58 protein-coding genes, 1 tRNA gene and 1 other annotated feature (2 of these 60 cut by a window edge) are annotated in these 57671 nt (G+C 27.7%); of the genes, 8 read left to right on the forward strand and 51 right to left on the reverse strand.

Going from position 1 to position 57671, the window contains the following annotated elements:
* From ACQRD5_RS02355 to ychF, 21 genes are all read right to left on the reverse strand, one after another.
* Positions 1-187, reverse strand: the start of a protein-coding gene (locus ACQRD5_RS02355) for a class I SAM-dependent RNA methyltransferase (RefSeq protein WP_320900384.1). It extends 971 nt beyond the left edge of the window; the window shows 187 of its 1158 coding nt (coding positions 1-187); its start codon is at positions 185-187; its stop codon lies beyond the left edge, outside the window.
* A 13-nt stretch (positions 188-200) separates the two neighbouring features.
* Positions 201-737 (reverse strand): bifunctional pyr operon transcriptional regulator/uracil phosphoribosyltransferase PyrR, encoded by a 537-nt coding sequence (pyrR, locus tag ACQRD5_RS02360; protein WP_291627044.1) that lies wholly within the window; start codon positions 735-737, stop codon positions 201-203.
* A gap of 10 nt (positions 738-747) precedes the next feature.
* Positions 748-1662 (reverse strand): RluA family pseudouridine synthase, encoded by a 915-nt coding sequence (locus tag ACQRD5_RS02365; protein ID WP_291627043.1) that lies wholly within the window; start codon positions 1660-1662, stop codon positions 748-750.
* 109 nt (positions 1663-1771) lie between these two features.
* Positions 1772-2368 (reverse strand): DivIVA domain-containing protein, encoded by a 597-nt coding sequence (locus tag ACQRD5_RS02370; RefSeq protein ID WP_427746492.1) that lies wholly within the window; start codon positions 2366-2368, stop codon positions 1772-1774.
* 17 nt (positions 2369-2385) lie between these two features.
* Entirely contained in the window at positions 2386-3156 is a 771-nt protein-coding gene (locus tag ACQRD5_RS02375) for a YlmH/Sll1252 family protein (RefSeq protein WP_291627041.1), read from the reverse strand.
* Positions 3149-3409: a YggT family protein gene (locus tag ACQRD5_RS02380; protein ID WP_320627409.1), complete on the reverse strand. Its 261-nt coding sequence runs from the start codon at positions 3407-3409 to the stop codon at positions 3149-3151. Before ACQRD5_RS02380 ends, ACQRD5_RS02375 begins: the two co-directional genes overlap by 8 nt.
* Positions 3410-3415: 6 nt before the next feature.
* Positions 3416-3865, reverse strand: coding sequence for a cell division protein SepF (locus ACQRD5_RS02385; protein ID WP_291627040.1), 450 nt, complete (start codon positions 3863-3865; stop codon positions 3416-3418).
* Positions 3858-4535 carry a YggS family pyridoxal phosphate-dependent enzyme gene (locus ACQRD5_RS02390; RefSeq protein ID WP_291627039.1) on the reverse strand — a complete coding sequence of 226 codons (678 nt, stop codon included), beginning with the start codon at positions 4533-4535 and terminating at the stop codon, positions 3858-3860. Before ACQRD5_RS02390 ends, ACQRD5_RS02385 begins: the two co-directional genes overlap by 8 nt.
* A gap of 90 nt (positions 4536-4625) precedes the next feature.
* Positions 4626-5363 (reverse strand): DUF881 domain-containing protein, encoded by a 738-nt coding sequence (locus ACQRD5_RS02395; protein WP_291627038.1) that lies wholly within the window; start codon positions 5361-5363, stop codon positions 4626-4628.
* A complete protein-coding gene (locus tag ACQRD5_RS02400) occupies positions 5364-5714 on the reverse strand; it encodes a small basic family protein (RefSeq protein ID WP_291627037.1) in 351 nt (116 codons plus the stop codon).
* 16 nt (positions 5715-5730) lie between these two features.
* Complete coding sequence (locus ACQRD5_RS02405) at positions 5731-6450, reverse strand: DUF881 domain-containing protein (RefSeq protein WP_291627035.1); 720 nt, start codon at positions 6448-6450, stop codon at positions 5731-5733.
* Positions 6451-6465: 15 nt separating this feature from the next.
* Positions 6466-7215, reverse strand: coding sequence for a cell division protein FtsQ/DivIB (locus ACQRD5_RS02410; RefSeq protein WP_291627033.1), 750 nt, complete (start codon positions 7213-7215; stop codon positions 6466-6468).
* A 175-nt stretch (positions 7216-7390) separates the two neighbouring features.
* Complete coding sequence (gene spoVE, locus ACQRD5_RS02415) at positions 7391-8509, reverse strand: stage V sporulation protein E (RefSeq protein WP_294186496.1); 1119 nt, start codon at positions 8507-8509, stop codon at positions 7391-7393.
* 23 nt (positions 8510-8532) lie between these two features.
* Entirely contained in the window at positions 8533-9507 is a 975-nt protein-coding gene (gene mraY / locus ACQRD5_RS02420; protein ID WP_294186549.1) for a phospho-N-acetylmuramoyl-pentapeptide-transferase, read from the reverse strand.
* Between the two features lie 34 nt (positions 9508-9541).
* A complete protein-coding gene (locus ACQRD5_RS02425; protein WP_427746493.1) occupies positions 9542-10903 on the reverse strand; it encodes a UDP-N-acetylmuramoyl-tripeptide--D-alanyl-D-alanine ligase in 1362 nt (453 codons plus the stop codon).
* A gap of 14 nt (positions 10904-10917) precedes the next feature.
* On the reverse strand, positions 10918-12369 hold the full coding sequence (locus tag ACQRD5_RS02430) for a UDP-N-acetylmuramoyl-L-alanyl-D-glutamate--2,6-diaminopimelate ligase (protein ID WP_320627389.1): 1452 nt from the start codon (positions 12367-12369) through the stop codon (positions 10918-10920).
* A gap of 99 nt (positions 12370-12468) precedes the next feature.
* A complete protein-coding gene (locus ACQRD5_RS02435) occupies positions 12469-14664 on the reverse strand; it encodes a stage V sporulation protein D (protein ID WP_427746494.1) in 2196 nt (731 codons plus the stop codon).
* Positions 14665-14750: 86 nt separating this feature from the next.
* Positions 14751-15188: a cell division protein FtsL gene (locus ACQRD5_RS02440; RefSeq protein ID WP_320627391.1), complete on the reverse strand. Its 438-nt coding sequence runs from the start codon at positions 15186-15188 to the stop codon at positions 14751-14753.
* 38 nt (positions 15189-15226) lie between these two features.
* Positions 15227-16159 carry a 16S rRNA (cytosine(1402)-N(4))-methyltransferase RsmH gene (rsmH, locus tag ACQRD5_RS02445; protein WP_320627392.1) on the reverse strand — a complete coding sequence of 311 codons (933 nt, stop codon included), beginning with the start codon at positions 16157-16159 and terminating at the stop codon, positions 15227-15229.
* 11 nt (positions 16160-16170) lie between these two features.
* Positions 16171-16599 carry a division/cell wall cluster transcriptional repressor MraZ gene (gene mraZ / locus ACQRD5_RS02450; protein WP_291627023.1) on the reverse strand — a complete coding sequence of 143 codons (429 nt, stop codon included), beginning with the start codon at positions 16597-16599 and terminating at the stop codon, positions 16171-16173.
* Between the two features lie 172 nt (positions 16600-16771).
* Complete coding sequence (gene ychF / locus ACQRD5_RS02455; RefSeq protein WP_320627393.1) at positions 16772-17869, reverse strand: redox-regulated ATPase YchF; 1098 nt, start codon at positions 17867-17869, stop codon at positions 16772-16774.
* Between the two features lie 200 nt (positions 17870-18069).
* Here ychF and pdaA point away from each other — a divergent pair, with 200 nt between their 5' ends.
* Positions 18070-18819: a delta-lactam-biosynthetic de-N-acetylase gene (gene pdaA / locus ACQRD5_RS02460; protein WP_320627410.1), complete on the forward strand. Its 750-nt coding sequence runs from the start codon at positions 18070-18072 to the stop codon at positions 18817-18819.
* Positions 18820-18979: 160 nt separating this feature from the next.
* On the opposite strand, the gene ACQRD5_RS02465 is transcribed toward pdaA, so the two are convergent.
* From ACQRD5_RS02465 to ACQRD5_RS02500, 8 genes are all read right to left on the reverse strand, one after another.
* Positions 18980-19627 (reverse strand): cyclodeaminase/cyclohydrolase family protein, encoded by a 648-nt coding sequence (locus ACQRD5_RS02465; RefSeq protein WP_291628190.1) that lies wholly within the window; start codon positions 19625-19627, stop codon positions 18980-18982.
* Positions 19628-19632: 5 nt separating this feature from the next.
* A complete protein-coding gene (locus ACQRD5_RS02470) occupies positions 19633-20778 on the reverse strand; it encodes a glycosyltransferase (protein WP_320901865.1) in 1146 nt (381 codons plus the stop codon).
* A 2-nt stretch (positions 20779-20780) separates the two neighbouring features.
* Complete coding sequence (locus tag ACQRD5_RS02475; RefSeq protein WP_320627395.1) at positions 20781-22064, reverse strand: glycosyltransferase; 1284 nt, start codon at positions 22062-22064, stop codon at positions 20781-20783.
* Positions 22064-23599, reverse strand: coding sequence for a murein biosynthesis integral membrane protein MurJ (murJ, locus tag ACQRD5_RS02480; protein ID WP_320627396.1), 1536 nt, complete (start codon positions 23597-23599; stop codon positions 22064-22066). Before murJ ends, ACQRD5_RS02475 begins: the two co-directional genes overlap by 1 nt.
* Positions 23592-24323: a WecB/TagA/CpsF family glycosyltransferase gene (locus ACQRD5_RS02485; RefSeq protein WP_320627397.1), complete on the reverse strand. Its 732-nt coding sequence runs from the start codon at positions 24321-24323 to the stop codon at positions 23592-23594. Before ACQRD5_RS02485 ends, murJ begins: the two co-directional genes overlap by 8 nt.
* A gap of 199 nt (positions 24324-24522) precedes the next feature.
* Positions 24523-25611 (reverse strand): tetratricopeptide repeat protein, encoded by a 1089-nt coding sequence (locus ACQRD5_RS02490; RefSeq protein ID WP_294186513.1) that lies wholly within the window; start codon positions 25609-25611, stop codon positions 24523-24525.
* Between the two features lie 143 nt (positions 25612-25754).
* A complete protein-coding gene (locus tag ACQRD5_RS02495; RefSeq protein WP_320901861.1) occupies positions 25755-27482 on the reverse strand; it encodes a phospho-sugar mutase in 1728 nt (575 codons plus the stop codon).
* Between the two features lie 130 nt (positions 27483-27612).
* Entirely contained in the window at positions 27613-28194 is a 582-nt protein-coding gene (locus ACQRD5_RS02500; RefSeq protein ID WP_294166961.1) for a 50S ribosomal protein L25, read from the reverse strand.
* 203 nt (positions 28195-28397) lie between these two features.
* Here ACQRD5_RS02500 and ACQRD5_RS02505 point away from each other — a divergent pair, with 203 nt between their 5' ends.
* A complete protein-coding gene (locus tag ACQRD5_RS02505) occupies positions 28398-29861 on the forward strand; it encodes an aminotransferase class I/II-fold pyridoxal phosphate-dependent enzyme (RefSeq protein WP_427746495.1) in 1464 nt (487 codons plus the stop codon).
* A 23-nt stretch (positions 29862-29884) separates the two neighbouring features.
* Here ACQRD5_RS02505 and ACQRD5_RS02510 read toward each other — a convergent pair whose 3' ends face one another.
* From ACQRD5_RS02510 to ytxC, 16 genes are all read right to left on the reverse strand, one after another.
* Complete coding sequence (locus ACQRD5_RS02510; RefSeq protein WP_308780086.1) at positions 29885-31009, reverse strand: M15 family metallopeptidase; 1125 nt, start codon at positions 31007-31009, stop codon at positions 29885-29887.
* 35 nt (positions 31010-31044) lie between these two features.
* Positions 31045-32067, reverse strand: coding sequence for a hypothetical protein (locus tag ACQRD5_RS02515; RefSeq protein WP_294166964.1), 1023 nt, complete (start codon positions 32065-32067; stop codon positions 31045-31047).
* The gene (locus tag ACQRD5_RS02520; RefSeq protein ID WP_320901856.1) at positions 32054-32518 is read right to left on the reverse strand and encodes a DUF523 domain-containing protein; all 465 of its coding nucleotides are present in this window, start codon (positions 32516-32518) and stop codon (positions 32054-32056) included. Before ACQRD5_RS02520 ends, ACQRD5_RS02515 begins: the two co-directional genes overlap by 14 nt.
* Before the next feature lie 81 nt (positions 32519-32599).
* On the reverse strand, positions 32600-34957 hold the full coding sequence (locus tag ACQRD5_RS02525; protein WP_320901854.1) for an endonuclease MutS2: 2358 nt from the start codon (positions 34955-34957) through the stop codon (positions 32600-32602).
* A gap of 15 nt (positions 34958-34972) precedes the next feature.
* On the reverse strand, positions 34973-35329 hold the full coding sequence (locus ACQRD5_RS02530; protein WP_291628213.1) for a hypothetical protein: 357 nt from the start codon (positions 35327-35329) through the stop codon (positions 34973-34975).
* A gap of 4 nt (positions 35330-35333) precedes the next feature.
* Positions 35334-37685, reverse strand: coding sequence for a DUF3656 domain-containing U32 family peptidase (locus ACQRD5_RS02535; protein WP_294170700.1), 2352 nt, complete (start codon positions 37683-37685; stop codon positions 35334-35336).
* 138 nt (positions 37686-37823) lie between these two features.
* Positions 37824-38477, reverse strand: a complete 654-nt coding sequence (zapA, locus tag ACQRD5_RS02540) for a cell division protein ZapA (RefSeq protein WP_294170701.1) — start codon at positions 38475-38477, stop codon at positions 37824-37826.
* A gap of 205 nt (positions 38478-38682) precedes the next feature.
* On the reverse strand, positions 38683-39492 hold the full coding sequence (locus ACQRD5_RS02545) for a DUF368 domain-containing protein (protein ID WP_294170703.1): 810 nt from the start codon (positions 39490-39492) through the stop codon (positions 38683-38685).
* Positions 39493-39565: 73 nt separating this feature from the next.
* On the reverse strand, positions 39566-41941 hold the full coding sequence (gene pheT / locus ACQRD5_RS02550) for a phenylalanine--tRNA ligase subunit beta (RefSeq protein ID WP_427746496.1): 2376 nt from the start codon (positions 41939-41941) through the stop codon (positions 39566-39568).
* Between the two features lie 20 nt (positions 41942-41961).
* Positions 41962-42981 carry a phenylalanine--tRNA ligase subunit alpha gene (gene pheS, locus ACQRD5_RS02555; protein WP_291628224.1) on the reverse strand — a complete coding sequence of 340 codons (1020 nt, stop codon included), beginning with the start codon at positions 42979-42981 and terminating at the stop codon, positions 41962-41964.
* A gap of 70 nt (positions 42982-43051) precedes the next feature.
* Positions 43052-43266, reverse strand: a binding site (T-box leader).
* 67 nt (positions 43267-43333) lie between these two features.
* On the reverse strand, positions 43334-44116 hold the full coding sequence (locus ACQRD5_RS02560; RefSeq protein WP_291628226.1) for a TrmH family RNA methyltransferase: 783 nt from the start codon (positions 44114-44116) through the stop codon (positions 43334-43336).
* A 12-nt stretch (positions 44117-44128) separates the two neighbouring features.
* Positions 44129-44797 (reverse strand): potassium channel family protein, encoded by a 669-nt coding sequence (locus ACQRD5_RS02565; protein WP_291628228.1) that lies wholly within the window; start codon positions 44795-44797, stop codon positions 44129-44131.
* A gap of 13 nt (positions 44798-44810) precedes the next feature.
* Positions 44811-46151: a TrkH family potassium uptake protein gene (locus ACQRD5_RS02570; RefSeq protein ID WP_291628230.1), complete on the reverse strand. Its 1341-nt coding sequence runs from the start codon at positions 46149-46151 to the stop codon at positions 44811-44813.
* Between the two features lie 105 nt (positions 46152-46256).
* Entirely contained in the window at positions 46257-46616 is a 360-nt protein-coding gene (rplT, locus tag ACQRD5_RS02575; protein WP_291628232.1) for a 50S ribosomal protein L20, read from the reverse strand.
* A 20-nt stretch (positions 46617-46636) separates the two neighbouring features.
* Complete coding sequence (gene rpmI / locus ACQRD5_RS02580; protein ID WP_016206790.1) at positions 46637-46834, reverse strand: 50S ribosomal protein L35; 198 nt, start codon at positions 46832-46834, stop codon at positions 46637-46639.
* A 241-nt stretch (positions 46835-47075) separates the two neighbouring features.
* Positions 47076-47966 carry a putative sporulation protein YtxC gene (gene ytxC / locus ACQRD5_RS02585; protein ID WP_291628238.1) on the reverse strand — a complete coding sequence of 297 codons (891 nt, stop codon included), beginning with the start codon at positions 47964-47966 and terminating at the stop codon, positions 47076-47078.
* 127 nt (positions 47967-48093) lie between these two features.
* Here ytxC and ACQRD5_RS02590 point away from each other — a divergent pair, with 127 nt between their 5' ends.
* Positions 48094-48795 (forward strand): DUF6873 family GME fold protein, encoded by a 702-nt coding sequence (locus ACQRD5_RS02590; protein WP_294186538.1) that lies wholly within the window; start codon positions 48094-48096, stop codon positions 48793-48795.
* Positions 48796-48969: 174 nt separating this feature from the next.
* Here ACQRD5_RS02590 and ACQRD5_RS02595 read toward each other — a convergent pair whose 3' ends face one another.
* Positions 48970-49641, reverse strand: coding sequence for an HD domain-containing protein (locus ACQRD5_RS02595; protein WP_427746497.1), 672 nt, complete (start codon positions 49639-49641; stop codon positions 48970-48972).
* 92 nt (positions 49642-49733) lie between these two features.
* On the opposite strand from ACQRD5_RS02595, the gene ACQRD5_RS02600 reads away from it, so the two are divergent.
* Positions 49734-49808, forward strand: a tRNA-Cys gene (locus tag ACQRD5_RS02600).
* 46 nt (positions 49809-49854) lie between these two features.
* On the opposite strand, the gene hslO is transcribed toward ACQRD5_RS02600, so the two are convergent.
* From hslO to ACQRD5_RS02615, 3 genes are all read right to left on the reverse strand, one after another.
* Positions 49855-50739, reverse strand: a complete 885-nt coding sequence (hslO, locus tag ACQRD5_RS02605) for an Hsp33 family molecular chaperone HslO (protein WP_291628244.1) — start codon at positions 50737-50739, stop codon at positions 49855-49857.
* 17 nt (positions 50740-50756) lie between these two features.
* Positions 50757-51491, reverse strand: coding sequence for a class I SAM-dependent DNA methyltransferase (locus ACQRD5_RS02610; protein WP_427746498.1), 735 nt, complete (start codon positions 51489-51491; stop codon positions 50757-50759).
* A 93-nt stretch (positions 51492-51584) separates the two neighbouring features.
* Positions 51585-51836, reverse strand: a complete 252-nt coding sequence (locus ACQRD5_RS02615) for a small, acid-soluble spore protein, alpha/beta type (protein WP_291628246.1) — start codon at positions 51834-51836, stop codon at positions 51585-51587.
* Positions 51837-52025: 189 nt separating this feature from the next.
* Here ACQRD5_RS02615 and ACQRD5_RS02620 point away from each other — a divergent pair, with 189 nt between their 5' ends.
* From ACQRD5_RS02620 to ACQRD5_RS02635, 4 genes are all read left to right on the forward strand, one after another.
* Positions 52026-53018, forward strand: coding sequence for an aspartate-semialdehyde dehydrogenase (locus ACQRD5_RS02620; protein WP_427746499.1), 993 nt, complete (start codon positions 52026-52028; stop codon positions 53016-53018).
* Positions 53018-53899 carry a 4-hydroxy-tetrahydrodipicolinate synthase gene (gene dapA, locus ACQRD5_RS02625; protein WP_427746500.1) on the forward strand — a complete coding sequence of 294 codons (882 nt, stop codon included), beginning with the start codon at positions 53018-53020 and terminating at the stop codon, positions 53897-53899. Before ACQRD5_RS02620 ends, dapA begins: the two co-directional genes overlap by 1 nt.
* 9 nt (positions 53900-53908) lie before the next feature.
* Positions 53909-54667: a 4-hydroxy-tetrahydrodipicolinate reductase gene (gene dapB / locus ACQRD5_RS02630; RefSeq protein ID WP_320899866.1), complete on the forward strand. Its 759-nt coding sequence runs from the start codon at positions 53909-53911 to the stop codon at positions 54665-54667.
* Positions 54668-54834: 167 nt separating this feature from the next.
* Positions 54835-54999: a hypothetical protein gene (locus tag ACQRD5_RS02635; RefSeq protein WP_427746501.1), complete on the forward strand. Its 165-nt coding sequence runs from the start codon at positions 54835-54837 to the stop codon at positions 54997-54999.
* Positions 55000-55037: 38 nt separating this feature from the next.
* Here the strand turns inward: ACQRD5_RS02635 and ACQRD5_RS02640 are convergent, their stop codons facing one another.
* Both ACQRD5_RS02640 and ACQRD5_RS02645 read right to left on the reverse strand, forming a co-directional pair.
* Positions 55038-56681, reverse strand: coding sequence for a peptide ABC transporter substrate-binding protein (locus ACQRD5_RS02640; RefSeq protein WP_291628254.1), 1644 nt, complete (start codon positions 56679-56681; stop codon positions 55038-55040).
* 56 nt (positions 56682-56737) lie between these two features.
* Positions 56738-57671, reverse strand: the 3' portion of a protein-coding gene (locus tag ACQRD5_RS02645) for an ABC transporter ATP-binding protein (protein ID WP_291628257.1). It continues 50 nt past the right edge of the window; the window shows 934 of its 984 coding nt (coding positions 51-984); its start codon lies off the right edge, out of view — the gene reads right to left on this strand; its stop codon occupies positions 56738-56740.

The following is a 57671-nucleotide window of genomic DNA, read 5'->3' on the forward strand; positions in this document are numbered from 1 at the left end:
CCATTTTTATCAATATTCTATCTGCAGTTCTTAAATGAATATTAGCAATAGCTATATCCATCTCATCTCCTTGAAAATGTACCTTTCCATTTTCTGTTTTTAAATCCTCATAACCTAAGGCTTTTAATTCCTTGGCCGTTATACCTTCTAACCCAAAGGTAGTTGTAGCAATTAAATTATATTCCATAAATGTCTCCTTATTATCCTTCGTATATTTTTACTGAATCAGAACCATCAATTTCTTCTATTTCTACCGCAATAATTTCACTTTTAGAAGTAGGTATATTCTTACCAACATAATCTGCTCTTATAGGTAATTCTTTGTGTCCTCTATCAATTAATACAGCTAATTGTATTTGTGCAGGCCTTCCTGAATCAACCACAGCATCTATTGCTGCTCTTACAGTTCTACAAGTATATAAAACGTCATCTATCAATATTACTTTTTTCCCAATTATATTTACTCCTAAATTTAAATTGTTAACTTTTGGTGTATCCTTAATTTCCGTTATATCATCTCTATATAAAGTTATGTCTACTGAACCAACAGGTACTTTAATTCCTTCAATATTTTCTATATTCTTAGCTATTCTTTCAGCTAATGGATATCCTCTTCTTTTAATGCCTACTAAAACTATATCTTCAACGCCCTTATTTCTTTCAATTATCTCATGAGATATTCTAATTAATGTTCTTTTAATAGCTTTATCATCTAATAAGTTTGCCTTTAAATTCATTTTATCACCTCTATTTTCTTAATAAATTCAATAAGTCTAAATAATATTTTGGCAATTCAGAATCAAATTCCATATATTTTTTAGAAGTTGGATGTATAAATCCTAAAGTTTTTGCATGTAAAACTTGGCCATTAAGCTTAAATTTTTGTTTTTTACTTCCATATAAAGGATCTCCAACTAAAGGATGCCCAATTGAAGACATATGAACTCTTATTTGATGTGTTCTTCCTGTTTCCAACATACATTTAATCAGAGATGTGTTATTATTATATTGTTCTAAAACTTTATAATGTGTCACAGCCCTTTTCCCATCTTCAACAATAGCCATCTTTAATCTATCTTTTTTATTTCTACCTAGTGGCTTATCTATAGTTCCTTCTAAGTTATTAAATTTTCCTTCAACTAATGCATAGTATTCTCTTTTTATACTATGCTCTTTAAATTGCTCTGCTAAGGCATTATGTGCATCATCATTTTTAGCAATTACTAATATTCCAGATGTGTCTTTATCAATTCTGTGAACAATCCCTGGCCTAATTACTCCATTTATTCCAGACAAATCATTACAATGATATAAAAGACCATTTACCAAAGTTCCTGAGTAATTCCCAGGAGCTGGATGTACAACTACACCTTGAGGTTTATTTAGTACTATTATATCTTTATCTTCATAAATAATATTTAAATCTAATTTTTCAGGCTTAACATCTAATTCTATAGGTTCTGGCATAACCACTTCAACTAAATCTTTATCTCTTAACTTATAATTACTTTTTATTTTCTTTTCATTTACAATAACTGAGCCTGAATCTATTAATCCTTGAATAAAAGACCTAGATTTTCCTTGTATATTACATGATAAATATTTATCTATTCTTAATCCTATATCTTTTTCATTTGTTATTTTTAAAAAAAATTTATCCATTAATTAATCTCCATATTTTTTAATTCTTAACACATTATAATATATCAAAACCTCACACTCAATAGATAACTCTTATTAAAGCAAAAAAAAATCCGTTTAAAACGGATTTTTATTCTGTTTGTGCAAAAAAGCTTTTTATTTCATCCATATCTTCAGTATATACATCTTCTATTTCGTTTATATTCTTATGAGATAATTCTATACCGTTTTCCTTTTCTAACTTTTCTACAGGTTCAGAAACATTATAATTCTTAGTTAAGTCCTTTTCTAATTCATCAAAAGTTTCAGTTTGGGCATTCATAAAGTTTCTAAATTTAGCTCTAAACTTAATAAATTCTTGTTTTACTTTTTCATATTCATCATTAATAGATACTACATCATTATGTGCTTTATCTAATATTTTCTTAGCTACTTCATTAGCATTTTTCAAAATCATATCAGATTCCTTTTGAGATGTTTCTCTAGCTTGTTCTGCAGCATTTTGCGCTAATAATAGAGTATTTTGTATAGTATTCTCTATTTTAACATAATGTTCTAACTTTTCATTCACTCTAGATAAGTTTTCCTTAAGTCTTGAATTTTCCTTATAAAGTTCTTCATAATTTTCTATGATTTCATTTATAAATTCATCAACTTCCTCACTATCATACCCTCTAAATCCCTTTTTAAATTCTTTATTGCTTATATCAATTGGAGTAAGCTTCATAAAATCACCTCTATCTATTATACATATTTTTTTACAATAATTCTTTGTTTTCCACTTCTCGTTTCACCAATTATATCCCCAACTATATATTTTCCATTACCTCTTATAGTTAGTCTGGTACCTTTTAAAAGTTCTTGACTCTTATCTTTTGATTTAACATAATTAACTAAAACCTTACTACTATCTAATAATTCTATGGCTTTAGATCTAGATATATTTGCAAGCTTAGCCACAACACTATCTAAACGTAGTGACTGTACATTAATTGAAATCTCATCAAAATCTATAGATGGTAAATCTACTAAATCATATAGAATACTTATTTCTACAGGTGATTTTCCAATAGAAGCTAAATTATTTAAAATATAGCTGCTTATATCTTCCATAACAGGTACATAAGCTCTATCATCTTTTACAACTACATCTCCAATTTTATTTCTATCTATTCCCAAGGATAATATTGCACCTAAATAATCCTTATGTCTTAAGTTAGAAAAATTAGACTTATTCCTAATTTGCAATGCTTCTATAGGATAATCTATATTATATTTATTGTTAAATGCTATTACTCTTCTTTCAGCTTCTTCAAAAAGTCCATTAGTGACAATTTTGAAATCACTATTTTGACAATTTTCTTGAAAAAAACTCCATATATTAGGTGGACAAAAACTATTTGAAAAAATAGTTATATCTTTTTCAAAGGCTAATTTATAATTTTCATATATCTTTATAGCTTCATTTACATCATCTTCAGAAAAATTTTTAAGAATATATTCTTTATTAACCATTGAAAAACATCCTTATATAAGATATTAACATTATTGCAAATAAAGGTGAAAAGTCAATAATATTATTTTTAAAAACCTTATATTGTATAGTTTTAAATGGCTTTAAAACTGGATAATTAAATGATGTAATTATATTATAAAAAGTATTTTCTCTTACTTTAGGAAATAATGACATTATAACTTCTAATAAGATGCTTATCTCTAATACTATAGTTAATAATCTTATTATAAAAAAAACTAGATTTATATAAATCTCCCCCTACTTATTCCAGTTAAATAATGCTTTAGAGCTTAATTCATTTTTTAATTCACTTGTTACCTCAACATTTGAAGGTGAAAGTAAATAAACTCTTTGTTCTATTTCTTGTAAGGTTGCTCCTAAAACATAGCAAGATCCACTTATAAAGTCTACTAGTCTTTGTGCTATCTTAGTTTCTAATACTGTTGCATTTACTAAAACAATTTTTCTAGCTTTAATAGCATCTGCAATTTCTCTAGCATCATCATAATTAGTTGGTTTAGTTATCATAACCTTCGCTGTAGATGATGTATGAATATTAACAACTTTATTTCCTTTTTGCTTTGAAATTATTGGCTCTATTTCTTCTTCAACTTCTTCATCTATTTCAGTTTCTTCTAAATCATCAAACTCGTCTTCATACTCTCCAAGACCCATTATTTCTTTAAACTTTCCAAACATGTTACCCATTTGTCAATCCTCCTACTACATTTCTTTTTCCAAAAATTCCTTCTCCAATTCTTATTAAATTGGAACCTTCTTCTAGGGCTATTTCATAATCATGGGTCATACCCATTGATAAAATTTCCATCGAGATATTCTTATATGTATTGTTACTTAAATTATCGTAAATAGCTTTCATTTCTTTAAAGTAAAATCTATTCTCTTCAACACTTCCCTTTGGTATTATAGCCATTAAACCTCTAACTTTAATATTATTACATTTCTCAATTTCTATAATAATATTATTTAAATCTTCTTTTAAAAAACCTCCTTTGCTTTCTTCTTTTCCAATATTAATTTGAATTAAAAGATTAGCTATAGAATTTTTTTTAGAAAACTCATCTTCTATTTTTTTCAAAAGCTTGATACTTGATAAGGAATGAATTAAATAAACCTTATCAACCAAATATTTCACTTTATTTGTTTGCAAATTACCTATAAAATGCCACCTTATATCATCAGGCAAAACTTCTTCTTTATAAAGAAGCTCTTGTACTTTGTTCTCTCCAAAATCCCTTTGGCCTAATTTGTAAGCTATATTAATATCTTCTATAGGCTTAGTTTTAGATACAGCAACAAGTGTTATATTTTTTGATATACTTTTTTTAATTTCATTCAAATTTTCTTTAATACTCACTGTACATCCTCCTAAAGAAGCTTACTTAGATAATTTATTAATTCTTCAAAAAAGCTTAAAATCCTTTAAATTTTATTATTTTTATTAAATTTATTTAGCTTCATATCTTTCCATATAATTTGCTTCAGTATTTTGTTTAGTAGCAGATATGATTATTTCATCTTTTTCTTCTATTTCTACCTTAATCTTTCTAAGTAATAATTTTTGTATAATACTATTCTCTGCTAGTAATGCTGCCTTAAGCTCTTGAGGATTCCCTATTGCATAAACTTCAAAAGGAGCGAAAATCCTAGATTCATCTTCAAAGCCAATAAATGCCCAATTACAACTAACAGAGGTATTTGGTAATATTCTATGATCATTAATTGAAACTGCTTCTGCTCCTGCACTTCTTAGTTCATTTAATATGTGTGCCATATCATCTTCATGGAGTATTTTTCTAAATATTTCATGCTTTGTGTCTAATAATTTATTTATGTCACCATCTTGTAATTTAATTATTATTCCTGGACCTTTTATAGTAGAAATTCCACTTAACGCTCCGTAATCAACTAATTGGTTTTTCATATCTTCAATTAACTTTTTGTTTTTTTCAGGATCATTATCGCTATATTTGCTAATTTGGTACCTATAATCAATATTTTCACTTTTAAGATTATCTATTTCTTTATAAAGCTGATTTCTCTCTTCAACTGCTTTTTTATAGTCTATGGCATTTAAAGAAGATATACTTTTTGTAACTTCACTTAAATCCACACTATTTATTATTAAAAAACCTGTAAAAATTGATGCTAATAAAATAAAACCTTTTCCCTTATTGAAATTCATTTATTCACCATTTTTACGAGTCTTTAACCTTTCGATTAATAATCTTCTTATCACAGCAAAATTATCAAAAATTCTTCCTCCAAAAACTATAACAGCAGCTATATACATTGGTATTCCAAGCTTATCACCTAAATAAGCAAGACCAGCAGCTAAAATTGCGTTACCAAAAAAACCTGAAATAAAAATATCAGCTTTAAAATTTTTTGACAAAGAAGCTCTAACAGCTCCAAACACAGAATCTAAGCAAGCAAGTATTGCTACAGAAATATATGAAGAGAAGGTTTCTGGTATATTTACATGCAGAATTAATCCTAAAAGTACACCTATTAAAAGTCCTATAAATGCTATCATTTTACTCCTCCTTCTTCTATTCTACTGGTTTAATATACTCATTCTTTAATGATTGAGTAGTTTTATTTATTATAATCTCATCACTTTCTTTAACTTCGCAATAATAATTTTGTAAAGCTCCATAGTCTAATACACCTTGGAAATTTGCTGCCACACTCAGTGCTTGCTTATCTCCAATAGCCTTTATGATTATTTTTTCCTTTGGATCTATTTTTGCTGCTGTCCCAACCCAAATCCAATTTCCAGAATTCTTAATTCCACTTTGAGGTGTTAATCTATAGTCATTAATTGATATTGCTTCAGCTTTTATATATCTAAGAGAGTTGATTACATGAACAATTTCATCTTCACTTATAATACTTCTAGAAATATCGCTACTAGATCCAAATATATTCGACTTTGGTGTTATTGTTATTGTTATTCCTGGGCCTTTAACATCTACTAATCCTAAATTCATTCTTGCATTATCTAATTGTTTTTTTATTTCTGCTTCAACAGCACCTTCTTGAGAAACCTTTTCTTCTAGTTGCTTTAATTCATCTGATAATGATGTATTGACTTTTGTTAACTCTTCTTTTTCTTTTTTTAAAGCTTCTATTTCTGATAAAATATCTAAATTCTTATTAGACATATTTGCTTTATTTTTTTCATTTAACATTTTAAATTGATGTGCTAATAGAAAGCCTAGAAATGCACAAACAATAGCTAATAATATCTGCGATGTAAGTTTCTTCATATATCTTCTCCTTTCCTACTGATTTTGTTTAATTACAGGTGATCCCTCAAAGCTCAAATTAATATAACCATTTGTAATAGTTCCTTGTTCTATAAGGTTTAAAGCTATATTCATCTTATCTTTTAAATCCAAACTGTTTCCTAATATTATTTCTACATTTCCTATATAACAAATAATATTATCTAAATCCAATATATTTATTTCAGTTATTTTAAGCTCTTCGGGTATAACTTCTATCATCTTATAAAAAACATCTAAAACATCAGGTAATTCTTTATCATCTAGTATTTTACTGCCTACTACTTTTTCTGACACATCAACACCAGACAATTTAGTTAATTTTCTATCCCCTAAATCATCTATTTCTTCTACAATTACACCTTCATTATTTATAGCCTTTATTTTATCGTTACTAATAAGATAAAAAGCTATTTTATTTTCAGCTACATTAATATTAATACTGTTAATACCTTTTTTTCTTATTCTAACTTCTTGAACGTAAGGATTGGATTTCACTTCTTTTTCAATCTCATTATAGTCCAATGTAAAAATATTTTTCCCAATGTTATATTTTAACTTCTCTTGTAAATTTTCATTTGATATTGTAACTAGTCCTGTAATATTAATCTTTTTTAAATTAAATATGGGTGCCTTGTATATAAAAATAATAATTCCAAGTATAAAAACAAATAATCCAAGTACTATTCTTTTTATAAGTTTTTTTCTTCTTTTTTTTATTACAAATTTATTTACATTAGTATTCATAGTTCTCTCACTTTTACATAATAATATATATCTTATATAATATCACTTTTTGGGTATTTTTTCATTATAAAATTTTACTTAACTTAAAAATTTATAATAATTTAATATTTTTGCACTTTATCTCAAACGAAAAAAAAGAGTTGATTTTTAAATATAAAATCACTCTTCTTTATAATTAAACACTTTTACCTTTAACTTGTCTTGATATGTTTAAAAGTATTCCCATAGCCATCATATTAATTACAAGAGATGTACCTCCATAACTTATAAAAGGCATTGGCACTCCAGTTACAGGCATTGAACCAGTTACAACTGCTATATTTATTATGGATTGAACTGCTATTATAGAAGTAATACCTATAGCTAATAAAGTCCCATAAGAATCTTTAGCCTTCATAGCTACTTTAATTCCTCTCCAAACAAAAAATACAAATATAGAAATTATGAATAAGCACCCAATTAAACCAAGTTCTTCTCCTATTATAGAAAAAATAAAGTCGTTATGTGGTTCAGGCATATATAATGTTTTTTGTCTTGATTGCCCAAGCCCAAGACCAGTTACTCCACCTGCACCTAAAGCATAAAATGACTGAATTAATTGATATCCATCTCCTGCTGGATCTTTCCATGGATTTAGAAAATTAAGCATCCTTGCTCTTCTATAATCTTCTCCAAATATAAAGAACATAACTGCAACTAATAAAACTGGAGCAACTTTACCAAATAAATCTTTAAGTTTACCTCCTGCAACAAAAAGTAAAATAAAGGTTACTATCATAATAATTGCAGCAATACTTAGATTTTTTTCAGCTAAAATCATTACAGCATAAAAACCTGACACTCCTAAATAAGGAACTATTCCAGACCAAAACTTTTTAATTCCATCACCCTTTTCATCTAAACTCATTGCTAAAAATAAAACAACAGCATATTTACATAATTCAGATGGTTGGAATGATAGTGGACCTAATTGTATCCATCTTTTTGCTCCATTTACCGCCGGAAAGAAAAATACTGCAATTAATAATGGAACAGTAGTAATAAGAATATGTGGAGTAATTTTACGTAATTTATGATAATCAATATTAGACATAACTCCCATAGCTATTAATCCTGTTATAGCCCAAATCAATTGTTTCTTTAAATATACCATACTATCTCCATCTTTAAACATAGCATAGTAAGAACTAGCAGAGTAAATCATAATTACTCCAATTGCAAGCAAAAGAATAACAGCATAAAATATACCATAGTCTATTTCTCCTATTTTAGCCTTTTGTTTTGCTGCTCTCATATAACCTCCTCCAATCAAAATGATTAAAGGGCCATAAATCCTATAAAGCATAACACTACAGTAATAAGTGCAAAAACTGTTACTATTTTAGTTTCACTCCATCCTATCTGTTCGAAATGGTGATGTATTGGTGCCATTCTAAAAAGCCTTTTACCTCTTAATTTATAGGATGAAACTTGTAATATTACAGAAATAGTTTCGAAAACATAAATTCCACCAACTATAAATAATATAAGTGGTAGTTCTAATATTAATGCTATAGTAGCAATTGCACCTCCTATAGCTAAAGATCCTGTATCTCCCATAAATACCTTTGCTGGATATGCATTAAACTTTAAGAATCCAAGTAATCCACCAGCTAAAACTATAGAAAATATAGCTAGTGACTCATGTCCCATAGTAAATGATACTACTGCAAAAAAAGTTAAAACTAAAATGCTTACAGTAGATGCTAATCCATCTAAACCATCTGTTAAATTAACCGCATTAGTGGCTCCTGCGTAATAAATTATTACAAAAGGTATATATAGTATTCCTAATGGCAGTATAGTATTTATGAATGGAAATCTTAAACCAGTTCCTAAATTCACATACCCATAAACTGCAATTGCAGTAGAGAAAATAATTAGTAACAACATTTTTTGCCAAGCTTTTAAGCCTTCATTTTCTTTTTTTAAAATTTTTAATATATCATCTAAAAATCCAATGAATCCAAAAGCTATTAATGAATAAAGCCCAATCATAGCTTCATCTGTAGGTTTAAATCTCATAACCAACATAACTATCAATGTTGAAATAATAAATATTAGCCCACCAATAGTTGGAGTTCCTGCTTTTTTAAGATGGCTTTGAGGCCCTTCTTTTCTAATATTTTGTCCGAATTTTAATTTTGTTAGCATAGGAATTATTATTGGTCCTAATATTATTGTTATTATAAAAGACAATACTAACCCTATAACTATTTTTGATGTTATAATGTCTATTAACTTATCCCCCATTGTCACTGCCATATAAGGCAGTTCACCTCCTTTGTTATATTTGTACCTCTTCTAGTGAACTTACTATTTCTTCAAACTTCATTCCTCTTGATGCTTTTACTAAAATTACATCATTCCTTTTGATTATGTTGTTTAAATTCTTAATAAAGTCCTCTTTATTTTCAAAAGTTATAATATTATCTAAAGAATATCCTTTTTTATAGCAATCCTTATATTGACCTATTGCTATTAGTAAATCAATTTTTCCTTTAGCATAATACCCAACATCAGTATGTGCATTTATTGATTCATCACCAAGTTCATTCATAGTTCCTAGTATTGCAATTTTTCTTCCATCTTTGTATGAATTAAGAACATCTATTGAAGATTTCATAGAATCTGGACTTGCATTGTAACAATCATTTATAATTGTAAAATTTTCTTTTTTTATTACTTGCAGTCTCATTGATGTTGCTTCTAAATTCTTAATCCCTTTTTCCATTTCAGAGAAAGATACATTTAACTTCTTTGCTACTGCTATAGCTATCATTGAATTTAAAACATTATGCTTACCTGCCATTGGGATTTTAAAGTTAAATTCATCTTCTTTAGCTTTTACTGTAAAGGAAGTATTATCCTCCTTTAGTATAATATTATAAGCATAGACATCATATTCATGATTATATCCAATTCTTAAAATTTCAAAACACTTATTTTTTATTTTTAATAAGTTCGTATCTTCGCCATTAATAATTAAAGTATTATTTTCATCAAAATAGTTGAATATTTCTGATTTTGCTTTTAATATGTTATCCTGTGTTTTTAAATTTTCAATGTGAGATAAACCTATATTGGTAATAACTGCAATATCAGGTCTTGCACAATTCGCAAGTACATCTATTTCCCCTAAATTACTCATTCCCATTTCTAATACGGCTACATCATATGAGTTATCAAGTTCTAAAATCATAAGTGGTAATCCTATTTGATTATTAAAATTGCCTTTAGTTTTAAAAACCTTATACTTATCACTTAAAAATGCAGCTATTAAATCCTTAGTTGATGTTTTACCACAAGATCCAGTAACTCCCACAACTTTTATACCAAGTTTTTTTCTATAGAAACTTGCTAAATCTAATAAAGCTTTTTCTGAATTTACTACTTTTATTACAGTTCCAAAATCCTTTAAATCTTCTATATTAAATAATACTTCATCTACAATTGCTACTGAAGCACCTTTTTCAAAGGCATCACCCACAAATTTATTACCATTAAATCTTTCTCCGTTAATAGCTAAATATAAATTATTAACTTCTATTTTCCTTGTATCTATACAAATCTTATTAAAATCTTTTTTTCCTTCAACTATTACTTTTCCAGCAGTAGCTTCTATAACTTCATTTAAAGATAATTCCACCTTACACACCTCTATTATTTTCTTTTATTTGCTAGAATTTCATCAACTACTTCTCTTTCATCAAAATGAATTACACCTTCATTTGTTATTTGATAATTTTCATGACCCTTTCCTGCTAGTACTACTACATCACCTTCTTCAGCCATACTTAATGCAAGTTTTATGGCTTCTGATCTATCTTCTATGGCAATATAGTTTGATTTATTTATACCTACAATTATTTCTTTTATTATAGCCATCGGATCTTCTTCTCTAGGATTATCAGATGTAATAATAGCTAAATCAGCTAATTCTGTTCCAATTCTACCTAATTCGGCTCTCTTTACCTTATCTCTATCTCCGCCGCAACCATATACTGCAATTAATCTGTTCTTTGTATAATCTTTTAGTGTTTCTAATATATTTTTAAGTCCATCAGGAGTATGTGCAAAATCAATTATTATATCATAAGGAATATCATATTTATATCCTATTCTTTCACATCTTCCAGGAACAACAACGTCTAAAAGACCTTCTTTGATGTATTTTTTGTCTACATCTAAAATATTCATTGCTGCAATTGCTCCTAATGCATTATAAACATTATACTCTCCTGGTAAAACTGAATAATAATTATCTCCATTTACATTAAAGTGAATATCGCCTTCTTTTAACATAACTTCAGAAGCTTTAAAATCACTTACATCTTTTATTGAATATGTCTTTACTTCTTTATTACCTAGATTCTCAATATCTGTTACTATTCTATATCCATAATCATCATCTACATTTATTACGCAATTTTTACTTCTTTCAAACAACTTAAACTTAGCGCTATAATAATTTTCAAATGACTTATGGAAGTCTAAATGATCCCTTGTTAAATTTGTAAATATTCCAACTTCAAATTCGCAACCATAAACCCTATCTAGATATAATGAGTGTGATGATACTTCCATTACACAATATTCGCAGTTATCATCTACCATATCCTTAAATAACTTTTGAAGTTCTAAAGATTCTGGAGTAGTTCTTTCTGATTTTACCTTTTTATCTCCAATATAATTAGCTATTGTTCCAACTAATCCAACTTTTTTCCCAGCCTTTTCAAGCATAGACTTTAGTAAATATACTGTTGTAGTTTTACCATTAGTTCCTGTTACGCCAATTAATTTTAGTTGTTTTGTTGGATGACCATAATAGTTTGCTGACATAATAGCTAATGCTTTTCTGCCTTCTTTTACTAATAAAACTGTTACATTTTCATCATCAATGTTTATGTCTTTTTCACATAAAATAACTTTTGCACCAGCTTTAATTGCTTTATATGCATAATCATGTCCATCAACTTCAAAACCTGTAAGACAAACAAATAAGTCTCCTTCTTTTATTTTTCTACTATCATATTGGATGTGGTTTATCTCAATATCTTGGCTACCACTTAAGACTTCATAGTTTACTCCATTTAATAAATCTAATAACTTCATTTCACCATCTCCTTAATATTCTAAACGAAATCCCTATATCTTTTGTATATAAATTTAGCATGTGAGTTTCCCACATGCTAATGTAAAGGGATATTCTAATCAATCTCCATATTCTTCATTTAATTCTAATTTAACCTTAGTTCCCTTAGTAATTATCTCTCCCTTTTGTATACTTTGTTTCACTATTATTCCTTCTCCATCATAAGAAAAAGCAATTCCAAGGTCATCTAAAATTTTCGTTGCTACCTCCAGGGTGTAGCCCCTTAATTCTGGCATAACAACATATTTATTATAAGACTCTACGTCTCCTGTGTCTATATTAATCTTAGAATTTTCTTTAATGGTATACCCTGGATAAGGCTTTACATTTGTAATTATATCCCCATTTCCATTAATATTATACTCTATATTGTATTCTTTTAATATTTTTTTACCTTCTTCTACTTTTAGTCCTCTAATTTCTGGTATAACTATTTCTTTTACTATGCTATCAATATCATCTTTCCCCATATTTTCACTCATATAATTAAATATATCAGTAAACAATATGTTAGCTAAAGGTGCAACAATTTGACCTGCATAATAAGTTCCAGTTCCAGGTTCATCAATAGAAATAAATACAGTGATTTGAGGATCATCTGCTGGTGCAAATCCTGCTAGAGATGAAATATATTTACCAGATTCATAACCTCCACCTTTAGGATTTACCTTTTGAGCAGTTCCTGTTTTTGCTCCAATATGATATCCTTCAACATAAGCTTTACTTGAACCTCCATAAGATACTGTCCTTTCTAAATAATCTCTTAAAATAGCAGTTTTTTCTTCTGACAATACATCTACTATATTAGGTTCAAAGGTCTTTTCTGTAACTACTTTCCCTTCTTGGTCAGTATAAGTTATTTCCTTCATCAAATGAGGTTGTATTAACTTTCCTCCATTTATAATGCTATTATAAGCTGTCATATATTGAACTGCGTTTACTGTATTTGTTTGTCCAAATGAAATTGTAGCTAAATCTGCCTCATTTATATTTTCTGTCTTTTTTATTATCCCTTTAGCTTCTCCTGGCAAATCTATTCCACTCACTTGTCCAAATCCTAATTTTTTAATATACTCATTTAACTTTTCCTTACCTATTCTTTTCCCGATTTCCATAAATCCTACGTTACATGAATTTTGTAAAATCTCAGGTAATGTCTGGGTACCGTGTCCAGAAGTTTTCCAGCATTTTATAGTATGTGGCCCTATTTTTAAGCTTCCATTACAATTAAAAGTATCACTTTCTTTTACTAATCCTTCTTCTAAATTACCTATCATGGTTACTACTTTAAAGATAGATCCTGGCTCAAATGTGTCATTTACTAAATGATTTCTCCACATTTTTTGTACTTTTTCTGATAAATTTTCTCCGTCATAATTTTCTGCTCCTTCATATGGTTTATTTGGATCAAAATCTGGTTTATTAACCATTGCAAGTATCTCTCCATTATTAGGATTCATTATTATTATAGATACTTGTTTTGCTAAATTATCCTTATATCCTTTTTCCGCCACCTTTTCAGCAAAGGCTTGTAAATTTGAATCTATGGTAAGAACTAAATCTTTACCATTTACTGGTGCCGTAAATTCTGAAATAGTATATGGAAGTTCATCATTATACTTGCTAAGCTCTGATATTCTTAATCCAGGTTTTCCAGATAAATACTCATTGTACTCTAATTCAACGCCTGTTAATCCTTGACCATCAATATTTGTACTTCCTAAAACATGAGCTAAAAAATTACCATTTGGATAATATCTTTTTGTGTCTGGAGAAACTATAACTCCAGGTATGTTTAAATTCTTAACCTTATCTGCTTCATCTTTTTCTATTCTTCGAACTAAAATTGCAGCTCCTGCATCTGCCCCACTAGGTAATTTAGTATTTAATTTATCTATAACTTTTTTTTCGTCCATATTAAGTGCTTCTGATATACTAGGTGCTATATCATTTATGGTAAGATTTTCTTTTCTTAAATGTCCTTTTATTGAGTTCAAGTCAAAATCTACTCTATATACATTGGCTGATATTGCAAGTTCTACTCCATTTCTATCTAATATCTTACCTCTACGAGCGTCAATTTTAACCTCACTTGTCCATTGTTCTTCTGCTCTTGCAGAATATTCTTCTCTTTTAACTATCATTATGTAGGACAGTCTTATTATTAAAAGAGTAAATAAACATATTAATGTTGTAAGCGCTAATGATATTCTTTTTTTCATTAGCGCTTTATCTCTAAAAATCTTTTTATTCACATCAATGCCTCCATGTAATTAATTAATAACATGCAGAGTATTATTAATACTCTTTATCTGGCAAGTGTACTATTTTATTACTTATGTTACTCTTTAATATTAGCAAAGAAATCTTTTGTTATATTTACATATATAATGTCATCTTTTTGAGAAACTTTCATTCCTTCTTTACTTGCAAAAGCTTTAATATCACCAAGAGAAGAAAACTTTAATAAGTTAACTCTTAATGCTTCATTTTCTGCTGTGATTGTTTTTACTTCTGTTTTTACATTGCTTAAATCATTTTGTAATCTATACATTTTCCCATCCCGAGCAATTGTTAAAACTCCTAAGACTAATGCAATAGATGCAACTTGTAAAATATTCTTTACAACAGCTTTTTTAGCTTCTCTTTGTTTTCTTTGCTGCTCTTTTCTTTGTCTATCAATACTTTCTCGTTCTTGTTTTCTTCTTTCCTCATCATATCTTCTCTTTGGATTTAAGACTGTATTTCCCCTAATATAATCATATTCCTTACTAACCATTTTATTACACCCCCATGTTACTTAACTTGATTTTTTTATTATATCCTCTCGATTACCCTTAATTTTGCACTTCTACTTCTTGGATTTTCATCAACTTCTTCTTTTGATGGTTCAATGGCTTTTCTTGAAATAATTTTTACTTTTGCCTTTCCTCCACATATGCATATTGGAAACTCCTTAGGACATGTACATGCTGTTGCTAATTCTTTAAATTTAAGTTTTACGATTCTATCTTCTAAAGAATGGAATGTTATTATTGCCATTCTTCCTCCCTTATTTAATCTATTTACTCCGTCTTCAATAGCCTTGTTTAGTATTGAAAGTTCACTATTCACTTCTATTCGAATAGCTTGGAATGTTCTTTTTGCTGGATGAGGTCCTTCTCTTCTAGCTTTTGCAGGTATAGCCGCTTTAATTATTTCTACTAATTCTAATGTAGTTTCAATATTTTTCTCTTCTCTTTTTTCTACTATAAATCTAGCTATTCTTTTAGCAAACTTCTCTTCGCCATAATCTCTTATTATTCTATAAAGCTCTTCTTCATCATAATTATTTACTACTTCGTAAGCAGATAATAAATTATCTCTATTCATTCTCATATCTAGAGGTGCATCTTGCATATAGCTAAATCCTCTATCTCCAGTATCTAATTGATAAGAAGAAACTCCAAGATCCATAAGCATCCCATCTATTTTTTCAATTCCTAACTCATTTAATATTGAATCTACATTATAAAAATTATTATGTACATATTTAACATTTTTATAATTCTGTAATCTAGCACTTGCAGCTTTCAACGCATCTCTATCTTGATCTATTCCTATTAATAGACCTTTATCAGAAAGATTTTTTAATATTTCTGATGAATGTCCACCCCCGCCTAAAGTACCATCTACATATATTCCATTATCTTTTATATTCAATCCCTCTATACACTCATTCAATAGTACAGATACATGTTTAAACTCCATAAAATTTCTCCTTATATTCCTAAATCACTCATTTTTTCAGCAATAGAATCAAAATCTATATCAGACTCATTATATTCTATCCACTTTTCCTTACTCCAAATTTCAACTCTAGTTAGTACACCTATACTTACTATTTCCTTTTCTATACCTGCATATTCTTTTAAGTTTTGAGGAATCAACCCTCTTCCTTGTTTATCTACTTCAATTTCACAAGCACCTGAGAAAAAAAACCTTACAAATGCTCTTGCATCCTTATTTGTAAGTGGTAAAGATTTAAGCTTAGCTTCTAAAGCTGTCCATTCTTCCATAGGATAAGCGTAAAGACATCCATCTAAGCCTTTAGTAATAACGAACTTATTACCTAAGCCCTCTCTTAGTTTAGAAGGAACTATCATTCTGTTTTTGGCATCTATTGCATGCTGATATTCTCCAATAAACATCTATAAACCACCTTCGCTAAAAATTCTCACCACTTTCAACCACTTTCAACCACTTTATATTTTTATTTTATATTTTTTTTATAAATACTTCAAGATTTATTTATCTTATTGGAATATTTTATTAAAAAAATAAAAAAGGTTGATAAAAATCAACCTTTTAATTTACTAAATCTTATATATTAAATCTAAAATTAACTACGTCTCCATCTTTCATAACATAATCTTTACCTTCTAATCTGTAAAGACCTTTTTCTTTTGCTGCTGCTTCAGAACCACATTCAACTAAATCATTATATGATACTATTTCAGCTCTTATAAATCCTCTTTCAATATCTGAATGTATTTTTCCTGCAGCTTGTGGGGCCTTAGTTCCTTCTTTTATAGTCCAAGCTCTTACTTCCTGAACTCCTGCAGTTAAATAACTTATTAATCCTAATAAACTATAGCTTGCTCTTATTAACTTATCTAATCCAGATTCTGTTAAACCATATTCACTTAACATTTCAAGTTTCTCATCTTCTTCTAAACCAGATAGTTCTTCTTCAAGCTTTGCACAAACCACTACTATTTCTGAATTTTCAGACTCAGCATGTGCTTTTACTTTTTGTACATATTGATTATTTGTATTACCTTCCATCATATCATCTTCTGATATATTACATGCATAAAGAACTGGTTTTGAAGTTATTAAAAATAATCCTTTTATTATTTCTTCTTCTTCCTCAGTTACTTCTAATGTTCTTATTGGTAAATTCTTTTCTAGATGTTCTTTTACCTTTTCCATTAAAGCATACTCTTCCTTAGCCTTTTTATCTCCTGATCTAACTTGTTTCATAGTTCTTTCCATTCTTCTTTCAAGAACTTCTAAATCCGCAAATATTAATTCTAAATTTATAGTTTCTATATCTCTAATAGGATCAACAGACCCTTCAACATGCACTACATTTCCATCATCAAAACATCTAACTACATGAACAATTGCAGATACTTCTCTAATATGAGATAAAAACTTATTTCCTAATCCTTCTCCTTTAGATGCTCCCTTAACTAGCCCAGCGATATCATAAAACTCTACAGCTGTATAAACTTTCTTTTTAGTGTTATACATTTTTTCTAAAACATCTAATCTCTTATCAGGTACGCTAACTACCCCAACATTTGGTTCAATGGTACAAAAAGGATAGTTTGCTGATTCAGCTCCTGCCTTCGTTATTGCATTAAATAAAGTACTTTTACCTACATTAGGTAAACCAACTATTCCTAAATTCATCTATGTACATTCCTTTCATTACTTATTCACATCTTTACATCTTTAAAATTATACTCCACTATTGAAATTATTTCAATATATAAAGCTACTAACCTTCTTAATCCGATGCTTCATTGTATTTCCAGTGTAAAAGAAATATTTTAGATAAAAATACTATATAGGAGGCGATTTTTTTGAAAAGTTTTAAAAAATTAACTTTAATATTTATACTATCTCTTTTTATATTTAACTTAATAACATTAAAAGTTAAAGCATCAGATGATTTAGAATTAAATTGGTATTTTGTTAAAAGAGGTGATGTTAAAACTCCAGAGCAGCCAAAGGAATCTAAGAGTTTTCTATCTGAATATGATGGCTATTATGTTGGTGATACTAACTCAAAGGTAATCTACTTAACCTTTGATGAAGGATATGAAAATGGTAATACTCCAAAAATATTAGACACATTAAAAGAAGAAAATGTACCTGCAGCTTTTTTTGTAGTAAAACCTTATATAAAACAAGAGCCTGAAATAGTCAAAAGAATGGTTGATGAAGGGCACTTAGTTTGCAATCATTCATCTCATCATCCATCAATGGCCAGTATAAAAAATAATGAAAAATTTAAATTAGAATTCTCTGAAGTTGAAGATGAATATAAATCTTTAATTGGAGAGGATATGCCTAAATTCTTTAGACCTCCTATGGGAAAATACTCAAAAAACTCATTAAGACAAACTAAAGAATTAGGTTACAAAACTATATTTTGGAGTTTTGCATATAAAGATTGGTTAGTTGATAATCAACCTGAAGAAACTTCTGCAATAAAAAAAATAGTTAGTGGAGCTCATCCAGGATGTATAATGTTATTACATTCAGTTTCTAATACAAATGCAAAAATTTTAAAAGATGTTATAAAAGAATTAAAAGCTCAAGGTTATGAATTTAAGTCATTAAATGAATTACCTTAAAATATTGCAAAAAAGAACTTGTTCTGCAATAAAAAATCAATAATATTAAATAAAAGAAGAAACTCCTTATAGAATTTCTTCTTTTATTCTGTGTTTCAGTTTATAAATTTTTAATTTAAAACTGTTGTGTAGCATCCTTAAACTAAAAAATTCCTATATTCTATTTAGGATAAATAATTTTATCTACTTCTTTCATCAAATTGCTTTTCTTAAAATATGAATCATTAATAATTCTACTACACTTTTCTTCTATTTTATCAAGGAATTCTTCTTCTCTTAAAAAATTCAAATTTACTTTAACATTAATTATCGCACTTTCAATTGCTGAATGTAATAAACTAGCTGCTACTCCAGCATCAGAAACTAAATTCTTGTTACCATACCTTACAGCAAATTCTATGTTATCATAAAACCTAATACACTCTTCTGCTAATTTCATAGGAGTATCCATTGCTTTAATAGTAAACTCTCTAATCTTGTCTTTTCGAAATTTTATTTCTTCATCACTGCTCTTTGGTAATTTATAAGTATCCATAAGTCCTAAAAAATCTTCTCTATCCTTTTCCATAAATTCTTGAGCTAGCAAAATTAAAGTCTTAGCTTCTTTTTGTAATGTTAGCATTTTTTCTTTTTCTTCATCTTTCAGCCTTTCATAAGCATTTTTACCTATAGTTAATGAATATACCATAGAATTTAAACTTGCAGAAAGTCCTAAAACTAATGCTGCAGTGCTTCCACCACCTGGAGACGGTGCTTCTGAAGATAATTCATATAGAAAATCTTCTACTTTATAATCTTTAAACAACATCTTAATTACCTCTCTTCCATAACATTTCTATATAACTTTAATATTTCACTAATAATCTTTTTCTTTGAATACTTTTCTATACACTCACTTCTAATTTTTTCTGAGTCGTAAAAACTTATATTTTGAGTCATGTAATACATAGCTTTTCCCAATTCATCAATATCATTAACTTTAACTAATAAACCATTATCTTTATTAATTATATCTTCAGCTCCACCATTATAAGTACCAATAACAGGTTTACCTGAAGCTAAAGCTTCAATGTATACAACTCCGAAGGTTTCATACTTTGAAGCAAGAACAAAAGCGTTACATCTACTCATATATTTTGAAACTTCTTCTCTAGACAAAGCACCTAAAAAGTCAATTTGCTTTTCTATTTTAAGTTCTTTAGCTAAACTCATTAAATCTAATTTTTGACTTCCATCTCCACCTATAATTAACTTTGTATTTTCATCTTTAAAATATTTTGCAAATGCCTTTATTAAAACATCCATTCCCTTTTCCCCTTCTAAAAATGCTAAAGAGAAAAAAGTAAATGTCTCATTAGTGTCTTTGCAAATATTAAATTTTTCTACTGGAATTAAGTTATGTATTACTTTTATATCATTTCTTCCAGAGAACTCAGTCATTTCTTTTTTAAGTCCATTTCCAACAGCTACTAATGCATCCGCATCCAAATAAGATTTTTTAATAAATGGCTTATAGCTATCTTTAATATAAATAGCAGTCTTTAAAGATGAATGTTCTGTAATAATTAAAGGAATATTATATTTTTTTGATATATAGGCTGCGCTAATTCCTGCCCAAAAAGAAGATTGACAGTGAATTAAATCAACTTTTCCTTCTTTTTTCACTATCTCTCTATATAATCTATCTAATCTTCTATTAAACACACTAAACATTTTAGGGTTTTTAGGTAAATAATTAAAATTTTTATATCTATAAGTTTTTAATTTATCTTCAATACCATAACTAACTCCTATTTTCTCATTAACTTTAAATAATAATGTTAATGGCCATATTTCATTATATGCCACTGTAACTTTAATACCACTTTCTTGAATAGCTTCTGCTTGTTCCTTAAAAAAGCTTCCATGGACTGGATTTCTTTTATTATTATACCATGATGGTACAAACATAACATGCATTCCTAATCCTCCCTTAGAATAGAGTCTAGTCTTTTAGAGATATTCTCCCATTCATATTCAGTTATTTGACTGGATTTATTTCCACTAATAATTTTGTTTGTTAACTCTATAATTGAATCTTTAATATCTTTGCTATTATTGTTGGAAACTTTGCATTTATCTAAATTGCTAACTACATCAAGTATAGGATCATTTTCATCTCCTAAAACAACTAAGATATAAGCATAGCAACCAAAATAATCATAAATCTTTGCAGGAATTTGCTTAGAATTTTTATTTCCAAATAATAGTAGCACATCTGCATTTATCATATATCCTAAAGCTTCTTTATATGGAATTCTATTAGAAACTTTAACATTATCTATCTCAAGAAGCTCGTTTTTCACTTCTTCATCATCTATATTACCAAAAAATAAAACATTTAATTTATTATATAATAAAGCATTATCCCTCTTAATGTTTTTTAATGCTTTAATAAAAGGTCTTATATCTCTAAGTTTTGAAAATATTTCTCCAGCATATACTACGTTAATCATATTATCATTTATTAAAATAGGCTTTTCACTATTCTTAATATCGCTGTATACCTTAGCATCATATCCTCTTGTAATTATAAAGGTATCCTTACTATTCAAATTATATGTTCTTATATAATCATCTCTATTTGCTTTCGTAACAAAAATATGTTTATCAGCTAAATTAATTATTTCTCTTTCATATCTTCCTTCAAATTTTTTTCTAATAAGACTAGAACCTTCTCTTGTTGAGTCTTTAAGCCATGGATCACTCCAATAAGCTATCCATTTAAGATTTCTATACTTTTTCTTAATTCTGTAAGCACATATATGACTTGAAGGTGGTTCATGCATAGAAAACATAACATCAAAGTTTTCAATTTTCATAAGTTTACTTCCATATTTACTAGCTTTTATTGCCCAATATAGATACATATCAGGAATAGCAAATAAACTTTTAGCTTTTCTAAGTACTGCCTTTAGCTTTAATTTAAATTTATTATTACTGTGATTTTTCTCAAAATCATTTTTCTTCTTAGGCATTATCTTTTCAAAGACAATTCCTCCAGAAATGATATGTAATTTAATCTTTGGATCTAACATACTAAAAATATATTCATCATAATAAATTGAATTAGAAGGAAAGTTTACAGTCAAAAGATGAATTTCATTATTATCAATCTTAGCTAAATTATTCAAATATTGAAGGGTTTCAATAGATGCAGAATTATTAATTAATGGTGAATAACAAGCGACAAATAATATTTTCATTAACTTTCCCTCCCTATAAGTTTATTTTTAACAATATTTAAAGCTTCTTCAAATTCTTCTATTCTAAATATTTTACACAAAGCAAAAAATATTATAGCTCCTATTATTCCATCTAATATTATAATAAAAAATGAACTTTCTATCACAAGGAATTTATTTAAATAATATAACGTAATTATCATAATAACTGAGCTTATAAAAATCTTTATAACTTTTATTAAAAGCTCTTTAACATCAAATGTCCCTATTATCTTGCTTGTAGAGCTTAATAATAATAATGCAATAATAATTGCTGAAACTGATGTTGCAATTGAAATTCCTAATACTCCAAAAAATTTTGATAAAGTAATACTTAATATAATATTTACTATAACTCCAATAACTCCATTTATAGTTGTTACCTTTGTTTTTTTCATTGAAAATAAAGAAGAATTTAAAATATCTCTAACTCCTGCAAATGGTAATTGAATTGAATATCCCAAAAGAGCCATAGAAGTTAAAATCACTGCATTAGATTCAAATTTACCTCTTTCATATATTACTTTTACAATATCATTACTTAAAAACATTACTCCAAATGTAATTGGTACTAAAAACAAGCAAATTATAACTATTGATTTACTTAAATATTTCAAAAATCCATCCTTATCCCCTTCATTTAATTTGTTTGCCATAATAGGATAAACAACAGATACTAAAGATGTTGTAATCGCTGTACTAGCAAATTGTATAATCCTTTGAGAATATTCTAATGCTGCCATAGAGCCCGTAACTAATCCAGATGCTACACTTTTATCAACTAACATATTTATAGAGTTAGCACCTGCACCAATTATTACAGGAATAATAAGTATAATCATATTTTTAAGTTTTTCATCTTTAACATTAATATATAATCTAATCCTGTATCCATTTTTATATAGTGATGGTAATTGAATAATAACTCTTAATAAATTTCCTATAACATTTGCTATTGCTAACCCTACGATACTAACATCTTTAAATAATAATAAATATATAATAATAGGAAAATTGAAAAAAATCCCCAACAATGCTGGTACAACAAAATCTTCACACACTTGAAGTATTGATGCAAAACAAGCATTTATACAAAGTAGTATTATATTAAATAATGTTATTCTTGTTAAGAAAATAGTTAATTCTATCTTTTCAGCTGTAAAATTGGGTACAAAGACATTAACAATTTCTCTAGTAAAAATTAACCCTAAAATTATAATAAATATAGATATTAATGATAATATACTAATAATATTATTAGAGAAATTAAACATTTCATTTTTATTTTTACTATGCTTAATTTCACTTAGCATTGGTATAAATGTTGTAGAAATAGCAAGACCAACTATCATAAATACTGATTCTGGTATAGCTACAGATGCAACATATATATCATAAGAACCTTCAACTCCAAAATGATACGCAGCTAAAATATCTCTGCCAAAACCAATAACACGACTTAAAATAGTCATTGCCATCACTATGAAAGTTGCTTTAAATATTTTATTTTTATTCATTATTTTTGTTTCCCCTTACTACAAGTAATAAAAACTTAGGTATACTACCCAATCTTTTTATTCTCCAAGGCTCTTTTAATACTCTATATAACCATTCTAAACCTAATTTTATCATCCATTTTGGTGCTCTATTAACCTTCTCAGCAATAACATCAAAGCTTCCACCAACTCCCATAAAAATTTTACATGGTAATTCATTCATATAACTTACTATAAATTCTTCTTGCCTAGGACATCCCATTGCTACAAAAATCGCATATGGTTTTTTTTCTTTAATATCTTCTAATAATTCAAAAGGATTATCAATATTAAAATATCCATCTCTATATCCTGCTATATTAATCTCTGGAAACTCCATTATAATATTTGCTACACAAGCTTTTAAATTTTCATCTGTTGTGCCAAGCAAATAGATACTTTTATTTTCTAATGATAGCTTTTTAATAATTTCTTTCATTAAATCTATCCCTGCAATTTTTTCTTTAACAGGAGTTTTTAAATATTTAGCTGCAATTTGAATTCCTACTCCATCTGGAATAATTAAAGAATCATCAGAAGTAAAATTTTTAAAAAGCTTTTTATTATTTAATCCAGTATAAAGAACTTCTGGATTACCGGATATTATATGAATTTTACTTTTCTTATCTATGTAATTAATAGCATCATTTAGGCTGTTCTTAAATATTTTATATCCTAATATATCAATAAAATTATTATCTTTCATATTACCTCCTTAATAATTAATACGTAAAATTATCCATAAATATAATATCATATTTATTCACTTTACTAAAGTTATTAATAGCTTTTACTATTATAAAAATTTTACCTTTAGCAAAATAATTATAATTAATAAAGGAGCTGAGAAGGCAGCTCCTTTATTAATTGTATAATATTAAATTTCTATATAAAAATCACTAATGTTATTTATTTAAAATCTTCTCTAAATCCTTTACTATTTCATCTTCTGGATTAAGCTTTTTTGCAATTTCTAGATGAAGTTTGGCTTCTTCATAATTGTTTAAATTCATATAACACATAACTATATTGGTACATACCTCTACTTCTTTAGTAACTTCAAAAGCCTTTTTAAAATATTTTATAGCACTTTCATAATCATTTATACAAGCATAGTTAATTCCTAGTTCAACTACCACTTCATAAATTCCACTTTCTCTAGCTATACTTTCATTTAAATAATATATTGCCTTTTCATAATTTTCTAATTTTCTATATGCAACACCTAAATAATAATATATTAATGGATTATTATCAAAATTTCTAAGCAAATCTAATAACATTTTTATTGTTTTAGCTGGATCATCTTTTAAATGCTCAATTGCAGCTTCATAATTTGATATATTATTTATATCATCTAATAAACCTTTAATTTCTTCTGTAACCTTACCTCCCATATTTATATATTCATTAATAGCTACTTTGGCAGCTTTATAATCATCATTGTCCTTTAATATTAATGCTTTATATAAAAAGGATTCTGGAATCTTAAGCAAGTGCTTCTCACAATAATCAATATCAGTAAGAAGTATATCTTTAAAGCCACTATCTTTTTCTCTTATGCTTTCACCAACTAATAAAAGTTTTTTCATAACCTCTATATCTTTAGAATATCTATAATACCCTTTTAATAATAGATATCCATCAATAAGTTTATCTTCTTTTATCTTATTAGATATAATACTTCTTATGCAATTATCAGTATCTTTTATATATGATAAAATAACCTCATAATCTTCATTGAATTTTAATTTTTCATCTGCTCCTATAGCTAAAAACATTCCTTCAACAAAATAAAATATTGGTAAATTCTTTATTTTAATTTCATTTTGAATATTTGTAGTTATATACTCTGAGGATATAGGTAAATATAACTCCTTATTTTCAAAAGATACATATTCAGGTATTCCAACACTGCTTTTAAATCCATCTTTATCTATTTCTAAAAATAATAATTTACCTAACTTTTCTTTAAAAATTGAATTATAATCCAAACATATTCCTCCTTTTATTTGGTTTAATATAAATAATACTATATATTTTATAAGGTTTCAAATGACAAATATATAATAAATAAAAAAGTGGAAGTTTATTTGTTATATAATTTATTAATAACAAATAAACTTCTCACTTTATATTAATTTAACTTTTCGTTAATTAATTTAATAACCTCTGATTTAAAGCTTTCAAGCTTATTATCAGCATCTTTTAATCCATTTCCTTGTACTGCTATATAAGCTTTCATTTTTGGTTCAGTACCTGAAGGTCTTACTACAAACCATGATCCATTTTCTAAAACAAATTTAAGTACATTTGATTTTGGAAGATTTATTTCCTTTTTATCTCCACTTTGAATATTTTCTTCTATACTAAGCTTATAATCATATTTAACATTAACTTTAACTCCATTTACTTCTTTAAGTTCTTCATTTCTTAAAGAATCTATGCACTTAGCTATTTTTTCGGCTCCTTCTTTACCCTTTAGCTCAAATGAAACTAGAGTTTCTTTAAAGAAACCATACTTTTCGTAAAGTTCAACTAAAGCATCATAAAGACTCTTACCTTCTTCCTTGTAGAATAAAGTCATTTCTGCTATTAACATTGAAGCAATAACAGCATCCTTATCTCTCACAAAATCTCCAGCTAAGTATCCATAACTTTCTTCAAATCCAAATAAATATGTTTTATCTTTATTTTCTTCGAAACCTTGTATTTTTTCTCCGATATATTTAAATCCTGTTAAGACTTCCATTAATTCAACATTATATGATTCGGCTATTTTCTTTGCACCATCTGTAGTTACTATAGTCTTAATAACAACTCCATTTTCAGGCAATCTTTTTTCTTCTTTTAGAGAACTTAAAATATATTCAGTTAACAATAATCCTGTTTGATTTCCTGTTAATACTCTATATTCACCTTCACTATCCTTTACAACTACACCAATTCTATCGCAATCTGGATCAGTTGCAAAAATAACATCTGGATTTTCTTCCTTTGCCATATCTAAAGCTAATTTAAATACTGCTGGATCCTCTGGATTTGGATAAGAAGCAGTTGGGAAATTACCATCTGGCATTTCTTGTTCTTTAACTATTGATACCCCTGTATATCCAAGATCCTTTAATACTCTTCTAACAGGAATATTTCCTGAACCATGTATAGGAGTATAAATAACTTTTAAATCTTTTGCTTTTTCTTTTACTAAATCTTGTCTAATAGTTAAGCTTTTAACTTTGTCTATATATAACTTATCTATATCTTCTCCTATATACACTAAAAGATTCTTTTCTATAGCTTCTTCTTCAGAAATGCTCTTTATCATATCAAAATTATTAATCTTATTAACTTCATTTATTATGATATTTGCCTTTTCATCTGTTACTTGACCACCAAACTCGTCATAAACCTTATATCCATTATATTCTTTTGGATTATGTGAAGCTGTTACTACTATACCTCCAGTACAATTTAATTGTCTAACGGCAAAAGAAAGCATAGGAGTTGGTCTTAAGCTTTCATATAAATATACCTTAACATTATTTGCACAAAGAGTTAAAGCAGCAGCTTTAGAAAATTCCTTTGACATATTTCTAGAATCATATGCAATTGCAACTGATGGATTTTCAAATCTTCCATTTAAATAATTAGCAAAGCCTTGAGTAGCTTTTGACACAGTGTAGATATTCATTCTGTTACTACCTGCTCCAATTATCCCTCTAAGTCCACCTGTACCAAAGTCAAGATCTTTATAAAATCTATCTTCAATCTCTTTTTCATCTTTAATACTTCTTAACTCATTTTTCATTATATCATCTACAACAGCTGATGATAACCAATCATTATACTTCTCTTTATACAACATATTATACCTCCCAAACGTAGTCATCAGCTAATATTATACACCAAAGAAACTAAATATGGAATAAAAAAATGTAAAGAGTGAAAAATTTACACATCTTTACATTTTAAGACATTTTTCTATTAATTTCGTATTATTCTTGTGCAATTTCCATATTATCACTTACAGTTTTTCTCTCATATGTAACTGCTGCAATTACAGTATTTAAATTATCAATAATTGATAATTCTGAAGCTAATTCTAAATCTCCTGCTCTATATACATATCCATTATTACTTCCATCAATATTAATTTTTATATATTTAGGTAAATTATCTGCAGTACATTCAACTTTTATTGAGTCTTTTTCTTTTTGAAGTACCATACCTTTCTTATTTAAAAGTCCTTCACCTTCATAATATATTGGTACTGTTGAAATTATTTTCTTATTTTGATCTAACTCTTCTAAATCTAAATGAATTATTTTATGAGTAACAGGATCTCTTTGAACATCTTTTATTAGTGCTTTATGTTCTTTTCCATTTAAATTTAAATTTACAATTCCATGCTCTCCATTTTTTGCTATTTCTCTACATAATTCAATTTCTCCTACTTCAAAAACTAATTCATTTAATTTTTTTCCATATAATATTCCTGGAACTTTTCCTTGCCTTCTTATTTTTTTTGCATTGTTCGGTATACTATCATCTCTTTTATTTAAATTTAGGCTATTCACAACTAACTCCTCCTATTATTTAACTTTTCTTCAGATATTGTTATCATTTTTCATTATTTTTATTCAAAATTTAATAATTTACTATTTATAAAATAAATTAAAGGTTTATATTGCATAGTTATAATTATTAAAATATAATATTTATGTTTGTATAAAAATATATAAACAACAACAATACTATTCTTAAGAAAGAGGGTGCTTTTGTGTATAATATGAATCAAAATGAAACTCCACTATTTAATGCTTTAATGGAATATGTAAATAGAGAAACTCTACCCTTTCATGTACCAGGACACAAAAAAGGAGTTGGAATAGATAGCGAATTTAAAGATTTTATAGGAGAAAATCCATTTAAAATAGATGTTACTGTTTTTAAATTAGTAGATAGCTTACATCATCCTAATGGTCCCATTAAAAAGGCTCAAGAATTAGCTGCAGATGCCTACGGTTCTGATGCTACATTTTTCTCAATTCATGGGACGTCTGGTGCAATACAAGCTATGATATTATCAGTTGTAAATGATGGTGATAAAATTATTATCCCAAGAAATGTACATAAATCAGTTACTTCAGGAATAATACTTAGTGGTGCATCGCCAGTATTTATGGAGCCAGAAATAGATAAAAAACTAGGAATTGCTCATGGTGTTACTCCTGAAACTGTTTTAAAAACATTAGAAGAGAATCCTGACGCTAAAGCAGTGTTAATTATTAACCCTACCTATTATGGAGTTGCTACAGATATAAAGAAAATTGCAGAAATAGTACATAGCTACAATATACCTTTAATAGTAGATGAAGCTCATGGACCTCACTTAGCATTTTCAGAAAAACTACCAATGTCAGCACTTGAAGCAGGTGCAGACATTTGTGCTCAAAGCACTCATAAAATAATTGGTTCATTAACTCAAGGATCTTTATTGCATGTTAAAAGTAAATATGTTAATCCTAAAAGAGTTCAACAAATACTAAACTTACTACATACTACATCCCCATCATATATTTTAATGGCTTCTTTAGACACTGCTAGAAGGCAAATTGCCTTAGAAGGAAAGGATTTACTAGATAAAGCTATCAGTCTATGTAAATACACAAGAAATGAAATAAATAAAATTCCTGGATTTTATTGTTTTGGTGAAGAATTAGTTGGAAAACCTGGCTCATATTCCTTCGATCCTACTAAACTTACAATATCATCAAGAGAACTTGGAATAACAGGATTTGAACTAGATATGATTCTATCTGAAAAATATCATATTCAAATGGAACTATCTGACTTCTACAATGTTCTAGCCGTTGGCTCCTTTGGGGATACTAAAGAAGGAATGGATCAGTTAATATCTGCTCTAAAATCAATTTCTGAAGAATATTATTGTAAAAGAAAGCCTATTCCAGACTTCTTGGATATACCTTATATTCCTAAGAAAATATTAGAGCCAAGAAAAGCCTTTTATAGTGATAAAATATCTATTCCTTTAAAGGATAGTATAGGAGAAATATCTGGAGAATTCTTATTAGCTTATCCACCTGGAATACCTGTACTCTGTCCTGGTGAAATTATAACTAAAGAAGTTGTAGAATATGTATTTGATTTAAAAAGAGCTAACTTATATGTTCAAGGTACCGAAGATTCAACTGTAGAAAATATTAAAATAGTAAAAAAATAAAGGAGTTGCCTAAGCAGCTCCTTTTATATTCCTAAATATTCTTCTAATGTTAAATCATTATTTTCGAAATTTTTACTATGCTCTGTACCAATATATCTAAAATGCCAAGACTCATGCATATATCCTGTAATCCATTCTTTACCTTCTGGGTATCTTAAAATAAATCCATATTTTGTACAGTTTTTCTTAAGCCATTTAGCCTCTTCAGTATACTTAAAGTTTTCCTCTGCCCAAAGAGACCTATCTACACCACCTATATCAAAAGCTAATCCAGTTTGATGTTCACTAAATCCTGCCTTTGCAGAAAATGTATCAGTAGGGTCTTGTCCATAATTTGCTACATAATTATTATACAGTGTATTTTGACTCCAATAACTTCTATAGGTTGAGAACGCATTTAAATATATACCTTCTGCAGCTGCATCAGCCTTCATATTTTCAAAAGCTGTTCTTGCCTCTTTACTTTCCCCTGGAAGATATGTATCTGGCAGTCCATGCTCTTTATTGACAATTAATATACCATTTATATATTTAGGCTCTCTTAATCTAGCATTTTCATTTGATTTAGCTTCATAAGTTTCACTTATTCTTCTTGCATTGGCAATTTTCTTTGTTTCATCAATATAATTACTTAATTCATCTAATTTATCCTTAGATAATTTATATTCTTTATTCTCGAATAAATCACTATATTCATTAATATATTTATTTACTTTTTCTTTTTCATTATCAGTAAAATTATTTAAGCCCTTATCATTAATTGTATTAAAATATTCTTCTAATTCTATTGCATTTAATGCACTTAAATCATTAATTTTTGATTTCAACTCTAAAATTTGTTTTTCCACTTCCTCAGTAAATTCATTAGATAATTTACTTTCAATGTTCTTAATTAATTCATTTAATTCCTTTAAACTGTCTTCATTACCATATAAATTTGAATAACTAATCTTTAGATTTTTAAAATCATTTATATATTCTATATTTTCATTGAATCTTTCACTAGCTTTTACTTCTTTTCTAATTAATGAAAAATATTGAAATTTTATTGGTATATATATGAAAGACCATAAAACAACTAAAAATACAACTATTTTTATAAAATTATGTCTTGATTTTTTTCTACTTCTTTTTAAATTTTTTTTCAATTTCAAACCTCCAATGGTGTGCTTCTTGTAATTATTTATGCTTTTAAAAGCACTTCAAGATTTTCTCTTAAGTTCTTATCTAATGAATACTCACTTAAATAATATAACTTACTATTTATATCGTCATCATTTTTATCTAATGCGAAGTATGTTATTGCAGCATCTATACTTAGTTTATCTTCAATTTTATGTAAAGATATAACCTTTGGGTCACTTTCTTCTAACATCATTATTTCTTCTAAATTAATTGTACTCTTATTCATAGCAATGGCTTTTAAAAACTTTAAATGACCTTGAGTAAATTTTTCTGCTGCATTAATTAAATGATTTAATGTTCTGTATGCATATTCTATTTCTCCATTTTTTACAAAACTCTTATAAAAATGCTGTATTAATCCAATTACTTGATTATTACCTTTTATTTGAGACATAAATCCTAATATTGTAATTTTATTTTCATCATTGAAAGCCATTAAATTATTCATTATCCAATTTACTATTCCATCAGTTTCAACACCTTCACTTGCTAACTTACATAATAAATTTGTTGCTTTTAAATATAGCTTAGTGTTTTTTTGAGATAGCCTTTCTAAAATAGGAACTGCATCTTTCTTAAAACTATAAATTATCATTAAAATTGAATTTTCAACTGCTACTGCCCAATCTTGGTCATCAATATATTTATTAATATATCGAGTTGGTCTATGCATTTTACCACTTAAAAATTTGGGAATATCTTTAATATTTTCTTTTCCAATATTTTTAGCTGCTTCATATGCAGCACTTTTTACATCTTCAAAGTTATCATACAAATCTATTATTCTTAAAATTTCACTTGATATAAGCTCATCTATTTCTTCTTGAGTAAGCTTAACTTTTTCTATATTTTCTTCTTGTTCTTCAAAATTATCTTCTATTTCCTTCTTTAAATTACTTATATCAATGTTAATTTCGCTGTAATTATCTTTATTATTATCTATTATTTCAACCTTTTCTCTAAGGTTATCTTCATTATTTTCATTATGTTTTACTTTTCTTAAAAAATTAAAAATCCCCATTTATTTTACCTCCAAAGTCAACGTCACTTATAACTTCTATCCCATTTTCTTCTAAAATACTTGCAGTTATACCTTTTCCATATACTTTATTACCAGTGAAGCTACCATCGTAAATATAATTCACACCACAAGATGGGCTGCCATCCTTTAATATTGCAGCTTTGACATTACTTAACTTTGCAATATGTAAAGTTTCCATTGCCCCTTTAATAAAGGCTTCAGTTACGTCTACACCATCCTTAGTAATAACCTTATCATCTTCACATACTACTCTTTTTGCTGTACCTTTTATCTCAGCTGGTATTCTAGGTGTTGAAAGACCTCCTAATTGCTCAGGGCAAACTAAAACAGCTTTTCCTTCTTTTAAAAGTTCTAAGCAAGTTTCATTTAAATTATTACTTCCATTATATTTACAATTTACACCACATAAACAACTACTAATAAGATACATATTAACACCTCTATTCACACATTATTATATCATAAAAAAAGACCCGAAAAAACGAGTCTTTTTATTTTAATATTATTTTAATTATTTTAATACTACAATAGTAACTCCATCTCCACCTTCACCATATTCACCAAGTCTATAGTTTTTAACATGTGGATGTCTCTTAAGCATATCATTTATGGCTTTTCTAAGAACTCCTGTACCCTTTCCATGTACTATAGTAACCTCACCTAAATTAGCCATATAAGCTTCATCTAAATACTTATCTACCTTATAACACGCTTCTTCTGAATCCATTCCTCTTAAATCCACTCTACTCTCTACAGATTTTAAATTTAAATTAAGCTCTCTTCTTTTTCTTTCTTTTTTAGTAGTTGCATTTTTTATTTTTCTTAAATCTTTAAGTTTAACATTTATTTTCATTATACCAGCTTCTACTTGAACTTCCCCTTTTGAATCAGGCATTGAAATAATAATTACATTTTGATTTAGTGATGGTAAATAAGCATCCATTCCTAATGTAACCTTATCTATTACTTCTCCATTATTTTCTCTTTCTTTAATTAATGAAGCCTCTTTATTTTCTAAACTATCCTTAAGTTTTTTTCTTTCCTCTTCAAGTCTTGCTCTTCCACCTTGAGCTATTCCAAGTTTTTCTAACTCTCTCATAGCTTTTAATATTTCATCAGCTTCATCCTTTGCTCTAGCAATAATATTTCTAGCTTCTTGTCTTGCTTCACTATAAGCCTTATCTCTTATTTCATCTAGTTTTTTAAGCTTTTCATCATATTTCTTTTTCAGTTCATCAGCTTCTATCTTTAATTTTTTAGCTTCTCTTGCATCTCTATTAGCTAAAATACTTTTTTCTTGTAAATCTCTTATTAAATCTTCAAATTTTAGATTTTCTGAAGATATATTTTGTCTAGCTTTAGATATTACCTCTTCTCTTAATCCTAATCTCTTTGATATTTCAAAAGCATTAGATTTACCTGGAATACCTATTAACAATCTATAAGTTGGTTTTAAAGTTTCAACATCAAATTCTACAGAAGCATTTTCTATACCTGATGTTCTTAGTGCATATCCTTTTAACTCACTATAGTGAGTTGTTGCAATTATTCTAGCCCCCTGCTCTCTTAAAGTTTCTATTATAGAAATAGCTAATGCAGCTCCCTCTGTAGGGTCAGTACCAGAACCTATTTCATCAAAAAGAACTAAAGAACTCTCATCTGCACTTTCCATTATTTTCACAATACTCGTCATATGAGAAGAAAATGTTGATAGAGATTGCTCTATACTTTGTTCATCTCCTATATCAGCAAATATACTTCTAAAAAAGCTTACACTTGAATTGTCTTTTGCAGGAATTAATAATCCACTTAACGCCATTAAGTGTAATAAACCTACGGTTTTTAAAGTAACAGTCTTTCCTCCCGTATTAGGTCCTGTTATCATTAAAGTGCTAAATTCCTTTCCTAAGTATATGTCTGAAGGAACTACAAATTTTGGATCAATAAGAGGATGCCTTCCTTGAATTATGTCAAAACTTTTATCTTCATTTACTTCTGGACATATAGCATTTAAACTTGAAGCATATTTACCTTTTGCAAAAATAAAATCCAGTTCTGTTAAAATGTTAAAATTACTTTCAACAGTATCTATTACATCAAAAACCTTATTAGATAAATCCATTAATATTCTTTCAATTTCTGCTTTTTCTTTAAGCTTAAGCTCTTTTATTTCATTATTCAAATTAACAAGGCTCATAGGTTCTATAAAAAGAGTAGCACCTGTAGAGCTTTGATCATGTACAAGTCCTGGAACTGCACTTTTATATTCAGCCTTTACAGGCAGTACATATCTATCTCCTCTCATAGTATATAGCGAATCCTGAAGATATTTTGCATTTGATCTCACTATTGAATTTATTTTATCTCTTACGGATGAATTCTTTTCTTTTAAATTTCTTCTAATAGAATTTAATGTACCACTTGCCCTATCACTAATTTCTTCTTCTGATATTATTGATATTTCAATAGTATCTTCTAAGTTCTTAATAGGTGTTAAAATATATGCAAGATCTTCTAAAATTAAATGAGCTGTTTCATCTTCTCTTCTTGATATATAATTTTTGAAATTTCTTGAGCATTTAAGCATACCACCTATTTTTAGTAGTTGACCTGGAGATAATACTCCCCCTTTTTTTGCCCTTTCTACCCCTTCCTTTACATCATGTAATCCTTCAAATGGAGGATTACCTTTTGTTATCAAAAGATCTAGTGCCTCATCTGTTTCTTTTAATTTTTTCCTTACTTCATATATAGTTTCATAAGGCTGTAATTTGTCAATCATTTCTTTACTGCTAGTAGTTATGGCATAATCTTTTAATTTATCTTTAATCTTATTAAATTCTAATACTTTAAGAGTTCGTTCTTGCATATTCTCTCCTTTTCATTATTTACTATTTTTATTAAGTAAATTACTAATACTTTTATTAAAACATTTATAATTATAAATTCCTAATATAGTACCAACCAAGCTATATAAAATAGTTAAACCTAAAAATGTATTAGATACTATTTTATTATTAGCATCAATAAATATGGCTAAAAAACATAATGTAATACCTATAGATACTATAAAAATAAGTTTTTTCCATAGTTTATTTAGTGAAGTAATATACTTTACTCTAGATATACTTCTAAAATCTATTATTGACTTATTGTTTTTATATTTCCTTGATAAAAATATAAATATAAAATTTAATAAAACAGTTACTATAATTAAAATAATACTTATAAATAACTTCATAATTCTACTCTATCCCTCTTCTATAATGACCTTTAGTATATTCATTTGAATTTATTGATTCTTCTCTATTTATCATTCTTAAAACCTTTTTAACTTCATTATAGCTTTCATCTCTAAATTCCACTCTAAATGAATTAACCCCAAGGCTTATTAAATCTTCTTTTTCTTCTATAAGATTTATTGGTTTTGGATTTAAAATATAACTTCTACAAAATATATCTGTCATAATTCTAAATTTTTCATTCATTCTATCTACTAAAGTAAATTTATCTCTAGTACATGCTAAATTACAATCACTACAAGCAGACTTTTCCCCAAAGGTACTTCCAATAGGACAATATTCACTTATCATAAGCTCAGTTTTCCCATATATTATCCCTTGAACATTTCCTGTGTTATTTTTTAATAAAGCTTTAATTTCTTTTCTATTTAGTTCAAGACTAAGTGTTGGAATATCTAACTCTTTTTGATAGAATTTTAGAGCTTGTGAATTTATTATATTAAGCTTATAATCTCCTATTATAATTAATTCATGTTGATATTTTCTTATAATCCCAACATTAACAGTAACAATTCCTTTTATATATTTCTTAACTTTATCAATTATATTAGTAACTTTATCAAATTCATTTTTTATAATATTTGGTATCTTTAAATATATATTTAATCCTTCTATATTGCTTAATTCTTTTATGTCATTAACTTTTAAGGCATCCCTATCTCTATTAAATACATCAATAGCAATATTCTTTATTCCTTCATCTAAAAGAGCTTTTAATTGTTCTTTAGTTATACATTGATACAATAAATCTGTATTAATAGGTTTATTATTTTTTTCATTATTTTTTATTCCTATTTCCGGCCTTCTTCTTCTAAAAGATTTTGTTATATTTTTTTGAATACCTTCTAAAGCTTCCCTTCTTAGATTATTTAAATCACTAATCTTTATAAAGCCATCTTCAAAGCTTCTAAAATCTACAGAATCGATCTTAAAGGCACTTTCAGAAGATTTAAGAAATGATTCAACTATTCTGTCTTTACTTAAAGGTCTTCTTTCTGCTTTTTCAACTTTTTCACCTAAAAATATATACTCTTTACCTTGATAATTAATTAGTAGCTTTAAAGGTTCTGATACTCTAAAATCCACTTCTGCTTTTAAATTAATCTTTCTGTTATAAGGTTTTAAAGCATCTTCTAGAGAATCAAAAAGTTTTTTATCTGAGGATTTAAATATTTCATCACCAACTTTATATGCAGTTGGAAATATCTTTACCCTTTCTCCTCTACTGGCTTCTTTAACTTCCTTTCCATTTTTAATTATTTTATTAATGTTGTATCCAGTTTCTCTAAATCTAAAGCCATCTCCTATGCTAATATTCTCTTTTAATAATATCTCTCCATTTTTTTCAATCCTACCTAAAGGTAAACCTGTATTTCTTGGGTTATTAAAACTCATCATATCCTTACCAAGGTTTTTGTGTAAATAAGCTGTTGAAAATCCACCTCTATTGAAAAGTTGTAGTAATTCTCGCTTACCTTTAGAAACGTTGTACTCTGTTTTATATAGTTCTTTTTCAACTGCCTTTTTGTAATTATCAACTACTCCTGCAACATATTCCGGTCTTTTCATTCTACCTTCAATTTTTAAAGAATATGCTCCAGAATCTATAATATCTCCAATACTATCAAGTGTACATGTATCCTTAGGGCTTAATAAATATGCTTTCTTTTCTCCTGAATTTTCTCCTTTAAGAGTATATTCCATTCTACATGGCTGAGCACACCTTCCTCTATTTCCACTTCTTCCACCTATCATAGAACTCATAAGACATTGCCCTGAATAAGATACACATAATGCTCCATGTACAAATATTTCTGTTTCTATGCCTAAATCTTTAGAAATATATTTAATTTCATCTAAAGATAATTCTCTTGATAGAACTATTCTATGGAAACCTTTTTCCTTAAAAAATAATGCCCCTTCCCCATTATGTATAGTCATTTGAGTAGATGCATGAATTTCAAAATCAGGGTAATCTTCTTTTACTCTTTTGAATAATCCTAAATCTTGAATAATTATAGCATCTACTCCTATTTCATACAAAAACCCAACATATCTTACTGCTTCTTCAATTTCATTTTCCTTTAAAATAGTATTTAATGTTACATAAACTTTAGCACCATAACTATGGGCATAATCTACTGCTTTAATCATATTGTCATTATCAAAATTAGAGGCATATGCCCTTGCTGAAAACTTATTACCACCTAGATATATAGCATCTGCTCCCTTATTCATAGCTGCAATAAGACTTTCCATGCTCCCAGCAGGAGCTAAAATTTCAACTTTTTTCATAAATACTTCTCCTAAACTTTAGTATAGTAATCTAAAATCTTTATTATTATATATAACATAATTTTAGAATTTTTTCTATTTTATAATTAGTTAACTCTAATAAACATAAAATATGATTATTAATTAATTTCTTTTGCTTTATTTTAAAAATGAATTCCCCTTCTTTTTTTCTACTGCAAGCTCAATCTGAGAATCCATTAATTTTTTTTCTAAATCTAATACCTTATACTTTAAATTTTGTAATTGAAACTTAGTATCTTTATTTATCTTCTTAAGATTGTCCTTTTGTGATTTAATCCTTATGTAATCTGCTTCCATCATTCTATATTCTTCATCTAATTTCATAAAATTTTCTTTATAATTTTCTTCATCTTCTTTTATTGAATCATTGTTTTTTTTGATAATTTCAATTTCCTTATGATAATTCTCAATTTCTTCTTTAAGTACTAAATTTTCACTTTTTATATCTTCTATTACTTTCTTTAATACCTCAACATTCTCAGCATTATCTCTTAATTCTTTTAGTCGTTCCTTAAGAGTAGTATTTCTTTCCTCTAAAGACGTATTCTTCTTAATTAAAGTTTCTACCTCTTCATCTGCTTTAAATAATTCATCTGCTATATTTAAAGCAACTAAAGTTGCACCTGCTGTAGAACTTAACTTTCTATTATTTGCCATTATATCTTTAACTTTTTCATTCACATATTTAGCTATCTCTACTAAATATTCTTCACTTTCTCTTCCCTTTAAATTATAATCCATTCCATTTATATTTATAGTAACTGTACTCATAACACACCTCATTAACATAATAATTATATAATTTAATTTTAACATAAATGTACCATAGTATATATAAGAAAATATAATCTAATTATAAATTCAATAAAAAAATAGATAAATACTATATTATTTGATCCAAATCATAATAACATAATACTTATCTACTTATAAATTAACATAATAATTTTTAATTTTATCAAATCATAATAATTACCTAAATTTCATTTTTACCTATAACATAAGCAATTATAAACCCAACAATAAGTGCTATTATAGATACTAACCCCATTACTCCAAGCGTAAAACCTGGATATATTACAAATACAGATCCCATAACTAATCCTAAAATAATACAATAAGCTGTTTGAGGATACTTGTTAAATATTTTCTCTATTAATTTTGTCATTAATAAAAATCCTGCTAATACTCCTACACCAACTATTGCTATACTTATTAAATCAAAGTTCTTAATTATTTCAATTATTGGTTCGTATAATCCTATCAGTAACAATACAAAGGAGCCACTTATTCCAGGTAATATCATAGTTGCAGCTGCTATAAATCCAGCTACAAAAAAACCAATTGTATTAGCTTTAAAAATTGTGCTTAAAAATGAAGCATTTGGATTTATTTTTTCTAATATTCCTAAGCCTGCTACAATAGCAAATCCTATAATTAATCCTGTAAGATTTCCAGCTTTTATTTTTGTTACTGTAGCCTTTTTATATATTAACGGAACTGTACCAAGGATTAATCCTATAAAGAAAAAGTTAGTTTGTTCATTAAAATTTTTAAGTAAATAATCAATTACATTAGTAAACAATAATATTCCAAGTACCGCCCCAATACCTAGTGTTCCTAAAAATAATATATTTTTCTTTATATCTTTAAAAAAATTATTAACTGAATATATTATTTTATCATATATTCCCATAACAACAGCCATAGTACCACCACTAACCCCTGGTATAACATTAGAGATTCCTATAACCATTCCTTTTAGTAAATCTATTATGTGCTTCATATAATCTCCTTTATTACTATAATTTAAAAAGAATGGTGCTGCCACAATATATCGTAACAGCACAAATTAATTATTATCTTAAAGTAGCTCCAAGCTTGTGTTCAAGACTTCTTAAAATCTTATCATGAACCTTATTAACATCATTATCTGTTAATGTCTTTTTCTCATCCCTATATGCTATAGCATATGCTATACTCTTCTTACCTTCCGGTATTTGAGCACCCTTATATATATCAAATAATTCTACCTTTTCAACTAAATTACCACCAGCTCTTCTAATAGTATCTTCTATCTCTTGAACTAGAATTTCATCGTCTACAAGTAATGCAATATCTCTTGTAACTGCTGGGAATTTAGGTAGAGCCTTATATTTCTTATCTGTTTTAGCATACTCAAATAATAAATCTAAGTTTAATTCTGCTAAGTAGCAATTTTCATCTACGCCATAGTTCTCTGAAACATCTGGATGTACTTCTCCTAAAACACCAACCTTTTTATTTCCTCTCATTAAAGCAGCTGTTTTTCCTGGGTGGTAGCTTGGATTATCACTTTCTCTAGTAAACTTAACCTTACTTAATCCTAATTTTTCAAGAGCATTTTCTACTACTCCTTTTAAATCTAAATAATCACAATTGCCATACATTCCTATAGTTAAAATATTATTTTCAGTTGGAATTACAGTTTCATCTTCATTAGGAATATAAACTTTTCCTATTTCAAATAATCTCGCATAAGCATTGTTTCTTGAATAATTCCTTCCTAATGATTCCATCATAGAATGAATTGTAGTTGTTCTCATTACAGAATAATCTTCACCTAATGGATTTTTAATTTTTATAACATTTCTTAACTCACTATCTTGTGGTAAATTAATCTTGTCAAAAACTTTAGGAGAAATAAATGAATAACTTATTGATTGATTTAATCCACTTGATACCATTACATCAACTATTAAATCTCTTAATATTTGATTTTTATATTTTGGTTCTCTTCCAGTAGATGCACTATAAATTGTTGTAGGAATCTTATCATATCCATAAATTCTTGCAACTTCTTCTGCTATATCTTCCTTTATACCAATATCTATTCTAAAAGTTGGTATTGTTATATCTAAGTTATCTTCATTTATTTCTGTCTTTAATTCTAATAAATCAAGATACTTTTTCATATCTTCTTTAGAAATTTCTGTTCCTAAGAATTTATTTATCCATTTAGAATCTACAGTAATATGTCCCTCTTCCTTTTTAGAGTTATATATATCTATAGTTCCTTCCATAATTTCACCACAACCAAGCTCACATACTAATGCACAAGCTCTGTTTATAGCTATTTCTGCTAAGTTTGGATCTATATCTTTTTCAAATCTTGCTGAACTTTCGCTTCTTAAGTTTAACTTTTTAGAGTTAACTCTAATATTTGTTCCATCAAAATTTGCTGCTTCAAAAATAACTTCTGTAGTATCTTCTTGAATTTCTGAATTTAAACCACCCATTATTCCAGCAAGACCTATAGAAGTTTCATCATCTTTAATACATAAGAATGATGAATCTAATTTTCTTTCTATTTCGTCTAAAGTAACAAATATTTCATCATCTTTAGCTCTTTCAACAACTATTTTACCACTTTTAATTTCTCTTGCATCAAAGGCATGCATAGGTTCACCTATTTCTAACATAACAAAGTTAGTAATATCAACTATATTATTTATAGGTCTAACTCCTGCTTCTAACAGTCTTTCTTGCATCCAACCTGGTGAAGGCATAATTTTAACATTTTTAACACCTCTAGCCATATATCTTCTGCATAGCGAATCTCTAACTTCTACTTTGATTTTATCATTAATATTTTCACTAGTCTTAACTTCATAATTTAAGTTTGGCATTTTATAAGATGTTCCTAATGTTGCAGCTGTTTCTCTTGCCATACCAACCATACTTAAGCAGTCTGGTCTATTTGAAGTAATATCAAAATCTAATATTGATTTATTAAGATTTAAATATTCTTTAATATCCATACCTAATGGAGCATCAGCCGGTAATATCATAAGACCATGAACTGGTTCATCACCAGCTATACCAAGTTCTTCTTCTGAACAAAACATACCATTAGATACTACACCTCTAAGTTTTCCTTTTTTTATTTCTGTTCCATCAGCTAATATTGATTTATGAAGGGCAACGGGTACTATATCTTGCTCCTTCATATTAGTAGCTGCTGTAACTATTTGAATAGTTTCTGTTCCAATATCCACTTGACAAACCTTTAATTTATCAGCATCTGGATGTTGTGTAATTTCTACTATTTTACCTGTAACAATATTTTTAATTTCATCACCTTGAGTTATTACCTCTTCTAGTGCTGAGCCTGATAAAGTTAATCTATCTCCAAGTTCTTTTGCATCTATATTTACATCAACGTAATCTTTAAGCCAATTAAATGGGACTTTCATATTTTTTTACCTCCTGTTAATTAAAATTGATTTAAGAATCTCATATCACTTTCATATAATAATCTGATGTCATCAATGCCATACTTAAGCATAACCATTCTATCAACACCAAATCCGAAGGCAAATCCACTATATACCTCAGGATCTATTCCACAGTTTCTAAGTACTTGTGGGTGAACCATTCCACATCCTAATAGCTCTATCCAACCGCTTCCCTTACATACTCTACATCCCTTACCTTCACAAACGAAACAAGTTGCATCCATTTCTGCTGAAGGTTCTGTAAATGGGAAGTGATGTGGTCTAAATTTAGTTTTAACCTTATCTCCAAACATTTTTTTAGCAAAAAGTTCTAAGGTACCTTTAAGATCAGCAAAAGTTACTCCCTTATCAATTACTAACCCTTCCATTTGATAGAAAATTGGTGAGTGAGTTGCATCAACTGCATCTGATCTATAAACTTTACCAGGTCCTATCATCTTTATTGGAGGTGCTTGATTTTCCATAACTCTTATTTGAACTGGTGAAGTTTGAGTTCTTAAAACTAAATTGTCATTTATATAAAATGTATCTTGTTCACTTCTTGCTGGGTGATTCTTAGGTATATTTAAGGCCTCAAAATTATAATAATCTAATTCTACTTCTGGACCTTCTTCTACTGTGAATCCCATAGATATAAATATATCCTTCATACTTTCTAAAGTTAAATCAAGAGGATGTCTCTTACCAATCATGTTTTTCTTTCCTGGCATAGATATATCTATAACTTCAGAAGCCAATTTATCATTTTTTTCTTTTTCCTTAATTATATTAAGCTTTTCTTCTATCTTATCTTCTACTTCTTTCTTAACTTCATTAACAAGCTTTCCTACTACTGGTCTCTCTTCCTTAGATAAACCTCCCATACTTCTTAGTATAGTAGTTAGCTCTCCCTTTTTACCTAAATACTTTACTCTTATTTCTTCTAATTTTGAGCTACTATCTGCATTTGTTAATTCATTAAATGCACTTTCTTTAATAGATATTAACTTTTCTTGCATGTTTTTTCCTCCCTTATAATATAAAATTAGAAAATATTATTTCATAAATAACAAAAAAACTCCGTCCCATAAAAGGGACGAAGTGTCGCGTTACCACCCTAATTGGTTAAGAAAACTTAACCCAACTTAATTCGAATAACGGAAAACCCGCTAGAAACTACTATTATTTCACTTCTAGGACTCCTGAGGGAACTTCAATATAAATTTCTATAAAACAGCTTTCAGTCTATGGCTATTTCTCCCTGAAAAGTCCTTTATATTTACTTTCTCATTCACAGTCTTTACATATTCAATTTACAATTTATTATACAAATAAAATTAATTAATTTCAATAGTAACTTTCTATTTCTTACTAAATCAAATTTTGTCTTACTTTTTCAAATAATATTATTGAAGTAGCAATAGATACATTTAAAGATTCTGCTCCTCCTGGCATAGGTATTTTAACTTTTTTATCTGCTAACTCAAAAAGTTCATCACTTATACCATTTCCTTCATTTCCTACAGCTAATATAGTTTTTCCTCTAAGATCTTCTTCAAAGAAATTTTTAGATTCAGCTAAAGATGTAGCAACTAAATTAAATCCATCTTCTTTTAATAATCTTATAATTCTATAATTCTCATCATCATAAAATATTGGAATATAAAAAATTGATCCCATAGTAGATCTTATGGTTTTATCATTATAAATATCTACTGTTCCCTTTGTTAATATTATTCCATTTACACCTGCTGCATGAGCAGTTCTTATTATTGTTCCTAAATTACCTGGATCTTGAACCTTATCACAAATTAAATAAAAATCTCCATCTAAAGTATTTTTATTATTTTTTTTCTTAACAATCGCTATAATCCCTTGAGGGTTTTCTGTAGATGCAATTTGCATAAATAAATTATTAGATAAAAAACTAATTTTCCCACCTAAGTCATTATTTTTTAGTAAGAATTCTTCAAATCGTTCCTCATACTCTTTTGAAATAATAATATACTCTATTTCCATCTTTGCCTTTATAGCTTCATCTATTAGCCTAAGACCTTCTAAGATAAATAAACCTTCTTTATTCCTAAATTTTCTTTCTTTAAGTTTTTTAATATACTTAAATAAGTTATTATCCTTACTTTCTATATATATCAAAATAGCACCTCATTACTTTGATTTAACTATCATACCTTCTAATTTGCTTAAATCTTCAGCTGATCCTATAGCTACTATTATATCATTTGCTTCTATTATATCATCAGCTGCTGGTGATAAATTAACTTCATCACCTCTTTTTATAGCCATAACATTTATACCATATTTTCTTCTAAGTTTTAATTCATTTAATGTTTTTCCTGCCCATTCATCTAACACTTGAATTTCCATAACACTATAATCGTCAGAAAGTTCTATATAATCCAATATATTAGCTGAAACTAAATTATGAGCTACTCTAATTCCCATATCTTTTTCTGGAAGTACAACTCTGTCAGCACCTATTTTATACAATACTTTTGCATGTAAATCACTGTGACCTTTAGCAATTATATATTTTACACCAAGTTCTTTAACTAATAATGTAGCCATAATGCTAGACTGGATATTATCCCCTATAGTTACAACCGCTACATCAAAATTTCTTATTCCTAATGATCTTAATGCATTTTCATCAGTTGCATCTAATTGAACTGCATGTGTTACACTATCTGCTATTTCTTGAACTATATCTTCATCTTTATCTATAGCCAATACATCATTTCCTAAAGAATATAATGTCTTAGCAATTGAAGCTCCAAATCTACCAAGTCCTATTATTACAAATTGTTTATTTGACAAACTTTTCAACTCCCTAACCAATTAAAATTTTCCCTTCTGGATATTTATAGCCTGACTTTTTACGTTTTCTGGTTAACGCTAACATTACAGTAAGAGGACCTACTCTACCTAGATACATCATTATCATTATAAATATTTTTCCTAATGAACTTAACTTTGGAGTAAGACCTAGGGTTAAGCCAACTGTTCCCAATGCTGATGATGCTTCATAAAGTAAATCAATAAAGCTTGCACCAACTTCTGTGTATGATAATATCATTGTAACACCAATTACTAAAGATAATCCAATAAATACTATTATAAAGGATTTATATACTATTTCTTTAGTAAGTCTTCTACCGAAAACTTCAGTATCTTCCCTTCCTCGAATAACAGAAATTACAGTCAAAACTAAAATTGCACAGGTAACTGTTTTTAATCCACCAGCTGTAGATCCAGGAGAACCACCTATAAGCATTAAAATAACTGTTAAAATTTTACTTGCTAACGTCATACCACTTGTTGAAATACTATTAAAACCAGCAGTTCTTGGAGTTACTGATGCAAAAAATGAATTTAACAATTTATCTTTTATGTTCATATCAGCGATAGTTTGTGGATTTTTATGCTCAAAAAGTAACATTAATAAAGTTCCACCAAATATTAATATTAAAGTTGTTATAATTACTATCTTAGCATGTAAAGATAATTTCTTTATACCCTTAAAATCATATAATTCTAATAATACTGTAAATCCTAAACCACCTATAATAATTAATGCACTAATTACTAATATAACAACTGTATTGTTTGAATAACCTACAAGGCTTGTTCCAAACAAATCAAATCCAGCATTACAAAAAGCTGATATGGAGTGGAAAATGCTATAAAAAAAGCCTTTTATAATTCCATATTCCGGAACAAATTGAGTTGAGAGCAATAAGGCTCCAAAAAATTGCACAGAAACTGTAAATATCAATACATATTTCACCATTCTAACTAATCCTTGAATGGAAAATGTGTTCATTGCTTCCTGCATTACTAATCTTTCTCTTAAAGTTATTTTCTTACCCAAAATTAATGAAATTAATACTGTAAAGGACATAAATCCTAACCCACCTATTTCAATAAGGGTCATTATAACAGTTTGACCAAAAGTACTCCAGTGAGTACTTGTATCTAATGTAATTAGACCTGTAACACATACTGCTGATGTAGACGTAAATATTGCATCTAAGAAATTTGTTGGTTCACCACTTCTTGATGATATAGGTAATGATAATATAACTGCACCTATAATAATTACAGCTAAGAATCCCAATGCTAAAATTTGAACCCCTTTTAACTTCGTTTTGTTTTTTAATGAAATTTGCATATCTTCACCTCTTAGATACACTTATTTTGTATATAACCTATTATACACTATTCTCAGTTTTTTATTTATATTAACCTATAAAAAATGCGACCTTAAGGTCGCAGTTTATTTGTTTAATTGGCCTTTTGCTACTTCCACTAAATCTGCAAATGCTTTAGGGTCATTTATAGCTATTTCAGATAACATCTTTCTATTCATATCTATACCAGCTAATTTAATTCCATTTATGAATTTTGAGTAAGAAAGACCATTCATTCTTGTAGCTGCATTTATTCTAGCTATCCAAAGTCTTCTAAAATCTCTCTTCTTTAATCTTCTTCCAACATATGCATTTCTTAAAGCTCTTATTACTGATTCATTAGCAGTTTTAAATAATCTGCTCTTTCCACCGTAGTAACCCTTCGCAAGCTTTAATACTTTTTTATGATTTTTACGTGAATTAACCGCTCTTTTAACTCTTGCCATGCTTCAATCCTCCTATAATCTTATAAATATGGTAATAGTTTCTTCATTGCTTTTTCTTGAGTAGTTGAAACATAAGCTGCTTTTCTTAAGTTTCTCTTTCTCTTAGAACTTTTTTTAGTTAATATATGACTCTTAAATGCTTTAGCTCTTTTTAACTTTCCAGTTCCAGTCTTTTTAAATCTTTTTGCTGCACCTCTGTGTGTTTTCATTTTTGGCATAATAAAATCCTCCTCTCAAATTATGCTTAATAACAAGCTTAAAAAATTCACTTAAAAGCTTATAAAATAAAAAAGACAGCATTATGCCGTCCTCGTAATATTCATACTTTTAATTTATTATATAAATTAATAAAAATAGAATATAATACCTTACTAAGCTTTGCCGTAAGGTGAGAAACGGCTATGTTCCTTCTTAACAATAGTAATTATAGTATCAGCTAAAAAACTTGTCAATATTAAATTACAATTTAACTTGTTTTTCAACGCATAATATACAACCTTCACAGAATATTACTTTATTTTCAAAAACTTTTTCTATTGTATCTATAAATTCCTTGTTTACACAGTTACTTTTTCCATGAATAATTATACTTTTAGGAGAATTAGTTATTAATCCACTTATTATTATATCTTCCATTTTTACATCACTATCTAATTTGCATTCTATAAGTTCCTTCATAAACTCATTAAATATATCATTTTTATTCCTATCAATTATAGAGTAATTTCCATCTTCACTTATAACTATATTTATTTCTTCTATTTTACTTTCTTGAATTTCAACAAAATATTTTAGTAATTTTATAAATTCCTTATATTCTTTTTCTACCATATAACTTTCTATTACTTTATCTATAATATCTTCTATATCTTCACGTAATTCCTTCATCCTAAATCTTATAAAGCCATTAATATTTATTTCTAAATTTTCTTCTAAACAACTTTTAATTTTTTCAATAATATTATTCACTTTATTTAAACAATAAATCAGGTTATCAAATTTTAGTGATTTACTTTCTAAAAATACTTTCATTATCTCTTCTTCAACTTCTAAGATTTCCTCTTGCTTAAGGAAGAAATAGTTTTCAGTTAAATAACCTAACATCTCTTTTTCTTTATATTCATTTAGAACTATCTTATATAATATATTACTTATATATAAATTTATAATATCTCTAACTCTTTCGCTGTAACTATTATCATCACATAATATCTTTATTATATGATTATCTAATTCCACACTTTCTACAACTCCTATTTTTATGTCTTTTTTCCTAAGAACTAATCTTAAATCTTGTATTTCATATACAAAATCCAAATCTTTATTGTAAACAAGTTTTAATACAAGCATGGATTACACTCCCTTTCTAATAATAGTATGTATAAAAAAAATATCTATATTCAAAAATTATTTCTTAGTAATCGACAAATAAATTTAAATATCTTATAATAAATTCAAAATATTATAGGAGATTTATATGATTTGTTTTACTGATTACAGAATAACACAAGAAGAAAAGGATACCTTATCTTCTCTAAATTTAAAAGTTATAGAGATTCCTAAATCTAATGATCTATATGATGCAATAAATGGACATGTAGATATTCAATTAAATATATTAGATAAAAAGTCAAAAAAAATTATAATTAATAGAAATATGGATGTAACCTTCAAAAAACAATTATCAGATTTAAATATCCAGTATATTGAAAGCGAAAATTTTTTAGAACCATCTTATCCTAAAAATATTTTTTTAAACGCTTTAATACTTGATGAATACTATATACATAACATAAAATATTCAGATAAAAATCTATTAAAATTTCAAAATAACAAAACTTTAATTGACGTAAAGCAAGGTTATACAAAATGTTCATGTTTACCTATAACTGAAAATGCTATAATAACGAATGATGTAGGTATTTATAAAAGCTTATCTAAATACAATTTTGATATATTACTTTTACCTACTGGAGATATCATTTTAGAAGGTTTTGATTATGGATTTATAGGTGGTACTGGTGGTTTAATTAATAAAAATACTATGGCTTTCTTTGGTAATTTAGATTTTTATAAATATGGAAATGAAGTTAAATCTTTTTTGAAAAAGTATAATATTAAACCAATATACTTAAGCAATATGAAATTACATGATAGAGGTAGTCTATTTGTTCTTTAGCCTTTTATATAATACGTTTATCAAATATAAATGTTTCTATATTTATAAATTAATATAAAGGAGCTGCCAAGGCAGCTCCAAATCAAAAATGTATGAATTTCTTATGAAGTTTTTTCTAAACAACTAAAAGTATATTAACTTCTAATTATTCTATAACTTTTTTACTATTCATTTCTACTCTTTTATTAAAATATCTTTAATTTGGTGAAATTTCTTAATTACATCCTTATTGTTATTTTTATAATCTATATTCAGCTTGTCTAAAATTCTATTTACCTCCAATAAAGCTTTACTACTTTCTTCTATGGTCTGATTTCCACGCCCTAGCTTATCGCAGATAAACAGAATAATTATATCATTATAACAACTACTATTAATCAATCCAGGAATATTAGAAAATGGTAAGTCATTCAATATATATATATGATGCATATGAAAACTCACTATTTCAGATATTTTCTCAGTCTTTTCTTTATCAAAATACTTAATCAATATTTTATAAGTGGTTTCTTTTCCCACCTTATCATGATTATAAGATCTATACCTACCCTTAATGAATTTAGTGGTTTCTATTTTCCCAATATCATGAAACAATGCAGACCACATAAAGACTTCACTATTTACTGAAAACTCTTTTACCTTAGCAGCTGTATCAATAACTAATTTAGTATGATTCCATACATTCCCTTCTGGGTGAAACTTTTTATCTTGTGGTACATTTTTTAGTTTATTTAAAATATTAAAATCACTTTCTATAAAAATCTTTTCATTCATTAAGGCTTCTATTTTCACTGAAGGTTTTTCATCATTTATTAATATATTGTTTAGTTCTTTAAATATACTCAAATTTATCACCTCATAAATATATTATTTCAATTAATTTATTTTTTATTTTGTGTATCAAAATAAAACTTTATACATAAACTGTAAATATATTAGGCACTATAGCCAAGTGGTAAGGCAGAGGTCTGCAAAATCTTTATTCCCCAGTTCAAATCTGGGTGGTGCCTCCAAAAGTAAAACGCACTGAAAAATTATTATCAGTGCGTTTTATATATTTTACTTTTGTCTTGCTTTATTTAAAATTTCTCCAATTTCTTCATGAGAAAACTTATATGATGCATTACAGAAATTACATTTTATTTCTTCTTCTTTTCCATCATTATATATTTCTTCTAAATCTTTTTCTCCTATTGAAATTAAAACTGATTCAACTTTTTCTCTTGTACAGTTACATTTAAATTCTGGTGAAACTTCTTCTAATATATTTAAATCCATTCCATCAAAGATATATTCTAAAACTTTTTCTATACTTCCATGTTCTAATAACATTGATGTAATAGAAGGTATTTCTTCTAATCTATATGTAAGTAAATCAGAAAGTAACTCATCTGCATCTGGCATCATTTGAATAATAAAACCACCAGCTACCTTTATTGAATAATCCTTATCTACTAAAACACCTAGTGCAACTGCTGATGGTGTTTGTTCTGATACAGTAAAATAATAAGCTAAATCTTCACCTATTTCTCCAGTGTAAATAGGCACTTGCCCAACATAAGGATCTTTCATACCTAAATCTTTTATAACTGTAAATTCACCATTTATTCCAATATATCCACCTACATCTAATTTACCTTTAGAGTTTAATGGTAAGTTTCCATAAGGATTTCCTATAAAGCCTTTAACAACTCCACCTTCATAGGCTGTTACAGTAACCCCTTTTGCATCTCCACCACCATTTATTTTTAATGTTATTACTTCTTTATCTGATTTCAAAGTAACTCCCATTAAAGCTCCAGCTGTTAACATTCTTCCTAAAGCCGCTGCAGCAACAGGAGTACACTCATGAACACTCGTTCCTGTATTAACTAAATTTGTTGTTTCTCCAGCAATTATTCTAATCATTCCATCTTTTGCTGTAGCTCTTATAATTTTATCCATAGAAAATCCTCCATTTTTTATTTTTTTACTACATATACTATTCTTTCTGTATTCCTATTAACTTGTTTTTCAGTATAGCCTTCATATTTCCCTATTACTTTTAATCCAGCAATTTCTAATTTATTCTCTATAAATTCTTCAGTATAAGCTTTCTCTAAATGTTCTTCTTCAAATCTTTCATATAAATTATCTCTCTTTACAAAGAAAGTCAAATACATACTTAATAAATCCTCTTCAAAAACATTTTCCCAGGTATAAAAAACATCTTCTTCACTATAAATATAAATGTTATTACCTAAAATATTCGAAAGTTTGTAATATGAATTTATATCGAAAATAAATAACCCATTATCACTTAGATGTTCTTTAACTCTTATAAAATAATCTAAAAGTTTATCTTCATCAATTATATAGTTAGTTGAATCTAAGGCTGAAGTTATTAAATCAAATTTTCTATTTAAACTTAATTTGCTCATATCTTGGCAAATAATTTTACATCTTATTTTTTCTTTTTTCAACTTTTCAAATGCTTCTCTAAGCATATCTTCTGATAAGTCAACAGCAAAAGACTCTTTAAAATTTTTAGCCAGCCTTACAGTTAGATTACCTGTTCCACAAGCAATGTCTAAATAATTATTAAATGTAATTTTCTCTTCATTACATATATCAATTACCCTTGCGCACATAGAATCATAATTTATATCTTCATAAATTAATTCATCATATATTTCAGCAAAGTCTCCATATGCCAAAGTAATCCCCCCCACTTTAATACTTTTCTAAAACTATATTAAAGGTAAATTTTCCTTTAGTCAATGCTACAGATAAAATGATTGAAAAATATATTATTTTCTTCCTAATATTTCGTCATTAGTTGGTATTTTCATCATTCTTTTTCTTTTTGTCATTATGCCTCCAATTCTGCCAGTTTCCTCTGCTGTTAATCCTCCCCATCCATTAGAATCAACCTTATCTTTTAATCCTAATTCCTCAGCAATTTCATATTTTATTTTCTCTCTTAAAATTTCAGCTTCACTAAGTTCTTTGTTTGATTTAATTTTAGACTTAATTATTTTTTTTAAAGGTGTTTTACTCATTATCATACCCCCTATCTTTGATATTTATATTTTTCCCAAAATACTTATCAATATACCTTATAAATAATTAATCACTATATAAGTCTAAAAAATATATATTATAATAAAGTGTTGAAATTTTCTAATATTTTAACTATAGTTATTAGTAAGTATATTTATGCTTATTATAATAAAAAGGGGGAAAAGTTTATGTACAATGTTGCTATAGTTGGGGCGACTGGTAACGTAGGTAGAAAATTTTTAGAAATTCTAGAAGAAAGGAACTTTCCAATAAAAGAATTATATCTTTTTGCATCAAAAAGATCTTCTGGTTCAAAGCTTATCTTCAAAGGCCAGGAATTTATCGTTGAAGAAACATCTGAAGAAAATATTAAGGATAAAAAAATTGATTTTGCTTTATTTTCAGCAGGTGGAGATGTTAGCTTGAAATATTCACCAATCTTTTCTTCATATGGTGCTGTAGTTATTGATAATTCTAGTGCTTTTAGAATGGATGAAAATGTTCCATTAGTTGTTCCTGAAGTAAATCCTGAAGATATTAAATGGCATAATGGTATAATAGCTAATCCAAATTGTTCAACAATTCAAGCTATGCTTCCATTAAAGGTTTTATTAGATAACTATGGAATTAAAAGAATAATCTACTCTACTTATCAAGCTGTCTCAGGTGCAGGTATGCAAGGAATATCAGATTTAGAAAATGGTTTAAAGGGTGAGGAGCCTAAAAAATTCCCTTATCCTATAGCTGGAAATTGCTTACCTCATATAGATGTGTTTTTAGAAAATGGTTATACAAAGGAAGAAATTAAGATGATAGAAGAAACAAAGAAAATTCTTCATAATTCTGAATTAAAAATTACAGCAACAGCTGTTAGGGTTCCTGTTTTAAATAGCCATAGCGAAAGTATTAATGTTGAATTAGAAAAACCTTTTGATTTAAAAGATGTTTTTAATTTATTTAATAATACTAAAGGAATAACTCTTTATGATAATATATCAAATATTAAATATCCTACTCCACTTTTTGTTAGTGGTAAAGATGATGTTTTCCTAGGTCGTATTAGAAGAGACTATAGTTTAGATAACGGGTTAAACTTATGGGTAGTTGCTGATAATATTAGAAAAGGAGCTGCTTTAAATGCAGTTCAAATAGCTGAACTATTAATAGGGAGTGATAATTAATGACAATTTTTAAAGGCTCTGCAGTAGCTATCGTTACACCTTTTACTTCAACTAACAAAGTTAATTATGAAAAATTAAAAGAACTAATCGAGTGGCAAATTGAAGAAAAAACTGATGCTATTGTAATTTGTGGTACTACAGGTGAAGCAAGTACTATGAGTGAAGAAGAAAAAAAACAAGCTATTAAGTTTACTGTTGATATTGTTAACAAAAGAATCCCTGTTATAGCTGGTACTGGAAGTAATAATACTGAAGCTTCTATTGAAATGAGTAAATATGCTGAATCAGTCGGTGTTGACGGATTACTATTAATAACACCCTATTACAACAAAACTAATTCAAAAGGATTAATTAAGCATTACGAAGCTATTAACAATGAAGTTAACACTCCTATAATCCTATATAATGTTCCAAGCAGAACAGGAGTAAATATAACTCCTAATCAATTATATGAATTAAGCAAACTAAAAAATATTGTTGCTATTAAAGAAGCTAGCGGTAATATAAGTCAAATTATAGAAATGAAAGCTTTATGTAAAGATAGTATAGATATTTACTCAGGTAATGATGATCAAATAATACCTATAATGTCCTTAGGAGGTATTGGTGTTATATCTGTACTTGCAAATATATTACCAAAATATGTTCATGATATGACATATCATTATTTAAATGGTGATACAAATAAATCACTAAGCCTACAACTAGAGACAATAGATATAATTAAAAAGTTATTTATAGAAACTAACCCTATTCCAGTAAAAACTGCTTTAAACCTTATGGGTAAAGAAGTTGGGAATTTTAGATTACCTTTATATGAAATGGATAATCACAATCTAAATTTACTAAAGGAAAGTTTAAAAAAATATAATTTGATTTAAGGAGGAAATATGGTAAAAGTATTATTAAATGGTTGTTGTGGAAAAATGGGACAAATAATAGTAGAGTCCTCCAAGAATTTTCCAAATGTAGAAATAGTAGCTGGAATAGATAAATCTCCTATTAATAAATATAATTTCAAAATATTCAATAATGCTAGTGAAGTAGATATAGATTATGATGTCTTAATAGATTTTTCAAGACCTGAAGCACTAGAGGATTTACTTAATTTATCACTAAGAAAAAATAAGCCTATTATTTTATGCTCTACTGGCTACAATGAAAAAGATTTAGATTTAATCACAGAAAAAAGTAATATAATTCCAATATTCAAATCTGCAAATATGTCTTTAGGAGTTAATTTAATAAATTCTTTATTAAAAAAGATAGTTCCAATTTTGTATGGAAACTATGATATTGAAATTATAGAAAAACATCATAACCAAAAAGTAGATTCGCCAAGCGGCACAGCTCTTCTATTAGCTGATACAATAAAAGATTTAATATCAAATGAAATTAAATATGTATATGGTAGAAAAGGGATTGCTAAAAGAGAAAATAATGAGTTAGGAATTCATTCTGTAAGAGGTGGCTCAATAGTAGGTGATCATGATATTATATTTGCTGGTTCTGGTGAAATTATTGAATTAAGTCACAAAGCTTTATCAAGAGAAGTATTTGCGGTAGGTGCTTTAAAGGCTGCAGAATATATGTGTGATACAATATTACCAAGGCTTTATACTATGGAAGATGTAATAGGTATCAGATAATAATATATTTTTTTAAGAAACTCCTAGCGGAGTTTCTTCTTTTATTTTACATTTTTTCATTATTCATTTTACATTGTGCCACAGCACCTCCTAATGTATCTATTTCCAGTTTAAATATTAAATAAAGTGGGAAAATATAATATAAATAAATATAAGGAGGATTAGAAATGCCTAAAGATAGTCAACCTGATAATAAAAAAGCAAGAATGGAAAAATGTAATTATCAAACACCAATAACAGAAGAAGGTCATAATCATAATCCCAATGCAAAACATAAATCCATTAAAAGAGAAGGATTTTCAAGTGAAAACTTTAATAGATTTGGAAATTAAAAAAGAAGAGTCATTTGACTCTTCTTTATAATTTATAACTATTTAGATTCAAAATAAACTCCATCTAAATATACATGTCCTAAGTTTGAAACTCTAATTCCTTTAACATCTGGATTAGCAGCCTTAACTTGAGTGTAATAATAGATTGGTACTATTGGCATATCAGCCATTAATATATCTTCAGCTTGTTTCATTAATTCCCATCTCTTATCTTGATCAGCTTCACTCTTTGCTTGTGCAACTAGCTTATCATATTCAGGATTTGAATATCCAGCATCATTGTTTCCACCACCAGTTACCCATAAATCTAAGAATGTCATTGGATCAACATAGTCACCTATCCAACCATGTCTAGCAATTTCATATTCTCCTTGTTGTCTAGTATTTAAGAATACCTTCCATTCTTGGTTAGCTAATTCAACATTAACACCAATTTTAGCCCAGTCTTGTTGTACTGCTTGAGCAACTAGTTTATGAGCTCCTTCAGTATTATACATAAGTTCTAATGTAGGAAGACCTTCTCCATTTGGATAACCAGCTTCAGCTAATAATTTCTTAGCTTCTTCAACATTAGCTACGTTTGCATCATAGTATTCTCTATCAGCAAAATCTTCGCCTTTTTCATTTTTAATACCTTGTGGTACAAATGAATATGCTGGTATTTGTCCAGATTTAGTAACATTTTCAGTAATAGCTTTTCTATCTATTGATATAGCTAAAGCTTTTCTAACTTTTTCGTTACTTAAAGCTTTTTTAGCATCTGCATCTAATGTATCTTGTTTACCAACATTGTAAACTAACATATAAGTTCCAAGATTTGGATATATAGTAACTAATCCTTCTTTTTGACCATTAGCTATTTCTGCTACAGGAACTGTATGCACCGCATCAAACTCTCCAGATTTTAAAGAAGCATAAGCTGTATTTTCATCAGCAACTAATTTCCAAACTACACCTGGAATCTTAATTTCTTTAGCATTCCAATACTCTTCATTTTTTTCAAATACTAATTGATCTTTCATATCCCATTGAACTAATTTAAATGCTCCATTTGAAACATAAGTTTCTGGTTCTGTAGCCCATCCTTCTGGATCAGCTGAAACTATATCCTCTCTAAGTGGCATATAAGTTGTAAATGCAGTAAGTTCTGGGAAATAAGCTGTTGGAGATTCTAATGTAACTTTAAGCGTATGATCATCAACAACTTCGATACCTAAATCATCTCTAGTTGCTTCTCCATTATAGAATTTTTCACCATTCTTAATATAGAATAATTGATAATTATATTCAGCAGCAGTTTCCTTAGTTAAGGCTCTTACCCATGAATATTCAAAATCTTTTGCAGTAACTGGTTCACCATCTGACCATTTAGCATCTTTTCTTAAAGTAAAAGTATATACTAAATTATCATCTGATACATCCATATCTTCAGCAACTCCAGGAATTGCTTTTTCATTTTCATCAAGTCTCATTAATCCTTCAAAAGCATTGTCAATTATTGAACCAGCTCCTGATGAAGTATTTAATGTAGGATCGATTGTTTCAGGATCTTCTCCTAAATTGTAAATTAATTTTCTTCCACTTTCTCCTGAACTACTATTTCCACATCCTGCAAAAACAGACATTCCAAGAGCAAGTGTTAGTGCTACAGCACAAATTTTTCTAAGCTTATTGCTCTTCATTGTTTTTTCCCCCTTAATATATTTTTTATATAGAAATTGCTTAATGCAATAGCTATCTATTTATTAAAAAGATGACATGCTACAAAGTGTCCTGGTTCCACTTCCTTAAGTACAGGATCAGTTTCCCCACAAATTGGCATAGCATATTTACATCTTGCTTTAAATCTACATCCAGCTGGTGGATCTATAGGTGAAGGAATATCTCCCTCTAAAATAATTCTTTTATTATTTTTAGCTACTTTTGGATCTGCAATTGGAACAGCTGAAAGTAATGCTTGAGTATATGGATGCTTAGGTTTTAAATAAACGTCATCAGCAGGTCCTTTTTCTACCATTTGTCCCAAGTACATAACTCCAATATGAGTAGATATATGCTTAACCATTGATAAGTCATGAGCTATAAATAAATAAGTTAATCCAAACTCTTCTTGAAGTTCTTCTAACATATTTATAACTTGTGCTTGAATAGATACGTCTAAAGCAGATATAGGCTCATCACAAACTATAAAATCTGGTTGTACTGCAAGTGCTCTTGCAATACCAATTCTTTGTCTTTGCCCACCTGAAAATTCATGAGCATATCTATTTATATGACTTCCATTAAGTCCAACTCTATCTAAAAGATATCTTATTCGTTTTGTTCTTTCTTCACCTTTATATAATCCATGAATATCTATAGCTTCACCAATAATATCGCCTACAGTCATTCTAGGATTTAATGATGCATATGGATCTTGGAATATCATTTGCATATTCTTTCTTAAAGAAACCATCTTCTTTTCACTATAATTAGTAATATCTTGGCCATTAAAAATAATTTGTCCTGAAGTTGGTTCGTATAATTTTAATATTGTTCTTCCAGTAGTAGTCTTCCCACAACCTGATTCACCAACTAAGCCTAATGTTTCACCTCTTTTTATTACAAAAGAAACATTATCAACAGCCTTAACAAAGCTTTTTTTAGCAAAAAGACCTTTGTTTGCAGGGAAG

Origin of the sequence: Clostridium sp. SGI.024 (assembly GCF_050315195.1) — a bacterium.
GTDB lineage: Bacteria > Bacillota > Clostridia > Clostridiales > Clostridiaceae > Clostridium.

Excerpts from the sequence above, each read along its gene's own strand:
- ACQRD5_RS02365 (WP_291627043.1), bottom strand. The coding sequence starts at position 1,662 with ATGGATAAATTTTTTTTAAAAATAACAAATGAAAAAGATATAGGATTA.
- ACQRD5_RS02570 (WP_291628230.1), bottom strand. The coding sequence starts at position 46,151 with ATGCAAATTTCATTAAAAAACAAAACGAAGTTAAAAGGGGTTCAAATT.
- ACQRD5_RS02620 (WP_427746499.1), top strand. The coding sequence starts at position 52,026 with ATGTACAATGTTGCTATAGTTGGGGCGACTGGTAACGTAGGTAGAAAA.
- pheT (WP_427746496.1), bottom strand. The coding sequence starts at position 41,941 with ATGAAAGTCCCATTTAATTGGCTTAAAGATTACGTTGATGTAAATATA.
- ACQRD5_RS02440 (WP_320627391.1), bottom strand. The coding sequence starts at position 15,188 with ATGGTTAGTAAGGAATATGATTATATTAGGGGAAATACAGTCTTAAAT.
- ACQRD5_RS02535 (WP_294170700.1), bottom strand. The coding sequence starts at position 37,685 with ATGAAAAAAGTTGAAATTTTAGCTCCTGCTGGGAGCATGGAAAGTCTT.
- ACQRD5_RS02375 (WP_291627041.1), bottom strand. The coding sequence starts at position 3,156 with ATGGTTAATAAAGAATATATTCTTAAAAATTTTTCTGAAGATGATGTA.
- spoVE (WP_294186496.1), bottom strand. The coding sequence starts at position 8,509 with ATGAGAGCAGCAAAACAAAAGGCTAAAATAGGAGAAATAGACTATGGT.
- ACQRD5_RS02640 (WP_291628254.1), bottom strand. The coding sequence starts at position 56,681 with ATGAAGAGCAATAAGCTTAGAAAAATTTGTGCTGTAGCACTAACACTT.
- ACQRD5_RS02475 (WP_320627395.1), bottom strand. The coding sequence starts at position 22,064 with ATGAAAATATTATTTGTCGCTTGTTATTCACCATTAATTAATAATTCT.
- ACQRD5_RS02615 (WP_291628246.1), bottom strand. The coding sequence starts at position 51,836 with ATGAGTAAAACACCTTTAAAAAAAATAATTAAGTCTAAAATTAAATCA.
- pyrR (WP_291627044.1), bottom strand. The coding sequence starts at position 737 with ATGAATTTAAAGGCAAACTTATTAGATGATAAAGCTATTAAAAGAACA.
- ACQRD5_RS02520 (WP_320901856.1), bottom strand. The coding sequence starts at position 32,518 with ATGTATCTTATTAGTAGTTGTTTATGTGGTGTAAATTGTAAATATAAT.
- ACQRD5_RS02395 (WP_291627038.1), bottom strand. The coding sequence starts at position 5,363 with ATGAATTTCAATAAGGGAAAAGGTTTTATTTTATTAGCATCAATTTTT.
- ACQRD5_RS02465 (WP_291628190.1), bottom strand. The coding sequence starts at position 19,627 with ATGTTGTTTAAAGATTATAAAGTAGAAGATTTTCTATATGAATTATCT.
- hslO (WP_291628244.1), bottom strand. The coding sequence starts at position 50,739 with ATGGATAAAATTATAAGAGCTACAGCAAAAGATGGAATGATTAGAATA.
- ACQRD5_RS02515 (WP_294166964.1), bottom strand. The coding sequence starts at position 32,067 with ATGGGGATTTTTAATTTTTTAAGAAAAGTAAAACATAATGAAAATAAT.
- ACQRD5_RS02485 (WP_320627397.1), bottom strand. The coding sequence starts at position 24,323 with ATGAAAGATAATAATTTTATTGATATATTAGGATATAAAATATTTAAG.
- ACQRD5_RS02410 (WP_291627033.1), bottom strand. The coding sequence starts at position 7,215 with ATGAATACTAATGTAAATAAATTTGTAATAAAAAAAAGAAGAAAAAAA.
- ACQRD5_RS02530 (WP_291628213.1), bottom strand. The coding sequence starts at position 35,329 with ATGAAGTTATTTATAAGTATTATTTTAATTATAGTAACTGTTTTATTA.
- rplT (WP_291628232.1), bottom strand. The coding sequence starts at position 46,616 with ATGGCAAGAGTTAAAAGAGCGGTTAATTCACGTAAAAATCATAAAAAA.
- ACQRD5_RS02400 (WP_291627037.1), bottom strand. The coding sequence starts at position 5,714 with ATGATAGCATTTATAGGACTTTTAATAGGTGTACTTTTAGGATTAATT.
- murJ (WP_320627396.1), bottom strand. The coding sequence starts at position 23,599 with ATGAATAAAAATAAAATATTTAAAGCAACTTTCATAGTGATGGCAATG.
- zapA (WP_294170701.1), bottom strand. The coding sequence starts at position 38,477 with ATGAGTACAGTTACTATAAATATAAATGGAATGGATTATAATTTAAAG.
- ACQRD5_RS02545 (WP_294170703.1), bottom strand. The coding sequence starts at position 39,492 with ATGAAGCACATAATAGATTTACTAAAAGGAATGGTTATAGGAATCTCT.
- ytxC (WP_291628238.1), bottom strand. The coding sequence starts at position 47,966 with ATGCTTGTATTAAAACTTGTTTACAATAAAGATTTGGATTTTGTATAT.
- ACQRD5_RS02525 (WP_320901854.1), bottom strand. The coding sequence starts at position 34,957 with ATGCAAGAACGAACTCTTAAAGTATTAGAATTTAATAAGATTAAAGAT.
- ACQRD5_RS02430 (WP_320627389.1), bottom strand. The coding sequence starts at position 12,369 with ATGAAGTTATTAGATTTATTAAATGGAGTAAACTATGAAGTCTTAAGT.
- ychF (WP_320627393.1), bottom strand. The coding sequence starts at position 17,869 with ATGAATTTAGGAATAGTTGGTTTACCTAATGTAGGTAAAAGTACTTTA.
- pheS (WP_291628224.1), bottom strand. The coding sequence starts at position 42,981 with ATGCAAGAAAAGTTAATATCTATTAAAGAAAGTGCATTTAATGAATTA.
- ACQRD5_RS02635 (WP_427746501.1), top strand. The coding sequence starts at position 54,835 with ATGCCTAAAGATAGTCAACCTGATAATAAAAAAGCAAGAATGGAAAAA.
- ACQRD5_RS02470 (WP_320901865.1), bottom strand. The coding sequence starts at position 20,778 with ATGCATGTTATGTTTGTACCATCATGGTATAATAATAAAAGAAATCCA.
- ACQRD5_RS02590 (WP_294186538.1), top strand. The coding sequence starts at position 48,094 with ATGATTTGTTTTACTGATTACAGAATAACACAAGAAGAAAAGGATACC.
- mraZ (WP_291627023.1), bottom strand. The coding sequence starts at position 16,599 with ATGTTTATTGGAGAATATCAGCATGCAATAGATGCCAAAAACAGAATG.
- mraY (WP_294186549.1), bottom strand. The coding sequence starts at position 9,507 with ATGGGGGATAAGTTAATAGACATTATAACATCAAAAATAGTTATAGGG.
- ACQRD5_RS02495 (WP_320901861.1), bottom strand. The coding sequence starts at position 27,482 with ATGTTGTATAAAGAGAAGTATAATGATTGGTTATCATCAGCTGTTGTA.
- ACQRD5_RS02385 (WP_291627040.1), bottom strand. The coding sequence starts at position 3,865 with ATGGGTAACATGTTTGGAAAGTTTAAAGAAATAATGGGTCTTGGAGAG.
- ACQRD5_RS02405 (WP_291627035.1), bottom strand. The coding sequence starts at position 6,450 with ATGAAGAAACTTACATCGCAGATATTATTAGCTATTGTTTGTGCATTT.
- dapA (WP_427746500.1), top strand. The coding sequence starts at position 53,018 with ATGACAATTTTTAAAGGCTCTGCAGTAGCTATCGTTACACCTTTTACT.
- rsmH (WP_320627392.1), bottom strand. The coding sequence starts at position 16,159 with ATGGAGTTTAAACATGTATCTGTACTATTGAATGAGTGTATAGAGGGA.
- rpmI (WP_016206790.1), bottom strand. The coding sequence starts at position 46,834 with ATGCCAAAAATGAAAACACACAGAGGTGCAGCAAAAAGATTTAAAAAG.
- dapB (WP_320899866.1), top strand. The coding sequence starts at position 53,909 with ATGGTAAAAGTATTATTAAATGGTTGTTGTGGAAAAATGGGACAAATA.
- ACQRD5_RS02370 (WP_427746492.1), bottom strand. The coding sequence starts at position 2,368 with ATGAAGCTTACTCCAATTGATATAAGCAATAAAGAATTTAAAAAGGGA.